The following is a 57,280-nucleotide window of genomic DNA, read 5'->3' as shown; positions in this document are numbered from 1 at the left end:
TGATACGCCACGGCGTTCATCGTGGTGACGGCGCGACCGTGGATGATCACTTGCGCGCCGGTGTCGCTGTTGGGTTTGAGCAGCACCGGGTTCATGTCGGTGTGCGGCTCAAGGTGGGCGGCCTGGGCCTGCACCGCTTGCGCGCGGCCGATTTCGCCACCGTCAGCCGTTACCGCGCTGTTCAACGCCATGTTCTGCGGTTTGAACGGCACGACGCTGACGCCGTGGCGCCGCACCCAACGGCACAACGCCGTCACCAGCGTGCTTTTACCGGCGTCGGACGTGGTGCCCTGCACCATCAACGTAGTCATTGGCTTTCCTTGGCGAAGGCTTGCAGCGCTTGTTCGAGGCGCGCTTCTTCAGCGGCGTCGGCCGGCAGACCGAACCGCAGGCTGCTGTTGTGGGTGAATAACCGCAGCAGGATGCCGCGTCGGGCCATGAACTCATGCAGTTCTTCGGCGCGTTCGGTGATCAGCCATTGAAACAGCGCGCAACCGCCCTGCGGCTTGAGGTCGTAACGTTCGAGCATGGCGGCGAGGCGCTGACTCGCTTGTTCACTGCGCAGGCGTTGCCGCGCATGGCCCTCGGTGTCTTGCAAACAGGCCTGGCCCAAGACCCGCGTCGGGCCGCTGACCGCCCACGGCCCGACTTGCTCGGCGAGCAATTTGAGCAACTTGCGCTCAGCCAAAACGAATCCCAAACGTACCCCGGCGAGGCCGAAAAACTTGCCAAAGGAGCGCAACACAATCAAACCGACCTGATTGGCGAACGCCGCCAGACTCAATTGCGGCGTGTTGTCCATAAACGCTTCGTCGACTACCAGCCAGCCACCGCGCTGGGCCAGCCGCGAATGCCAGTCGAGCAAGCGATTCGGGCTCAGGCTCAGGCCAGTGGGATTGTTAGGATTGACCACCACCAGCACGTCGAGATTGTCGATAAAGAAGTCGACTTCCTGCTCCAGCACTTCGCGCACGATGTAGCCGCTGCGGCGCCAGGCTTCGGCGTGTTCGGCGTAACACGGCGACAGCACGCCGACCTTGCCGGCGCGGCGCAAACGCGGCAGCAACTGGATGGCCATTTGCGAACCGGCGACCGGCAACACTTGCGCTGCGCCGTAATAATCGCAGGCGGCTTGCTCCAGGCCGTCATCGGTTTCCGGCAACCGCGCCCAGGCGCGCAACGGTATCGGCGGAATCGGAAACGGCCACGGCGCCAGACCGCTGGAGAGGTCGAGCCAGTCGGCCTCGGCAATCGCGTAATCGAGGGCTGCCTTGCGCAGCCGGCCACCGTGCTCAAGCATAGAATTCGGCTCCGACACAGAGAATCAGCAGCCATAACCATACGCCGCGCTGAACCAATTGCCAGCCACGGTCGATAGAGTCGGCGTCCGCTGGCGGGCCTTCACCGAGCTGTGGACGCTGGTGCAGTTCACCGTGATAAATCGCCGCCCCGCCCAACTCGACGCCCAACGCACCGGCACCGGCAGCCATCACGGGTCCGGCATTCGGGCTGTCCCAGGTCGGGCCCTGGTTGCGCCAGCATTTCAGCGCGAGTCGGGTTTTGCCCAGCAGCGCGTAGGTCAACGCCACCAGACGTGCAGGAATGTAGTTGAGCACGTCGTCGATTTTCGCCGCGGCCCAGCCAAAGCGTTCAAAACGTTCGTTGCGATAACCCCACATCGCGTCGAGCGTGTTGCTCAAGCGATAGAGGACTACGCCCGGCGCGCCGGCCACGGCAAACCAGAACAGTGCGGCGAATACCGCGTCGCTGCCGTTTTCCAGCACTGATTCGGTGGCGGCGCGGGCGACTGCGGTTTTGTCCAGTTCGCTGGTCTGGCGGCTGACCAGATAGCCGACGCGTTTGCGTGCTTCTTCAAGATCATCGCTGCGCAAGGCCTTGGCCACCGGCTCGACATGTTCGCCGAGGCTGCGCATGCCCAGCGCGCAATACAGCGCCAGAATTTCCACCAGCCAACCGACGTAAGGCGCCCAGGACAGCGCGGTGGCGAGCAAGGTCAGCGGCACTACCGCGATCACCCACGCGGTGACGCCGTGACTGCGCCAGCCGCGCCCGGCGGAGTTGAAACGTTGCTCGATGCGATCGGCAAAGCCGCCGAACGCCACCAGCGGATGCCAGCGTTTCGGTTCACCGAGCAGCGCATCCAGCGCAACCGCAGCGACACTCAACAACGCCACACTCATTGACTCACTCCCCAAAAATTTTCGTACAGCAGTTCATTCAGCGGACGCGCCTGCGCCCAGCCTTCGAGCACCAGCATCGGCGCCGGGTAAAATTCCTTGACCGGGCCGAGGCAGAGGATCGCCAGCGGCTTGGCGCCGGCCGGCAAACCGAGCAGGTCGGCCAGGGCTTGCGGCTCGAACAACGACACCCAGCCCATGCCGAGGCCTTCGGCACGGGCCGCCAGCCAAAGGTTTTGAATCGCGCAGGACAACGACGCCATGTCCATCTCCGGCAAGGTGCGCCGACCGAAGATATGCCGTTCGCGGTCGTCCATCAGCGCGGCGACCAACACTTCGGCGCAGTCGTTGATGCCTTCGACTTTGAGTTTCATGAATTCGTCGCTGCGTTCGCCGAGGGCTTCAGCGGTGCGCACGCGTTCTTCTTCCACCACTTGCTGGATCTGCCCGCGCAGGGCTCGGTCGCTGATACGGATGAAGCGCCACGGTTGCATCAGGCCGACGCTGGGGGCCTGATGCGCGGCTTCGAGCAGGCGTCGGAGCAAGGTCGGCTCGACGCTGCCGCCGCTGAAGTGGCGCATGTCGCGACGTTCGGCGATGGCTCGGTAGACCGCTGCGCGCTCGGCTTCGGAAAATGCGGTGTCGGTCATGGCCGCTTCGCGAGCAGGCTCGCTCCTACAGGGGTCCGCGTTTCTTCAGGTAATACAGTTTCACCTGCGGGAGCGAGCTTGCTCGCGATGGCGGCATCCGATTCAGGCAAAAACAGTGCGGCGATCGCTTGCGGATTCGACGGGAAATAAAAGTGCACATACGACGCCGTCATCCGCCCCTGACGGTAAACCGCCTCCGCCCCGCGCCCACCATTCGGGCTCAAACCACGGGCAATCGGCTCGAGTTCGGTGCTGGTCAACGAGTGGTGATAGGTATGCCCGCGCAATAAACCTTCGGGCAATTCGACCGCTTGCAACGCCAACGCCGCCAAACGCTTTTGCATCACCGCAGCACCGGTCAGCAAACCGACCAGTTCGGCGCGTGTGCCGTCGACATCGGTCAACGAATCGAGCAGATAAAGCATGCCGCCACATTCCGCGAGCAGCGGTTTGCCAGCGGCGTGGTGCGCGCGGATGGCGTTGAGCATTGAAGTGTTTTGCGCCAGCGCGACGTGGTGCAGTTCCGGGTAACCGCCCGGTAGATAAAGGCTGTCTGCCTCGGGCAACTGGCTGTCGCGGATGGGCGAGAAGAACAGCAGTTGCGCGCCCATCGCTCGCAGCAAATCGAGGCTGGCGCCGTAGGTGAAGGCGAACGCTTCGTCGCGCGCCACGGCAATGCGCACGCCGGCGAGCAGCGGCTCGGCTTCGAGCACATCCGGGGTGGCGAATTCGACTGCCGGTGGCAGCGCTACCTCGCAACTGCTGGCGAGCGCATCGGCGGCGGCGTCGAGGCGCAGGTCGAGGTCGTTGAGCTCGCTGGCCTGGACCAGTCCGAGGTGACGGCTCGGCAGTTCGATCCCGGTTTCGCGCGACAACGCGCCGTACCAGCGCAGGCCTTCGGTGAGGCTGCCTTCGAGCAATTGCGCGTGACGCAAGGTGCCAACGCGATTGGCCAAAACGCCGGCAAACGGCAAGTCTGGTTGATAGCGCGCCAGCCCCAACGCCAGAGCGCCGAAGGTCTGGGCCATGGCGGTGCCGTCGATCACGCCGAGTACCGGTACGCCGAAGTGCCGCGCCAGGTCAGCACTGGAAGGCGTGCCGTCGAACAGGCCCATGACGCCTTCGATCAGGATCAGATCGGCTTCGCCGGCGGCTTCCCACAACAGTCGACGGCTTTCCTGCTCGCCGACCATCCACATGTCCAATTGATAGACCGGCGCACCGCTGGCGCGCTCGAGAATCATCGGGTCGAGAAAGTCCGGGCCGCATTTGAACACGCGCACCTTGCGCCCCTGATTGCGATGCAAACGGGCCAACGCGGCGGTGACGGTGGTCTTGCCCTGACCGGAGGCCGGCGCGGCGATCAGCACCGCCGGGCAATGACGGCTGATATTCATAAAGCAGAACTCACAATTCGACGCCTTTTTGCGCTTTGATCCCGGCCTGGAACGCATGCTTGATCACGCCCATTTCGGTGACCGTGTCAGCGAGTTCGATCATTTCCGCTTTAGCCCCGCGACCGGTGACCACCACGTGCTGCATCGGCGGACGCGCCTGCAAATCGCTGAGCACTTGATCGAGGTCGAGGTAGCCGTGCTTGAGGGCGATGTTCAGTTCATCCAGCACCACCAGGCCAATCGACGGATCGCGCAGCAGTTCGCGGGACACTTGCCACGCCGCTTCGGCCGCCGCGATGTCGCGCTGGCGGTCCTGGGTTTCCCAAGTGAAGCCCTCGCCCATCACGTGAAAACGCACCTGTTCCGGGAAGCGCCGAAAGAACAATTCTTCACCGGTGCTGTTGCGGCCCTTGATGAACTGCACCACGCCGCACTGCATGCCGTGGCCCATGGAGCGGGCGAGCATGCCGAAAGCCGAACTGCTTTTGCCTTTGCCGTTGCCGGTCAGTACCAGGAGCAAACCGCATTCATTCGGCGAGTTGGCGATGCGTTCGTCGATCACCGCTTTTTTGCGCAACATGCGCGCCAAATGGCGTTCGTCACGATCGGGGGTATCAGTCATGGGGGAGCTCTCCGTTGAGGCTGGATAACGGCGGGCAGGCACAAGAATAGACGGCAAAAAGCCTGGCATCGCCCACCGTGATGCCGCTGGATGGATCAGGCCGGTCTCCGGGCTCATGAGTGGCGGATGCCGGACTGCGCGCCTTCCCATGTCGTTCGACACAGTGGCTGTTGGCGCAGTCTTTGACTCATTTACCGTTGCGGGGGCAGCGCCGGGATAGTGCTTGTCGATTGCTTGAATCGAGGCACGCACCGGCTTCCCTGTTTCACCCTGTCGACCGCAGTCACAGAGCACCTGAAACAAGCCGCGAAGGTTAGAGGGTTGGGGGTGGAGCGTCAATTAAAGCCGGGCGCCAGGCGGGTGAATAACTGCCTTCGATCCATTTGTCGTGGCTGATCTTGTGCGCTATGCTTGGCAGTGATATCAAAGAGCCACAATCTCACATCACAATAACAAGGGTGAGCACCATGCAAGGCATGATCATCAGCAATCCGAAGCTGGAATTCCTACGCCCGCTGCTGGAACGCTGGTTTGACTGTATCGACCGCTATAACGCGGTGCGCGGCGATAACGACGCGCCGTACTGGTTCGACGAAAACGCCAATCGGGGGCTGCTGTCGGCGGCGGCGTGGATGGAGGAAATGGTCACGCTGCAGCAGACGCCGACGCGCAAGCAGACTGAGGATGGCGACCGCAATGGCCGCGCCGACTTGATGATTGCCACCAGCGATGAACGCGCCTGGTTGCAGACCAGCCAGCGCTGGCCGAAGGTCAACGGCTTGAATCTGACCCAGGCACTGGCCGATATCACCAGTGACGCGAGGCGAATCAGCTACGCCAGCGACCTGAAACTCGGCTGTCTGTTTGTCGCGCCGCACAAGCCGCAGCAAAGCGCCACCCCGGAAGAATTGCAGGACATGCTCGACGATCTGCAAAAGGAACACACGTGCGCGGTCGCCTGGTATTTCCCTTACGCCTACCGCAAATTGCGCAACGAGGGCGGCCACTATCACCCGGGGATCGCCGTGCTGCTCAAAGAGGCGCGCGGTTGACGGGTTGATTGCTTAGGGTCGATGGGTTGAACCATCGCGGCGGTTCGCTTCTCTATGAATAAACCAGTGCATTCATAGGGAAGGTCAGCATGCGCAAGCCCCAGCTCGTTTTTGTCATCGCGCTCGCCGGAGGCATTGCTGCCTGCGGCGAGACGTCCAGCCTGCAAGTCTCGGACGGCACCGGCCCATCGCCGAAGTTGCCCGAACCAAACAAAACCCTGATCCCGACAGTCAATATCGCCCCGGCGATCGGCTGGCCGGCCGGCGCCAAACCGACTGCTGCTGCCGGAACCCAGGTCGCCGCGTTCGCCGAAAACCTCGATCACCCGCGCTGGCTCTACGTGCTGCCGAACGGTGATGTGTTGGTGGCCGAAACCAACGCGCCGCCGAAACCTGATGACAGCAAAGGCATTCGTGGCTGGGTGATGGAGAAGGTCATGGGCCGCGCCGGTGCCGGCGTGCCGAGTGCCAACCGCATCACGTTGCTGCGCGATCAGGACCACGACGGCGTCGCCGAAACCCGCACGGTGTTCCTGGAAAACCTCAATTCGCCGTTCGGCATGACGCTGGTCGGCAATGATTTGTATGTTGCCGACACCGACCGTTTGCTGCGTTTCAACTATGAATCCGGGGCAACGTCGATCAAGTCCGAGCCGATCAAAGTCGTCGATTTGCCGGGTGGCACGTTGAACCACCACTGGACCAAAAACGTCATTGCCAGCAAGGACGGCAGCAAGCTGTACGTGACCGTTGGCTCGAACAGCAACGTCGGCGAAAACGGCCTGGACCAGGAAGAAGGTCGCGCGGCCATCTGGGAAGTCGACCGCGCCACCGGCAATCACCGGATCTTCGCGTCGGGCCTGCGTAACCCTAATGGCATGAGCTGGGAACCTATCAGCGGCGCGTTGTGGACGGCAGTGAACGAGCGCGACGAGATCGGCAGCGATCTGGTGCCGGACTACATCACCTCGGTCAAGGACGGCGCGTTTTATGGCTGGCCGTTCAGCTATTACGGGCAGCACGTCGACGTACGCGTCGAACCGCAAAACCCCGATCTGGTGGCCAAAGCCATCGCCCCGGATTACGCGGTCGGCCCACATACCGCTTCGCTCGGCCTGACGTTTGCGGAGGGCAGCAAATTGCCGTCGTTCACCAGCGGCGCATTCATCGGCCAGCACGGCTCCTGGAACCGCAAACCGTACAGCGGCTACAAAGTGATTTTCGTGCCGTTCACCGCCGGCAAACCGACCGGACAACCGGTGGATGTGCTGACCGGCTTCCTCGACAAAGACGAAAAAGCCATGGGCCGCCCGGTGGGTGTGGTGATTGATCAGCAAGGCAGCTTGCTGGTGGCTGATGACGTGGGGAACAAGGTGTGGCGGGTTTCGGCGGTTAAGTAACCCCGGCGCCAGCGCATAACGCATGTGGGAGCGAGCTTGCTCGCGATGGGGCCATGACATTCGACATCAATGTTGAATATTAGGCCGTCATCGCGAGCAAGCTCGCTCCCACAGTTTTGATTGGTGTCTGCGCCCCACCGCGTAACCCATGTAGGAGTGAGCCTGCTCGCGATGGGGCCTCAACATTCAACATCTGTGTTGACTGTAACGCCGTCATCGCGAGCAGGCTCACTCCTACAGGTTGATCGGTGTTTATTGTCTAGCGTTTACGGCACAGGGTCAGGCCGTCGCCTATTGGCAGCAGCGACAAGTCCACGCGCTGGTCTTCTTTTAACGCTCGATTCAACGCTTGAATCGCCCGCGTATCCGCGCTTTCGGGATTGCTTTCCAGCACCCGCCCGCTCCACAGCGTGTTATCGAAGACTGCCAGACCACCGACCCGCAGCAAGCGCAGGGCGTGTTCGAGGTAGTTGGGGTAATTGGCTTTGTCGGCGTCGATGAACATCAGGTCAAACTGCCCTGGCTGATCGAGCGTGGCGAGGGTTTCCAGCGCCGGCGCCAAGCGCAGATCGATACGCTGGGCAACGCCCGCCTCCTGCCAGTAGCGGCGCGCGATGGCGTTGTAGTCGCCGGCAATATCGCAGCAGATCAGCGAGCCGTCATCGGGCAACGCTTGCGCCATGCACAACGCGCTGTAGCCGGTGAAGGTGCCGACTTCCAGCAAGCGCTTGGCGCCGGTGAGTTTGACCAGTAACGCGAGGAATTGCCCCTGCTCCGGCGCCACTTGCCAGCGCGCCATCGGCAGCGCCTGGGTTTCGTCGCGCAAGCGCTTGAGCAGCGACGTTTCCCTGAGGGAAACGTCGAGTAGGTATTGATAGAGGGAATCGTCGAGATTGAGCGTGCGAGCGGTCATCAACACCTCCGCGAAGAAAACCTATTGATTACGCGCCAGGTGCTCAGGTTGCAACACGCGTTTGGCGCTCAGGTAGGCCTTCTGCCAATAGGCTTTCGACAAGCTGTCGAGCTTGACCGTGCCGCCCGTGGCCGGCGCATGAACGAAGCGGCCTTCGCCGACGTAGATGCCGGCGTGGCTGACCTGCGAGCCGCCATTGGTGGCGAAGAAGATCAGGTCGCCGGTCTGCAGGCCTTCCTTGCCGACGTTCGCCGCTTGCATGCCGATCATTTCGCGCGTGGTGCGTGGCAGCGATATGCCGGTGACATCGCGGTAGACGTAGCCGATCAAGCCGCTGCAATCGAAACCGGAATCCGGCGTGTTGCCGCCCCAGCGATATGGCGTGCCGACGAGCCCGAGGGCGCGGAACAACACGTCTTCTGCTTCGGGAGAGAAAGACTGCGCAGGCGCGAACACAATCGGCGCGCGAATCACCGGCGCAGCGGGCGGCGGTGGCGTGCGACTGGCGCAGCCGCTGAGCAGGGCTGCGAGGAGCATCAGGGTGAGGCGGGCCGACATCGTCATAAGCAGAGCATCCTGATCTGGCTGCGGCTTTTTCCTGTCGGAGGACAGAAAAGAAAACCGCCAGCGCTGGGCACGGGCGGTTTGCCATCAATAATAGATCAGGATTCTAGCGCTTATGCGCCAAACTTCAAGTAAGACTTTAAGTTCGCCCTACATAAAGTGTGCTTACTTTCGAGCGGTGACCACAGTCGGTGCCATCGCGAGTGCACGCTTGGCTTCGATGAAGGTTTTGCTCCAGTAGCTGTCGCCCAGGCTATCGACTCGTACGCCACCGCTTTTGCGGCTGCTGGAGTGGATGAACTGGTCATCACCGAGGTAGATCCCGGCGTGACTGACACGACCGCGACGACCATTGGTGGCGAAGAACAGCAAATCACCAGGTTTCAGATTGTTGCGCGAAACCAGCGGCGCGTCCACGTTGATCATTTCGCGAGTGGAGCGCGGCAGATTCATGCCGGCCTCTTCACGAAACAGATAACCGATGAAACCGCTGCAGTCGAAACCGGATTCAGAGGTACCGCCGAAACGGTAACGAGTACCGATCAGGGACATGCCGCGTTCGAGGATGCTGTCAGCAAGGACCGGAAGCTGGTACGACTTGCCGTCGGCAAAGGTCGCCAGTTCTTTTTCGGTGGCCGTTTCTTCGAGGAACAAAGGCTCTTGATAACGAGCCGAAGATTGGGCGGTAACAGAGCTTTTAACCTGCTGCTGCGGGGCTTGTTCAACCACTGGGGTGTGGCTGGCGCAACCGAACAACAGGGTGACGAGTGCGAGAGGCACGAGGGGTGCGAAGCGATTTAGCATGGGCACGACCGTGGCTGATAGTTGTAAAGAAGGCGAGACTATGCCCGCTATCAAGTCGATTTGCAAATTCAATCGAACTTAATGTGACTTCCCGGTTTCGTCTGCACATCTAAGCGCTAAAGCCCGTTTTGCATGTTTACGCGGCCTGCAGCCCTGCAGGAAAGCGCGATTTGTGCCGTCTGCCTTAGACCAAAAACGGCTAAAGCGCCCGAATCAGCGGGACTTGCTACCAGCCGAGGGTTTCCTTCAAGAAGGGAATGGTCAGCTTGCGCTGGGCCTGTAGCGAGGCCTGATCGAGGCGTTCCAGCAGCTCGAACAACGCGCTCATGCTGCGCGTGCCGCGCGTCAGGATGAAATGCCCGACTTCGTCCGTCAGGTGCAAGCCGCGACGCGATGCGCGCAATTGCAGGGCGCGCAGTTTGTCTTCATCGGACAACGGGCGCATCTGGAAAATCAGTGCCAAGGTCAGGCGCGATTTAAGATCCGCGAGCTTCACCGGCAATTCACGCGGCGAGGTCGAGGCGGCAATCAGCAAACGCCGACCGCTGTCACGCAGACGATTGAACAAGTGAAACAGCGCCTCTTCCCAATCCGCGCGGCCGGCCACGGCTTGCAGATCATCCAGGCACACCAGTTCGTATTGTTCGAGGTTGTCGAGGATTTCGATGCCGCGATCCAGCAACTCGGCCAGCGGCAGATACACGGCGGGCTCGCCCATCTGCTCGAAACGCAGACACGCGGCTTGCAACAAGTGCGTGCGCCCTACCCCGTCCTTGCCCCAGAGATAAATCAGGCTTTCGGTCCACCCGGCGTCGGCTTCGCATAGCCGCTCGACATAGCCGAGTGCAGCGGCATTGGCGCCTGGGTAGTAATTGATAAAGGTAGCGTCGTCACGCAGACGCACACCTAGGGGCAGCTGAATCGGTTTCATGCTGACTGAACAGTTCCAAAGGAACCGTTAGTGGCCTCTGTGTAAAGTTTGCGAAGTTTATACCCGTGGGCCAGCCCGCACAATGCGGCAGACCACAAGCAAAATCAAAGGTTTGCGTTAACGCACCGGTTTCATGACTGTTTCTTTGGCGGCACTGGTGACTGCCATCAACAGCCAGCAGGCCGACCTGATACTGAACCAGGTCGGCCGTCTCACGCGCTCAACCCCGGCTAAAGCTCGGGGTCATCGGCGCCGCTGTAGATCTCAGAATCTTTATACAAATCATGCATATGGCGCACCAGCACCATGATCACTGCCGCCACTGGCAACGCCAGCAGCACGCCGGTGAAACCGAACAGCTCGCCGCCAGCAAGGATCGCGAAGATCACCGCTACCGGGTGCAGGCCAATACGATCGCCGACCAGCAGAGGCGTGAGCACCATGCCTTCCAGCGCTTGCCCGACCATGAACACCGCGACGATGCCGATCATCGGGTACAGGTCGCCGCCGAACTGGAACAGCCCGGCAATCAACGCCGCGCCGATGCCGATGACAAACCCCATGTACGGCACAATTGCCGCCAGACCAGCGATCAGGCCGATCAACAGGCCCAGCTCCAGGCCGATCGCCATCAGGCCTGCCGCATAGATCACGCCGAGCGCAACCATCACCAGCAACTGCCCGCGCACGAACGCGCCGAGCACTTCATGGCATTCGCCGGCCAGGTGCACCACGCGCTCTTCACGATCGCGCGGCAGCAGGCTGCGGATCTTCGCCATCATCAGGTCCCAGTCGCGCAGCAAGTAGAAGCTGACTACCGGGATCAGCACCAGATTGGCCAACAAGCCGATCAATGCCAGCCCGGACGCCGTCGCCTGACTGAGCACGACACCGACGATATCAGTGGTCTGGCCCATGTGTTCGCTGATCGCGGCTTTGACCTTGTCGAACTTCCAGAAGTTATCCGACAGACCAAATTTCGACTGCGCCCACGGCAACGCGGTGTGTTGCAGCCAATCGAGGATTTGCGGCGTCAGCTCGTACAAGCGGAATAACTGCTTGGCGAGCATCGGCACCAGCACCAACAGCAATGTGGTGAAGATCAACGTAAACAGTGCAAACACCGCGACAACGCCCCACGTCCGTGACAGCCCGGCTTTCTCCAGCCGATCCACCAGCGGATCGAACAGATAAGCCAACAGCAGCGCCACCAGGAACGGCGTCAGAATCGGATGCAACAGCCAGACAAACACGCAGAGCAGTACAACCCCACCCAACCAGAACCAACGCCGCGTATCGGCCATGAACCACTCCATATGCTTCTATATAAAGAAAGAAAATCCTACCAACGGAATCGCAAGCTCGGCACCGGGGCAGGAACCGGCGCGGGCGCTGCCACTGGCGCCGAACCGTCCGCCACCGGCTGAACCGGCACCACTGGCGCCGGAGCCTCACCTGCCGGAACCTCCTGCAACTTCGCCAACGACAATTGCGAGCGCAGTTGCTCGACGCTGCCATTGACCCGATACAGAATCCGGTCGCCCTCGACGCTTTGCAGACGCGCGCCGAACGGATCGAGCAAACGCCCCAGCGCCGCGTAGCGCTCCAGATTCATGCCTTGCACTTCCAGCAACTGTTCGCCCGCAACGCCCGGCTTGACCACAAAGCGTGGCGCCAGACGCTGACTGATCGCCAGCATCACCGCATCGGCAACGGCGGCTTGATCCGCGCCCTGCACATTGCCCGCTTCTTTTTGATCACCCAGCCACAAATGCCATTTGGCCTGCCATTGACCGCCCTCTTCATGGGCGTGCACGGCGAGCAAGGCGTCGGCGTTGTAACGTTCCGAGGCATCGCGCAACGGCGCTGCATCGTTACCTTCCAGATTTGGCGCAGTCGCGACCAATTGTTCACTCAGGTCGGCCAAAGGCAAACGCAATGGCAAACCACGATGTTGCGCGGCGCGGCGCAGTGGCGCGGCGCTGGACTGACCATCACCGACCAGGCTCGAACCCTCGGTGGAATCATTCAACCACCAGCCGAGGATCGACGGGCGATTGGCGCCCCACAGCGACAACCCGGCACGGCGCAGCGCCGCTTCGGTGGTCGCCGGGTCGAAGTCGACTTTCAGCACTTCCGGTGGCCCGGCATCAAAACCGTATTGGCTGATGATCTGTTGCGGGTCTTTGCGGATCGCCGCCAGCCCCGGATTCTGTGCAGCTTTAGGATCGCCGGTCAGGCGCAGCACCAATGTGTCCAGCGCTTCCTGGGTCGCTTGATCACGGACCTCGGGACTCTGGCTGCTGACGGGCTGGCGGACCTGATACAGGCCTTTGACGTTTTCGGCATGACTCGCCAGGCTGACCAGTGACAAACAGCCGGCGACAAATAGGGATTTAGAAAAAAAACGCATGGAAGATTCCTGACGACAAGAGCGGCTGGAACGGGCCGCGTGAATACATTGAGCAAGGCTGTGACCATCGCCCCGCGCAAAACATTCACCGGACCCCGAGAGTTTTTCGCACTGTGCTAACGATAGACGGTTAATGGCGATACCTTATACCGGGCTTGGTTCAGGCTTGCACGGCGCAAGTGAAACGACCAATCGCGGTTTTTTTCGGCCGATATGCCCCTGCTGTCGGCGCGAGGATGGCCGCTGCCCTTCAAGCCTGATAAAATCGCGCGCCTTCGCAGACCGGCTACAACCGGGCACTGTCCGAATCGCGCGTGAGGCAATCGCCCCATCGATTCGGCGTTCCCGCTGAACTCGGTCGTTACCCCTGAATCCCCCCTAAAGGCCTGGATCATGAGCAAGCAACCCTCCCTGAGCTACAAGGACGCCGGTGTAGACATCGATGCCGGTGAAGCATTGGTCGAACGCATCAAGAGCGTCGCCAAGCGCACTGCGCGCCCGGAAGTCATGGGCGGCCTGGGCGGTTTCGGCGCCCTCTGCGAAATCCCGGCCGGCTACAAGCAGCCTGTGCTGGTTTCCGGTACTGACGGCGTCGGCACCAAGCTGCGTCTGGCCTTGAACCTGAACAAGCACGACAGCATCGGCATCGACCTGGTCGCCATGTGCGTCAACGACCTGGTGGTGTGCGGCGCCGAGCCGCTGTTCTTCCTTGATTACTACGCCACCGGCAAGCTCAATGTCGAAACCGCGACCCAGGTCGTGACCGGCATCGGCGCTGGCTGCGAACTGTCCGGCTGCTCGCTGGTTGGCGGCGAAACCGCAGAAATGCCTGGCATGTACGAAGGCGAAGACTACGACCTGGCCGGTTTCTGCGTCGGCGTTGTGGAAAAATCCGAAATCATCGACGGTTCGAAAGTCGCTGCCGGTGACGCCCTGCTCGCCCTGCCATCGTCCGGCCCGCACTCCAACGGCTACTCGCTGATCCGCAAGATCATCGAAGTGTCCGGTGCCGACATCGAAAACATCCAGCTCGACGGCAAACCGCTGACCGACCTGCTGATGGCTCCGACCCGCATCTACGTGAAGCCGCTGCTCAAGCTGATCAAAGACACCGGCGCGGTCAAAGCCATGGCGCACATCACCGGTGGCGGCCTGCTCGACAACATCCCGCGCGTTCTGCCAAAAGGCGCACAAGCAGTGGTTGACGTCGCAAGCTGGACTCGCCCGGCCGTGTTCGACTGGCTGCAAGAGCAAGGCAACGTTGACGAAAACGAAATGCACCGCGTGCTCAACTGCGGCGTCGGCATGGTCATCTGTGTTGGCCAGGAACACGTCGAAACCGCACTGAATGTGCTGCGTGAAGCCGGCGAGCAACCTTGGGTCATCGGCCAGATCTCCACCGCTGCCGAAGGCGCGGCGCAGGTCGTACTGAATAACCTTAAGGCCCACTGATGCAAGAGCGGATGTCCGCCACGTGTGATGTGGTGGTGCTGCTGTCCGGCACCGGCAGTAACTTGCAGGCCTTGATCGACAGCACGCGGACCGGCGACAGCCCGGTCCGCATCGCTGCGGTGATTTCCAACCGCGCCGACGCCTTCGGCCTGCAACGCGCCAGAGATGCGGGGATTGCCACCCGCTCGCTGGATCACAAGGCTTTCGAGGGCCGCGAGGCCTTCGATGCCGCGCTGATCGAACTGATCGACGCCTTCAACCCCAAACTCGTGGTACTCGCCGGATTCATGCGCATTCTCAGCGCTGACTTCGTGCGCCACTACGCGGGTCGCCTGCTCAATATCCATCCTTCGCTGCTGCCCAAATACAAAGGGTTACACACTCACCAGCGCGCGCTGGAGGCCGGAGACGCCGAGCACGGCTGCTCTGTGCATTTCGTCACCGAGGAACTCGATGGCGGACCTCTGGTCGTACAGGCAGTAATACCGGTAGAGTTGCACGATTCGCCACAGAGTCTGGCGCAGCGGGTTCATGTTCAGGAACACCTGATCTACCCGCTGGCCGTACGCTGGTTTGCCGAGGGTCGTCTGGCCCTCGGCGAACACGGTGCCTTACTGGATGGACAGTTACTCGCGGCCAGCGGCCACTTGATTCGTACCTAGGAGATTTTATGCGTCGCGCCCTGCTCTTCGCTTGCGCTTTGTTTGCACTGCCTCTGGCACAGGCGGCAGACCTTCAACCGTTCTCCGCCAGCTACACCGCCGACTGGAAACAGCTGCCCATGAGCGGCACCGCCGAACGCAGCCTGACCAAGGAAGCCAACGGCGTCTGGAAGCTCAGCTTCAAGGCGTCGATGATGATCGCCAGCCTGAGCGAAGAAAGCACCCTGACCCTGGACAAAGACACGCTGCTGCCGCAGTCCTACCACTTCGAACGTGGCGGTCTGGGCAAAGCGAAAAAGGCTGATCTGGACTTCGACTGGGCGACCAAAATGGTCACCGGCACCGATCGTGGCGACGCGGTCAAGATCCCGCTGAACCGCGGCATGGTCGACAAATCCACTTACCAGTTGGCGCTGCAACATGACGTCGCCGCCGGCAAGAAAAGCATGAGCTATCAGGTCGTCGATGACGGCGAGATCGATACTTATGACTTCCGCGTGCTGGGTGCGGAAAAAGTCGAGACCAAGGCTGGCCAGATCGATGCAATCAAAGTCGAGCGCGTACGCGACCCGACGCAAAGCAAGCGCATCACCGTGATGTGGTTTGCGAAAGACTGGGATTACCTGCTGGTCCGCCTGCAACAAGTTGAAACCGACGGCAAGGAGTACAACATCATGCTCCTCGACGGCACGGTCAACGGCAAGGCTGTCAAAGGCAACTGATCCGTGTGAAATGAAAAGCCCCGCAAATGCGGGGCTTTTTTTCGCCTGCGGATGGGCAATCCGGATTACACACCAACCCTGTAGGAGTGAGCCTGCTCGCGATAACGTCGGGTCAGCCAACACATGTGTTGAATGAAACACCGCTATCGCGAGCAGGCTCACTCCTACAGGGGTTGGTGCGTTGTCTGGTATGGGTCAGACAGAAAACCGCGCCACCATGCTGTTCAAATCCACCGCCAGCCGCGACAGTTCCTGGCTCGCTGCGCTGGTCTGATTCGCCCCCGCCGAGGTTTGCAACGCCAGATCGCGGATGTTCATCAGATTGCGATCAACCTCGCGCGCCACAGCCGCCTGCTCTTCCGAAGCGCTGGCAATCACCGTGTTGCGCTCGTTGATCAGGGTAAACGCCGAGGCAATCTCCTCCAGCGCGATGCCCGCCGCTTTCGCCACTTCCAGGGTCGAGCGCGCGCGACTGTTGCTCTGCTGCATCGAGCTGACCGCCGAATCGGTGCCCTGCTGAATGCCGCTGATCATCTGCTCGATTTCCTGAGTCGACTGCTGCGTGCGGTGCGCCAGCGCCCGCACCTCATCGGCCACCACAGCAAATCCGCGCCCGGCATCGCCCGCCCGGGCCGCTTCGATGGCGGCGTTGAGTGCGAGCAAATTGGTCTGCTCGGCAATCGAGCGAATCACATCCAGCACTTTGCTGATGCCATAAACCTTCTGCGCCAGATCCTCGACCTGCGTGGCATTGGCGGTGACATCGTCCGCCAGCGATTCGATCGACAGCACCGTTTGATGCACCTGCGCGCGGCCATGCTGGGCAATGCGGTCGGATTCCCGCGAGGCCTCGGAGGTCGCCACCGCGTTACTCGCTACTTCTTCCACCGCCGCCGTCATCTGATTGACCGCCGTGGCGGCCTGCTCGATTTCCAGGCTCTGCTGATGCAACCCGCGCGTGGCGTCTTCAGTGACGCAACTGAGTTCTTCGGAGGCCGAGGCCAGCTGACTGGACGAGTCGGAGATGCGCCGAATGGTGTCGCGCAGGTTGTGCTGCATGCTTTTCAGCGCTTGAAGCAGCCGCGCCGGTTCGTCCTTGCCGGTGATGCGAATGTCGCCGGTCAAGTCACCGCCCGCGACCACTTCGGCGACGCGCAACGACTGCGCCAACGGCAGGACGATGCTGCGCGTCAGCAGCAACGCCAGGCCAATGGTCATCAACGCGGCAATCGTTACCATCACGCCGACCCAGACCCGCGAGTTGCTGAACACCAGCCGCGCGGCTTCAGTGGCGAGGGTGGCATTGTGTTTGTTCAGTTCGACCAGCGCTTTCAGGGTCACGGCGATTTCGTCAGCCAACGGGCTCATTTCGCCATTCAGAATCGCCGCCGCATCGGCAACCTGACCCTGCGCGGACAGGCCCATCACTTTGTCCTGAAATTCCAGATACTTCTGCTCGGAGGCTTTGAAGCGATCAAACAGTGCGCGCTCTTCGGGCAACGCGATCAACGCTTCATAACGCTGCTGCGCTTGGCCGAGCGAGCTTTTCAGTTCGTTGAGTTTGCCGACATTCTGCTCCAGCGCCTGCGGGTCGCGGTTGATCAGCAGACGCATGGTCAAGGCGCGCAACCGCAGCATGTCCTGACTCATTTCGCCGACTGCTATCACGCTGGGCAGCCAGTTGTTATCGACCTGATCGGACTGCGCGCGCATGTTCGACATTTGCAGCAAGGCAAACGCGCCCAGACCAAACACCATCAACGCCAACAGGCCAAACCCGATGGCCGCGCGCGGGGCGATATTGAGGCTTCGAATGCTCATTGTTCTGGTTCCTTCCGAATGAATCTGCATCATCCCTGCAGCGGGCTGCTCTAGACGTTATCGGCCCCAAAGCGATTTGCGTAAGATCAAAAGGACATATTGGAACGGTTTGCTACTCCGAACATCGGTGTGCATCGCTGCGCGCGGCGGACTTAGCGCACCGCGCGCGGCAGGATCGCGAGGAAGTTGTCGCGCGCGACTTTACGCGCGACGTCTTCCGGCAAGGCGTCGAGGAACGGGTCGAAGCTGCGAATTTCCTTACCGAGCTTGTTGAAACGTCCGACCACGTCCGAGCCGATCATGAAGCGATCCGGATGGCGCTCCACCAGCCTCAGCCACTCTTCCCGGGGTTTGCCCTGCTCGTCCAGCAAGTACGGCGTGAGCATGCTCCACGACAGGTCGATAAACAGATTCGGGTAGGCCTCCAGCATCCGCGTGAGGGTCGGCAGAAGAAAATCCAGTTGGGTCTGATGGCGATGGATTTCCGCGCTGGTGCCGGCGTGCGCCCAGATGAACCGCGTGTGCGGGTGATTGCGCAGCGGCTCTTCGATTTCCGCGAGGTACAGCGGATTTTTCTCACGTTTGGAAGTGATGTTGGAATGCAGCATCACCGGCAAGTCGTTCTCGGCGGCGAGGTGATAAATCCGCGTCATCGCCTCGTTGTTGGCGCGCGGCGTGTCGCCGGAGGTCAACGCGGTCAGGTCGTCGTGGCGGGTAAACACTTCGCCGATGCCCTGCCACAGCCCCGGATTGAGATCGAGCATGCGCTGGATGTGCGCCGCCGAGTTCTTGTCGTTGGGATTGAAGCCGGACAGGAAGGGGTGAAAACGCTGGCGCTGCTCCGGGGTGAGCTTGTTCACGGCAGCGGCGACAATCACGTCGGTCGCGCTGTACCAGTACGCATCGGCGTCATCCCCGGCGTAATAGCGCGGGCGCTTCGGTTCGTCTTCGTGCCACTTTTTCGCCACCGGAATGCCGGAAATCATTACGTGATCGATGGAATTTTCCGACATCGCCTGGAGCAATTTCGGCATGCCGGCGCTTTCCTGGAAAAAATCCACGTAATGCAGGTGTGCATCGCTGTAGGCATATTCGCGAGCGTGGGCATGGCTTGGCGATAGAAAGACGCTGCTCAGCGTCAACAGGCAGGCGAGGCTCAGGCGGGACTGGGGCACGGGGAATCTCCGGGGGCATTAGCGTGATAGACCGCGCGGCGCTGATCAGGGTTCATCGAGCAGGAAAGTGGAACGCAGAACAGCACAGATGCTCTATAACTTCAGGGTCCTTTTTTGATCGAATGACTTTTCCTACTGCCGATGAGGTTTCCCATGACTGTTACCGTTAATACCGTTTCCAGTGAAGGTTTTCGTCACAGCGTCCAGATCGATGACCACGAACTCTTTGCCGATGTGCCGACCACGGCCGGCGGCGAAGGCACGGCGCCGGAGCCTCACGACTATTTCGACGCCGCGCTGGGTGCCTGCAAGGCACTGACGCTGAAGATGTATGCGAAGAAAAAAGACATTCCGCTGACCGGCGTCACCGTCGAGGTCAAGCGCGACAACAGCCAGGAACAGCAGGGCAAATATGCGCTGCACGTCAAACTGACGCTCAAAGGCGTGCTCACCGACGCCCAGCGCGAAGAGCTGCACCGCGTGGCTGATCGCTGCCCGGTGCACAAATTGATGACCACCTCCGAAGTGAGCATCGAAACCCATCTGTCCGAAGGCGCTTTCAGCCAGTAGCGGCACGGGCTGCGCGAGCGGGTTATGCTCCACGCATCACCCGCTCAGCCTGGAATGCAACATGAACACTCCGCTCGTGATTCGCCCCCGCGCCGAAGATGTCGAAGGTCAGCCGATTCTTCGTCCACTACCCTCAGCCAAATGCCGCAGTGTCGGGCCTTTCGTGTTTTTCGATCACATGCTCGAAACCCGCTATCCGCCGGGCCGGGGCATGAACATCCGCCAACATCCGCACATTGGTCTGTCGACTCTCACCTATTTGTTTGTTGGGCAACTCCAGCACAAGGACAGCCTCGGCTCCGACCAGGTAGTGGACGCCGGCGATGTCAGCTGGATGACGGCTGGCAGCGCGATTGCGCATGTCGAGCGCACGCCGCAAGCGCTGCAGGAAAGCGGCTTTTCAATGCATGGCTTGCAGGTTTGGCTGGCGTCGCCCAAGGAGCACGAGCAGGGTCCGGGGCATTACAGCCATCACCCGGCAGCGACGTTGCCGGTCAGCGATAACCTTGGGGTGAAGATTCGGATGATTGCCGGGTCAGGCTTTTGCCTGGAATCGCCGGTGCCAGTGCTTTCTCCTACGCTGTACGCGGAACTGCACCTGCAGACCGCGACGACTTTGCTGATCCCGACCGAGCATGAAGAGCGCGCGCTGTATGTGCTGGACGGTGAAGTGCAGCTTGATGGCGAGGCGGTTGAAGCGCATTCGCTGGTGGTGTTGCCGACGGGTGAAGAGATGACGTTGTTCGCCGAGAGCGATTGCCATGCGGTGCTGTTTGGCGGCGCTGCGCTGGACGGGCCACGGCGGATCAACTGGAATTTTGTTGCGAGCGATCCGGCCGCGATCGATGAAGCGCGGCGGCGCTGGGCGGCCGGGGATTGGCCGACGGTGCCGGGGGAAAGTGAGCGGATCGAGTTGCCGTGAGATCGTCGGCGTCCGTTAGTGCGCCATCGCGAGCAGGCTTGCTCCGAGATGGGGTGTCAATGACATTGCCTTCGCGGGCAAGCCTCGCTCCTACGGGGGAACGCATTCCAGGGTAGGAGTGAGCCTGCTCGCGATGAGGCCGGCACTGACGCCGACACAATGAAATCCCTACGCGAAAAGCGCCCAAGGGCAGAAACAAAAAAACCCGCCGAAGCGGGTTTTTTTTGCAGCTCGGTTAAACCGACAGTTCAACCAACAGCTTGTTGAGACGGCGCACATAGGCTGCCGGGTCTTTCAAGCTGTCGCCGGCCGCCAGGGCCGCTTGATCGAACAGGATGTGCGACAGGTCGCCGAAGCGCTCGTCGCTCTGTTCGGCGTCGAGTTTCTCAATCAACGGATGCGCCGGGTTGAATTCGAAAATCGGCTTCGAATCCGGAACCTTCTGCCCGCTCGCCTCAAGGATCTGACGCATTTGCAGGCCCAGGTCTTGCTCGCCAATCGCGAGAATCGCCGGGGAATCGGTCAGACGATGGGAAACCCGGACTTCAGCGACGGAATCGCCCAGTGCGGTTTTCAGACGCTCAACCAGACCTTCTTTGGACTTGGCGACTTCTTCCGCAGCTTTCTTGTCCTCTTCCGAGTCCAGATTGCCGAGGTCCAGATCACCGCGCGCCACGTCGACAAAGCTCTTGCCGTCGAAATCGCTGAGGTAGCTCATCAGCCACTCGTCGATGCGGTCGGTCAGCAGCAGCACTTCGATGCCTTTCTTGCGGAAGACTTCCAGGTGCGGGCTGTTTTTGACTTGCGCGTAAGTCTCGCCGGTCAGGTAGTAGATCTTGTCCTGACCTTCCTTGGCGCGCGCCAGGTAATCGGCCAGACCGACCACTTGCTCGCCTTCTTCGCCCTGAGTGGAGGCAAAACGCAGCAGGCCGGCGATTTTTTCTTTGTTGGCGAAATCTTCTGCCGGGCCTTCTTTCATGACCTGACCGAAGTTTTTCCAGAAGCCTTTGTATTGCTCAGGCTCGTTCTTCGCCAGTTTTTCCAGCATGTCGAGAACACGCTTGGTCAGCGCCGATTTCATCGAATCGATGATCGGATCTTTCTGCAGGATTTCCCGCGACACGTTCAGCGACAAGTCGTTGGAATCGACCACGCCTTTGATGAAGCGCAGGTACAGCGGCAGGAACGACTCGGCCTGATCCATCACGAACACGCGCTGCACGTACAGCTTCAGGCCTTTCGGCGCTTCACGCTGGTACAGGTCGAACGGCGCACGGGTCGGCACGTAGAGCAGCGAGCTGTATTCGAGCTTGCCTTCGACCTTGTTGTGGCTCCAGCTCAGCGGATTTTCGAAATCGTGAGCGATGTGTTTGTAGAACTCCTGGTATTCCTCGTCCTTGATCTCGGTACGAGGACGGGTCCACAGGGCGCTGGCACGGTTGACGGTTTCCCACTCAACGGCTGGCTGCTCTTCGCCTTCAGCGGCAGCCACTTCTTTCGGCAGCTCGATCGGCAAAGCGATGTGGTCGGAGTATTTCTTGATGATGTTGCGCAGACGGTAGCCGTCGGCGAACTCATCTTCACCGGATTTCAGGTGCAGGACGATGCGGGTGCCGCGCTCGGCTTTGTCGACGGTGGCCACTTCGAAGTCGCCCTCGCCTTTCGACGACCAGTGCACGCCTTCGCTCGCAGCAGCGCCGGCACGACGGCTGAACACGTCAACTTTGTCGGCAACGATGAATGCAGAGTAGAAACCGACGCCGAACTGACCGATCAGGTGCGAATCCTTCTTCTGATCGCCGGACAGGTGTTTCATGAAATCAGCAGTGCCGGACTTGGCGATGGTGCCCAAGTGGGTGATCGCGTCTTCGCGGCTCATGCCGATGCCGTTGTCTTCGAGGGTGACGGTTTTCGCGTCTTTGTCGAAGCTCACACGGATTTTCAGTTCGGCGCCACCTTCCAGCAACTCAGGCTTGGACAGGGCTTCGAAACGTAATTTGTCGACAGCGTCAGAGGCGTTCGAGATCAATTCGCGAAGGAAAATTTCCTTGTTGGAATACAGCGAATGGATCATGAGGTGCAGCAGTTGCTTCACCTCGGTCTGGAAGCCCAGGGTTTCCTTTTGAGTTTCCACACTCATGGTCATCAAACTCCAATCAGATGGCAGTGGCCGCGACCTTCAGGGTCGACGGCGGGTTGTCATCAGAGTTTGGGGCTGAGTTCAGGATTTCAAGGGCTCTTCGATTTTGAAATGCCCGCGCGCAGTGGCAATCGGCTCGGCTTCGGTGCTTTGCCACGCTGTAACCGCCACATTCGCCACGCGCCGTCCCTGCCGACACACCTGGCAACGCGCCCAAGTATCGCGAAACTGCCCGGCGCGCAGGTAATCGAGGGAAAAGTCGATGATCTTCGGCACACCCGGCGAACCGGTAAAAATCAGCAAATGCAACGCCGCCGACAGCTCCATGAACCCGGCAATCACCCCGCCATGGATTGCCGGTAATAAAGGGTTACCAATGTTGTCCTTGTTCGCCGGCAAACGAAACAGCAGCTCATCGCCGACCCGCGAGCATTCAATGCCAATCAGCTTGGCGTAGGGAATCAGGTGCAGCAGCGAAGCGTAGTCGCCCTGCTCGTGCGCTTGTTGCAGTTGCTCCTTGAACGAATCGCTCATTTCTTCTCCCCTGCAACCACACCGCCGAAGCCTTTAGTGCCCTTGATGCCTTTGCCCATGCGCATGAAGGTGCCGACGACATGCGCGATGGGCTGCTCGGGATCGTCCTGATAAGCAAAACCTCGAGCGAAGATCACGTCGGTGGTCACCCGATAACATTGGGCGAAACCGTAGACATCTTTATGCGGTTCGGCGGCGTGCATGTAGTCGATGCGCAGATCGAGGGTCGGGCACACTTCGAATTCCGGCAACACGCACAAAGTCGACATGCCGCACGCGGTGTCCATCAGCGAGGTCAACGCGCCGCCGTGAATGACTCCGGTTTGTGGATTGCCGACGATTTGCGGGCTGTAAGGAAGGACTACCGTTAGTCCATCTTCACTAGCGCTGTGCACGCGCAAACCGAGTACCTGGCAGTGTCTCAATGCTGATAAAAAGCGCGTCGCACGCTCAAAAACGGGGTTTTCGGCCATTTGAGGAAAACTCTTTTTAGTTCGCTGGTAAAGCGTCGGTGGGTGCTGTAAAAGTTCCGCCGGATAAAAACTTATATATCTGTGTGAAATGAGGAACTTATCGCTGACGCCTGAGCTCGAAAGGCCAGTAGATAATATCCATAAGGAGATACACCCCATGCGTAAGACTTTAGCTATTGCCTTGATGTTGACCGCTTCCCTCGGTCTCGCTGCTTGCGATAAAAAATCCGAGGACAAAGCTCAAGATGCCAACCAACATGCTGAGCAAGCTCAGGAAAAAATGAACGAAGCTCAGGATAAAGTGAACGACGCGGCGAAAGAAAACGCCGAAGCAGCCAAAGATCAGGCTGAATCGAACAAAGCTGCCGCTCAGGAAGGCACTGCCCCTGTAGCTCCAGCCGCTCCAGTAGAAGCACCTAAAAACTAAGTCGTTTTTAGCGTGATAAAAGAAAACCCGCCTGGTGCGGGTTTTCTTTTGCCTGTTATTTGTCGCGTTAGAGCAACACCGTTCTAAAAGTCGGACTAATCATCAGCAATAACGAACAGATCAAGCCGACCAGCCATACCAGGCTGCGTTGCCACGCCAGATCGCCCCAATAGCACAGCAAGTAGATGATGCGTGCAATCACAAAGATGATTGCCAGCGAATCAATCAGCCATCCCGCCGTTTGCGTGGTATGCGCCATCAGCACGCCGACGGCAAACAGAATAAACGCCTCAATACTGTTTTGATGCGCCGCCAGTGCGCGGGCGCCGAAACCGGTCAGTTGCGCCTGTTGCTGACGCGGCAGATTGTTGTTGTAACCGCCCTGCTCTTTCATGGCTTTGGCCACGGGCATACGCGCTACATAAATCAGCAGTGCGCTGATAAACACACACCAGAACGGAATACTCATCAAGCGGCCTCTTTATTGGCGTCGGGCAAGGGTGCCTCTGTAGGGGTATAGACCATCACGTCGAGAACGTCGGAATGAAACTCGCGACGGTATAACACCAACACCACGCCGGTGCTCATCAACATGAATAACCACGGGCTGACGAACCACGCCAGCATGGTCATGCCGAAGTAATAGGAACGCAGGCCGAAGTTGAACTGGTTGGCGGCCATCGAGATGACCCGCGCTGCGCGTGCCGCAAAGGCTTTGCGCTCCTGCTCGGAAACATGTCGCTCGCCGATCATCGGCGCCGAGCCGACGAGGATCGCGGCGAAGTTGTATTGGCGCATGCACCAACTGAAGGTGAAAAACGCGTAGACGAACACCATCGCCAGGCACAGCAATTTGATCTCGGACATGCCTTGCGAGGCCTGCTGCACCATCGGGATGTCGGCGAGTAGCGACACTGCGCGCTCGGAGGCGCCGAGCACGGTGAGAATACCGGCGAGGATAATCAAGGTGCTTGAGGCGAAGAACGAGGCGTTGCGCTCCAGGTTGCCGATCACGCTGGCGTCGGCGATGCGGTTGTCGCGCAGGAGCATGCGGCGCATCCAGTCTTCGCGGTACAGGTGCAGCACGCTGGCCAGGCACGCGGTGTCGCGGCCCTTCCACGTCGCGTATCGGGTATAGCCGCCCCAGCAGATGACAAACCACAACGCGGCGAGCAGATGGATCAGGTTGGCGTGGATGAACGACATGCAGGTCCTTGTGATGTGAGATCGGTACGGCGAAACCGCGTGGGAGCGGGCCTGTGTGGCGAGGGGGCTTGCCCCCGCTGGACTGCGCAGCAGGCCCAAAAACCTCAAGGGACGCTTCGCGACCCAACGGGGGCAAGCCACCTCGCCACAACAGCCATCCCATATCGGATGTCGGCAGTGCTTCGACGTCGGTTAGTGGGAAAAGACACTGCCTCAGGCGCATAAAAAATGCCCCGTATCGATTGATACGGGGCATTTCTGTTTGAACCGATGACCCGCTCGTGGCGGGCGCTCAGGTTCAGGCCAACGCTTCGGCGCGCTTGCCGAGCAGGCGATCGCACACGGCCGCGACCACCAGGGTCATCACCGACGGCACCAGCCACGCCAGGCCTTGCTCGCTCAGCGGCAAATCAGTCAGCTGCGCCGGCATCCAGTCCGCCAGACCTGCGCCTTTCAGCGCGTCGATCAGGCCGAAGATAAACGACACCAGCATCACCGGGCCAACGATGCGCCCCTGTTCGCGCCAGAAGTCTTTGCAGAAGCTCAGCGCGACCAGGACGATGCACGGCGGATAGATCGCGGTCAGCACCGGGATCGAGAACGCGATCAGCTTGGTCAGGCCCAGGTTGGAGACAAACAGCGAGAACACCGCGAGGATAATGACCAATGTCTTGTAGGACAGTGGCAGCACCCGGCTGAAGTATTCGGCGCAAGCGCAGGTCAGGCCAACGGCTGTAACCAGACATGCCAACGAAATCAGCACAGCGAGGAAGCCGCTGCCCAGCGAACCGAAGGTGTGTTGCACGTAAGCGTGCAGCACTGCCGCGCCATTTGCAGCACCGGCGGCGACTTCGTGGCTGCTCGAGCCGAGGCGGAACAGGCTGACGTAAACCAGCGCCAGACCGACGCCGGCAATCATCCCGGCGATGATCGCGTAACGGGTGATCAGTGCTGGCGACTCGACGCCACGCGAGCGGATCGCGTTGACGATGACGATGCCGAACACCAATGCGCCCAGGGTATCCATGGTCAGGTAACCATTGATGAAGCCTTGGGAGAACGGCGCCGCGACGTATTCAGGCGTGGCCGTGCCGATGTCACCGGCCGGCAGCGCAAACGCCGCAATGCCGAGAACGGCCAGGGCAATAATCTTCAGCGGTGCGAGGAAACGTCCTACGGTGTCGAGCAGACGACCCGGATAGAGCGAAATGAAGAACACCAGCAGGAAGTACACCGAGCTGTAGAGGAACAGCGCCAGCGGGCTCTCGCCGGTCAGGGGCGCCAGGCCCACTTCGAACGACACCGTGGCGGTGCGCGGGGTGGCGAACAACGGGCCGACCGCCAGGTAGCACGCAGCGGCGAGAATGCCGCCGGCGATTTTACCGATCGGGCTGCTCAAGGCATCCATTGCACCGCCGACCTTGGCCAGCGCGACCACGGTGATCACTGGCAAACCGACTGCGGTGATCAGGAAACCCAGCGCCGCCATCCAGACATGAGGCCCGGACTGCAAACCGACGATAGGCGGGAAGATGATATTGCCGGCCCCGACGAACAGGGCAAACGTCATAAAACCAAGTGCCAGAATGTCCTGGCCTTTCAACACTTTCATTAAGGAAATACCACACTACTGAATCGGAATTTAGAGAGGGATTTCCCTTGTGGGTGAGGGAAATGCTGTCGATCCGCATAGGGCCGACCCGTTCAGCGCGTAGCTGCCTTGTGGGCTGCGGGCGCAAAAATGGCTGCTAGCCTAACGAATTTGCCTGACAAACGCACTGTTAGAGGGCGAACATTCCGATACGCGACATTGCGATGTCGCGTTTACGTATTTTAATTACCCGCACAAGGACCTGAGGCGAGGGAGCTTGCCCCCGTTCGGCTGCGCAGCAGTCGCAACCGAACAACTGGATCTACCTGAGGTAACGCGATCTTCGGTTTGGGGTTGCTCTGCAACCCAACGGCGGCGTGCCCCCTCGCCACAGGGGCCGGGTGAAACCCCGGAAACGACAAAGGCCACCCGAAGGTGGCCTTTGTTTGGTGAAGCGTCAGCTAAGCACGTGGCTTATTTGATCGCCCAACCGGTCAGCTCGGACAAAGCCTTGCCGATGTCTGCCAGCGAACGCACGGTTTTCACGCCTGCGTCTTCCAGGGCAGCAAACTTCTCGTCTGCAGTACCCTTGCCGCCAGAGATGATTGCGCCAGCATGGCCCATGCGCTTGCCCGCAGGGGCAGTCACACCAGCGATGTAGGAAACAACCGGCTTGGTCACGTGTGCCTTGATATAGGCAGCCGCTTCTTCTTCAGCCGAACCGCCGATCTCACCGATCATTACGATCGCTTCGGTCTTCGGGTCTTCCTGGAACAGCTTCAGGATGTCGATGAAGTTCGAACCCGGGATCGGGTCACCGCCGATGCCGACGCAAGTCGACTGACCGAAACCGGCGTCAGTAGTCTGCTTCACAGCTTCGTAGGTCAGGGTGCCGGAACGGGAAACGATACCGACCTTGCCTGGCAAGTGAATGTGACCTGGCATGATGCCGATCTTGCATTCGCCTGGAGTGATCACGCCTGGGCAGTTAGGGCCGATCAGGACTACGCCCAGCTCGTCGCACTTAACTTTAGCGTCCAGCATGTCCAGGGTAGGAATGCCTTCGGTGATGCAAACGATCAGCTTGATGCCGCCGAATGCCGCTTCCAGGATGGAGTCCTTGCAGAAAGGAGCTGGTACGTAGATCACGCTGGCAGTCGCGCCAGTTTGAGCAACAGCGTCTTTCACGGTGTTGAACACTGGCAGACCCAGGTGCTCGGTGCCGCCCTTGCCCGGAGTAACGCCACCGACCATCTTGGTGCCGTATTCGATGGCTTGCTGGGTGTGGAAACTACCTTGCGAACCGGTAATACCCTGGCAGATAACTTTGGTGTCTTTATTGATCAGGACGCTCATTATTTGCCCTCCGCAGCTTTGACAACTTGTTGAGCAGCGTCGGTCAGGCTGGTAGCAGCGATGATGTTCAAACCGCTTTCTGCCAGTACTTTAGCGCCCAGCTCAGCGTTGTTGCCTTCAAGGCGAACAACAACCGGGATTTTCACGCCAACTTCTTTCACTGCGCCGATGATGCCTTCGGCAATCATGTCGCAACGAACGATGCCGCCGAAGATGTTGACCAATACTGCAGCGACGTTAGTGTCGGACAGGATGATCTTGAACGCTTCGGTAACGCGTTCTTTGGTAGCACCGCCGCCCACGTCGAGGAAGTTGGCAGGTTTGCCGCCATGCAGGTTGACGATGTCCATGGTACCCATGGCCAGGCCAGCACCGTTGACCATGCAACCGATGTTGCCTTCCAGTGCTACGTAGTTCAGTTCGAACTTGGCAGCGTGCGCTTCGCGCGGATCGTCTTGCGACGGATCGTGGAAAGTTTTCAGCTTAGGCTGACGGTACATGGCGTTGGCGTCGATGTTGATCTTGGCGTCGAGGCAATGCAGATCGCCGTCAGCCTTGATCACCAGCGGGTTCACTTCCAGCAGAGCCAGGTCGTGATCCTTGAACAGCTTGGCCAGACCGACGAAGATCTTGGCGAACTGAGCAACTTGCTTGCCTTCCAGACCCAACTGGAATGCCAGCTCGCGACCCTGGAATGGCTGAGCGCCAACCAGTGGATCGATAGTGGCTTTCAGAATTTTTTCTGGAGTGTCGTGAGCGATTTTCTCGATGTCCACGCCACCTTCGGTGGAAGCCATGAACACGATGCGACGGCTCGAACGGTCAACGACAGCGCCCAGGTACAGCTCTTTAGCGATATCAGTGCACGACTCAACCAGGATCTTGGTGACTGGCTGGCCATTGGCGTCAGTCTGGTAAGTCACCAGACGCTTGCCCAACCACTGTTGAGCGAATGCCTTGGCGTCTTCTCTGCTGCGAACCAGCTTGACGCCGCCCGCTTTACCGCGACCACCTGCGTGAACCTGGGCTTTGACAACCCATTCGGTCCCGCCGATTTTGTCGCACGCTTCTGCTGCTGCTTCCGGGGTGTCTACGGCGAAACCCTGGGATACTGGCAGGCCGTACTCAGCGAACAGCTGCTTACCCTGATACTCGTGAAGATTCATGCTTATTACCGTCTTCGTTAGGTACTGCGCATTCGGTGCTGCACTCGTTCAAGTGCCGCACCACCTGTGACTGCTGCTTGCGTAGCGTTGCGGATAACCGGTGTTCCGGATAGCCGGTGAGACTACGCAAGGCTGCGTCCGGCGGACATTCCGCGGTGAGTCTTGCACGCAAGGCTCACGACGGGCCTTCCGCCGTGGTTTCTTATTGTCTTGTCTTAACGCTTCTTGCGGTTGGCGATGTGAATGGCGCCGCCATTCACTGCCAGAGCAGCTTCGTGCAAGGCTTCGGACAGGGTCGGATGGGAGAAAACCATCATGCCCAGGTCTTCGGCACTGGTGCCGAATTCCATACCGATTGCGCCCTGCTGAACCAGTTCTGCAGCGCTCGGGCCAATTACGTGGACGCCCAATACGCGGTCAGTCTTGGCATCAGCGATGACTTTCACGAAACCGCCGGTATCGTTGGCTGCCATGGCACGGCCACTGGCTGCGAACGGGAAGGTGCCGACGTTAACTTCAACGCCTTCAGCCTTCAAGGTCTGCTCGGTCTTGCCGACCCACGCGATTTCCGGGTGAGTATAAATAACAGATGGGATCAGGTCATAGTTGATTTGGGCTTTGTGGCCCTTGATGCGCTCAACCACCATGATGCCTTCTTCGGACGCCTTGTGCGCCAGCATCATGCCGCGAACCACGTCACCGATTGCGAAAACGCCCGGTACGCTGGTCGCGCACTGGTCGTCAACGAAAACGAAACCACGTTCGTCGATGTTCACGCCGCTGTCAGCTGCCAGCAGCTCGGTGGTCACCGGACGGCGACCAACGGCAACGATCAGCTTGTCGAAGGTGATGTTCTGTTCGCCGTTGGCATCGGTGTAGTTCACAACGACTTCGTCGCCGTTGACTTTCGAACCGGTGACGCGAGCGCCCAGCTTGATGTCCAGACCTTGTTTGGTCAGGGTTTTGTAGGCTTCCTTGGAAACCGCTTCGTCAGCAGCCGGCAGGAACTTCTCCAGCGCTTCCAGAACCACGACTTCGGAACCCAGACGCGACCACACCGAACCCAGTTCCAGGCCGATCACGCCAGCGCCGATCACGCCCAGACGCTTAGGTACCGATTGGAATTCCAGCGCGCCGGTCGAATCGACGATCACGTTCTGGTCAACTGGAGCGGGTGGAATGTCGATCGGACGCGAGCCCGAAGCGAGGATCACGTTCTCGGCTTCGATGATTTCGACGGTGCCGTCAGGCTTGGTCAGTTCGACTTTCTTGCCGGCCAGCAGTTTGCCGTGGCCTTGCAGGGAAGTAACGCCGTTGGCTTTGAACAGGGTCGCAACGCCAGAGGTCAGGCCTTTGACGATGGTGGCTTTACGGCCGACCATTGCTGCCACGTCCATGGTCACGCCAGCGTGATTGATACCGTGGATGGCGAAGCCGTCTTTGGCTTCCTTGTACTTCCAGGAGCTGTCCAGCAGCGCCTTGGATGGAATGCAGCCGACGTTCAGGCAAGTACCGCCCAGAGCCAGTTTGCCTTCCTTGTCGGTGTACTTCTCGATGCAGGCAGTCGAAAGACCGAGCTGTGCTGCCTTGATGGCAGCCACGTAGCCACCAGGGCCGGCACCGATCACTACTACGTCAAATTTCTGCGACATTCAAAAAATCCTCTTTTTTGCGGCAAGCTTAAAGCCGCAAGCCTCAAGCCAGACTGCCGTTTCCGGCAGTTGGAGGCTTGAAACCTGCAGCTGCTTCTATCAGATATCCAGCAGCAAACGAGCCGGGTCTTCCAGCAGGTTCTTGATGGTAACCAGGAAGGTCACAGCTTCTTTGCCATCGATCAGACGGTGATCGTAGGACAGAGCCAGGTACATCATCGGACGGATAACCACCTGACCGTTGATCGCCATCGGGCGCTGCAGAATGTTGTGCATGCCCAGGATGGCCGCTTGCGGCGGGTTGACGATCGGCGTCGACATCATCGAACCGAAGGTACCACCGTTGGTGATGGTGAACGTACCACCGGTCATTTCGTCCATCGACAGTTTGCCGTCGCGAGCCTTCTTGCCGAAGGTGGCGATGCCGCCTTCGATTTCAGCCAGGCTCATCATTTCAGCGTTGCGCAGGACCGGTACTACCAGGCCACGGTCGCTGGAAACAGCAACACCAACGTCGGCATAACCGTGGTAAACGATGTCGGCGCCGTCGATCGAAGCGTTGACTGCCGGGAAGCGTTTCAGCGCTTCGGTGGCCGCTTTGACGAAGAACGACATGAAGCCCAGGCGTACGCCGTTGTGGGACTTCTCGAACAGATCCTTGTACTTCGAACGCAGGGCCATGACTTCGGTCATGTCGACTTCGTTGAACGTGGTCAGCATCGCCATGTTCGACTGCGCTTCAACCAGACGCTTGGCAACGGTGGCCCGCACGCGGGTCATCGGTACGCGCTTCTCGATGCGGTCGCCAGCGGCGAACACTGGAGCAGCGGCGGCAGGTGCAGCAGCCTTGGCAGGCGCGGCGGCCGGTGCGGCTTTCTTGGCAGCAACAGCAGCGACGACGTCTTCCTTGGTGACACGACCACCCTTGCCGGTGCCGGAAACGGAAGCGATGTTGATGCCGTTTTCTTCAGCCAGCTTGCGAGCAGCCGGTGCAGCAACAGGATCGTCTTCGCCATCGGCAGCTGGAGCAGCAGCTTGTGCGGCGGCCGGAGCAGCAGCGGCAGCAGCAGGAGCCGGAGCGGCAGCAGCGCCGCCCTCTTCGATCGAGCCCAGGACTTCGTCGGACAGAACGGTGTCGCCTTCGTTCTTGACGATTGCGCCCAGCACGCCGTCGGCAGTAGCCAACACTTCCAGCACAACTTTGTCGGTCTCGATGTCGACGATCAGGTCGTCACGCTTTACCGCGTCGCCTGGTTGCTTGTGCCAAGTGGCAACGGTGCCATCGGCAACCGATTCCGGGAAAGTGGGGGCTTTGATTTCGATAGCCATTATCTGTGGGTCCTTAAATTCGGTTTCAGGTGCGCGAAGGCGTTAAACAGTAAAGGCGTCTTGCAGCAGTTTTTCCTGCTGCTCAGCGTGCATCGATGCGTAACCGCATGCAGGTGCAGCAGAAGCATCACGGCCGGCGTATTCGAGTACGAGCGACTTGTTGTGATTGCCAATGATGCGGCGCATGTGGTGTTGGCTGCAGTACCACGCACCCTGGTTCATCGGCTCTTCCTGACACCAAACAATGTGTTTGAGGTTGGAATACGGAGCCAGGACTTCGTTCAAGTCGTCCTCAGGGAATGGGTACAGCTGCTCGATACGCACGATGGCGATGTCATCACGACCTTCGGCACGACGTTTTTCCAGCAGGTCGTAGTAGACCTTGCCGCTACACAGAACAACGCGCTCGACCTTCAACGGGTCTTGGGCATCGATTTCCGGGATAACGGTCTGGAACGAACCTTCGGCCAGATCTTCCAGGGTCGAAACAGCCAGTTTGTGACGCAGCAGCGACTTCGGAGTCAGCACGATCAACGGCTTGCGCAGCGGACGGATCACCTGACGACGCAGCAAGTGGTAGATCTGCGCCGGGGTCGTCGGCACGGCTACCTGAATGTTGTGCTCGGCGCACAATTGCAGGTAACGCTCCAGACGTGCCGAAGAGTGCTCCGGCCCCTGACCTTCATAACCGTGCGGCAGCAGCATGGTCAGACCGCAGAGACGGCCCCACTTGTGCTCGCCACTGGTGATGAACTGGTCGATAACCACTTGGGCACCGTTGGCGAAGTCGCCGAACTGGGCTTCCCAGATCACCAGCGCCTCAGGCGTGGTGGTCGAGTAACCGTATTCGAACGCCAGTACGGCTTCTTCGGACAGGAACGAATCGTACAGGTCGAAACGTGGCTGGCCTTTGTACAGGTTCTGCAACGGGATGTAGCTGCCCGCGTCTTTCTGGTTGTGCAGCACAGCGTGACGGTGCGAGAACGTACCGCGGCCGATGTCCTGACCCGTCATGCGGATCGGGTGACCTTCGAACGCCAGGGTCGCGTACGCCATGGTTTCGGCGTAACCCCAGTTGATCGGCAGGCCGCCGACTTGCATCTTCTGACGGTCTTCGTAGATTTTCGAAACCTGGCGCTGAACCACGAAGCCTTCCGGAATTTCCAGCAGCTTGGCGGACAGTTCCTGCAAGGTCTTCAAGTCGAAACGCGTGTCGTGACGTGCGGTCCAGGCGTGGCCCAGGTACGGACGCCAGTCCACGAACAACTCTTTGTTCGGCTCTTTGACCAGGCTTTTCACAACGTGCAGACCGTTGTCCAGCGCGTTGCGGTATTCGTCGATCTTGGCCTGTACGCGCGCATCATCAACCACACCGGCCTGGGTCAGGCGTTCGGCGTACAGCTCACGCGTGGTGCGCTGTTTGGCGATCTGCTGGTACATCAGAGGCTGAGTGCCGCTAGGCTCGTCAGCTTCGTTGTGGCCGCGACGACGGTAGCAAACCAGGTCGATAACCACGTCACGCTTGAACTGCATGCGGTAATCGATGGCCAGCTGGGTCACGAACAATACGGCTTCCGGATCATCACCATTCACATGGAGGATCGGCGCCTGGATCATTTTCGCAACGTCGGTCGCGTACTCGGTGGAGCGCGAGTCTTCCGGATTGCTGATGGTGAAGCCGACCTGGTTGTTGATCACCAAGTGAACCGTACCGCCAGTCTTGAAGCCGCGGGTCTGCGACATCTGGAAGGTTTCCATGACCACACCCTGACCTGCGAATGCAGCGTCACCGTGGATGGAAATCGGCAGGACTTTTTCACCGGTAGGGTCGTTACGACGATCCTGACGGGCACGCACCGAACCCTCGACCACTGGAGAAACGATTTCCAGGTGGGACGGGTTGAAGGCCATGGCCAGGTGAACTTCACCGCCGGTGGTCATGACGTTGGACGAGAAGCCCTGGTGATATTTGACGTCACCGGAACCCAGCTCGACCTTCTTCTTGCCTTCGAACTCGTCGAACAGCTCGCGCGGGTTCTTGCCGAAGGTGTTGACCAGCACGTTCAGACGGCCACGGTGGGCCATGCCGATAACGATTTCCTTGGTGCCGTAGGAACCGGAACGCTGGATCAGCTCGTCGAGCAACGGGATCAGACTCTCGCCACCTTCCAGACCGAAACGCTTGGTGCCCGGGTATTTGGTGCCCAGGTATTTTTCCAAACCTTCAGCGGCGGTAACGCGCTCAAGCAGGTGGCTCTTGATATCTGCCGAGAACGCCGGACGACCGCGCACGCTTTCCAGACGCTGCTGGAACCAGTGACGCTGCTCGGAATCGACGATGTGCGTAAATTCAGCGCCGATGGTGCGGCAATATGTCTGCTGCAACGCTTCGTGAATTTCGCGTAGGCTCGCCTCCTCTTTGCCGATGAACAGGTCGCCGGCACGGAAGGTCGTATCAAGATCGGCATTGGTCAAGCCGTAATGATTGATCGACAGGTCTGCAGGTGCAGGACGCTGCCACAGCCCCAGCGGGTCAAGCTGGGCTGCCTGGTGGCCACGCATACGGTAGGCCTGGATCAATCGCAGCACTTCAACTTGCTTCTTCTCGTGCTCGCTGCTCACGCTCCCGGCAGATACCGGTTGGGCGCGGCGCTGGTTCTTTGCCAGCAAGACGAAATGATCGCGAATCGTGGAGTGCGAAACATCGGTGGCAGTGTTGCCGTCGGAAGGCAACTTCTGAAAGTAGGTGCGCCACTCTTCTGGCACAGCGTTAGGGTCGTGCAGGTAGAGCTCATAGAGCTCTTCCACATAGGCAGCGTTACTACCGGATAGGTAGGCGCTGTTCCACATGCGCTGCATCACGCTTTCTTGCATGCTTGGTCACCCTCGGTTAGGGGAACACCACCGGCGTCGACACCGAGCAAACTTGCAGAAGTCCGAATGCAGCGACTAAAACAAGCCACTTAGGATCACGCTGATAGTCCGGGTACCAGCCCGGATGCCCCTGCTTGTCTCATTTCTTCAAAATAAGAGCTGCAGCTTTATGGGCTGCTGCTCAGGTTAAAACTACGGCGCCGGTTGAAGCCTGCGCCGTAGCATCTACGGGTACAGCGGTCCTGCGTTTACAGCTGTATCACACGCCGTTTTGCAGCAGCATGTTACGTACGTGTCCGATGGCCTTAGTCGGGTTCAGGCCTTTTGGACAGACGTTGACGCAGTTCATGATCCCGCGGCAGCGGAATACGCTGAACGGGTCATCCAGCGAAGACAGACGCTCGGCAGTCTTGGTGTCGCGGCTGTCTGCCAGGAAGCGATACGCTTGCAGCAGGGCAGCTGGGCCCAGGAACTTGTCGGGGTTCCACCAGAAGGACGGGCAAGAGGTCGAGCAGCAAGCGCACAGGATGCACTCATACAGACCGTCAAGCTTTTCACGCTCTTCCGGAGTCTGCAGACGCTCGATGGCCGGAGCCGGCGTGTCGTTCTGCAGGAATGGCTTCACCTTCTCGTATTGCTTGTAGAAGATGCTCATATCGACGACCAGGTCACGGATAACCGGCAAACCAGGCAGCGGACGAACAACCAGCTTGTTACCTTTTACGACAGACGACAGCGGCGTCACGCATGCCAGGCCGTTTTTGCCGTTGATGTTCATGCCGTCGGAACCGCAAACACCTTCACGGCAAGAGCGACGATAGGAGAAACCCTCGTCCTGCTCTTTGATCAGGGCCAGCACGTCCAGCACCATCAGGTCTTTACCACCGGTATCAACCTGGAATTCCTGCATGAACGGCGCAGCGTCCTGATCAGGGTTGTAGCGATAAACACTGACTTTCAACATGGCAGCCACCCTTAATAAGTCCGAATCTTGGGTTCAAAAGTCGGAACAGTCTTCGGCGAGAAGTTCACGGCACGCTTGGTAACGCGCTTGTCACCCGGGAAGTACAAGGTGTGGCACAGCCAGTTTTCATCGTCGCGATCTTCGAAGTCTTCACGGGCGTGAGCGCCGCGCGACTCTTTACGGATCTCTGCAGCGATGGCGGTGGCTTCGGCCACTTCCAGCAGGTTTTGCAGTTCCAGGGCTTCGATTCGAGCGGTGTTGAACGCCTGGCTCTTGTCGTTGATCTTGACGTTGGCGATACGCCCACGCAGATCAGCCAGCTGGGCAATACCCTTCTGCATGTATTCGCCGGTACGGAATACACCGAAGTAGTTCTGCATGCAGCTTTGCAGCTCTTTACGCAGAGTTGCAACGTCTTCGCCTTCGGTCCGCGAGTTCAGGCCATCGAGACGTGCCAGAGCAGCGTCGATGTCGGACTGGCGTGGACGGGCGTAGTCGACGCCTTCTTTCAGGGTCTGTTCCAGGAACAGGCCGGCAGCACGACCGAATACCACCAGGTCGAGCAGCGAGTTGCCGCCCAGACGGTTGGCACCGTGAACCGATACGCAAGCCACTTCGCCTACAGCGAACAGGCCCGGGATGATCTGGTCCACGCCTTCAGCGTCCTGGGTGATCGCCTGACCATGAATGTTGGTCGGCACGCCGCCCATCATGTAGTGGCAGGTTGGAACGACCGGAATCGGCGCCACGGCTGGATCGACGTGGGCGAAGGTCTTCGACAGTTCCATGATGCCTGGCAGACGGCTGTGCAGAACTTCTTCACCGAGGTGATCGAGTTTCAGCATCACGTGGTCGCCATCAGGGCCGCAACCGTTGCCGGCGATGATTTCTTTAACCATCGAGCGAGCAACCACGTCACGACCAGCCAGGTCTTTGGCGTTCGGAGCATAACGCTCCATGAAACGCTCGCCGTGCTTGTTGATCAGGTAACCGCCTTCACCGCGGCAACCTTCTGTAACCAGTACCCCGGCGCCGGCGATGCCGGTCGGGTGGAACTGCCACATTTCAATGTCTTGTACCGGCACGCCAGCACGCAGAGCCATGCCGACGCCGTCACCGGTGTTGATCAGGGCATTGGTGGTGGACGAGTAGATACGACCTGCGCCGCCAGTCGCCAATACGGTGGCGTTGGCACGAACGTAGGAGGTTTCGCCAGTCTCGATGCAGATGACGATCATGCCGACAAAGGCACCATCTTCGTTCTTCACCAGGTCGACGCCGTAGTATTCGTTGAGGAATACGGTGCCGGCCTTGAGGTTGGCCTGGTACAGAGTGTGCAGCAGAGCATGACCGGTACGGTCGGCAGCGGCGCACGTACGTGCAGCCTGGCCACCCTTGCCGAAGTCTTTCGACTGACCGCCGAACGGACGCTGGTAGATGCGACCCTGTTCGGTACGGGAGAACGGCAAGCCCATGTGCTCGAGCTCGAATACCGCTTCCGGACCTACGGAACACATGTATTCGATAGCGTCCTGGTCACCGATGTAGTCGGAACCCTTGACGGTATCGTACATGTGCCAGCGCCAGTCATCGTTTGGATCAGCGGAGGCGATGGCGCAGGTGATGCCACCCTGGGCGGATACAGTGTGCGAGCGAGTCGGGAAAACCTTGGTAACCACGGCAGTCTTGTGACCGCCTTGTGCCAGCTGCAGTGCGGCACGCATGCCAGCACCGCCGCCGCCAACAATAATGGCGTCGAACGAAAGCGTATTAACTGTAGTAGACATGAATCAGATACCCCAAAGAATCTGCACACCCCAGACGAAGTAGGCGAACATCGCAACGCCGCATACTGCCTGGAAGAGGAAACGTACTGCAGTCGCGGACTTGCCCAGCGCCATTGGCGTCAGGTAGTCGGTCGCGATGGTCCACATGCCGACCCAGGCGTGAGCGCCCAGGGCTACAAGGGCCAGCAGACTGAAGATACGCATCCCGTTGCTTGCAAACAGCTCATGCCATTGGACATAGCCAATGCCGGGGTGCATTGCCAGGTACCCGATCAGGAAGATGAAATAAGCCGCGAGGACAACCGCCGACACGCGCTGTGCCATCCAGTCATAGAGGCCCGAACGCGACAGGTTCGTAACGCTGGTTACCATATCCAAACTCCCGCCAGAACGATCAACACCGCAGACACGGCGATAATGATTTTCGAGCCCAGCTTGCCGCCTTCCAGCGTCTCACCGATGCCCATGTCCATGATCAAGTGGCGCACACCGGCTACCAGGTGATACAGCAAAGCGGACAGGAGGCCCCATGCTACGAACTTGGCCAGCGGGCTGGTCAAGGTTGCCTTCACGTCGGCAAAACCTTCCTCGGAACCCAAGGATTTGCTCAATGCGTACAGCATGAAGCCAATGCCCAGGAAGAGGATGATGCCGGAAACACGGTGAAGAAACGACGTAACGCCGGTGATGGGGAGTTTGATGGTCCTTAGGTCTAGGTTTACAGGTCGTTGGCTTTTCACGGCTTTTTTCACACTGAAGAGCCCCTAACAATCAGGGCAAAGTTGTTGGGGAGTGCACTGGTCAGGTAACCACCACCCAGGGATGCGACCCCCAATAAAGCAGGCCCAAAAGCCCCTGGCGGTCGGTGGCCGAGTATAGACAGTTAGGCTACTGATGACAACGCGTTCACCTTCCCCTAATAGCGCATTGCACAAGTTGTATAAAAGGCGTAAATGGCAGGCAATTTCGAGGAAAAAGTACGGTTAAAGCCTTCTGGAGCAAGACTTTAGGCAAATTGACATTCGGATTTATCTCACTATAGTGGTGCGGGCCCTGCGTGGGGGGTCTGTCTGATGATTTCAAGCATAAATAGGAGGCCACATGGCTGACAAAAAAGCGCAGTTGATCATCGAGGGCGCAGCCCCCGTCGAGCTGCCCATTTTAACCGGCACCGTTGGTCCCGATGTAATCGATGTTCGGGGCCTGACGGCCACGGGCCGTTTCACCTTTGACCCTGGCTTCATGTCGACAGCTTCCTGCGAGTCGAAGATCACCTATATCGACGGCGACAACGGCATCCTGCTGCACCGCGGCTACCCGATCGAACAGCTGGCTGAAAAGTCGGACTATCTGGAAACCTGCTATCTGCTGCTCAACGGCGAATTGCCGACCGCAGAACAGAAGGCCCAGTTCGTCAGTACCGTGAAGAACCACACCATGGTTCACGAGCAATTGAAGACTTTCTTCAACGGCTTCCGTCGCGACGCCCACCCGATGGCCGTCATGTGCGGTGTAGTTGGCGCCCTCTCGGCCTTCTACCACGACTCCCTGGACATCAATAACCCGCAGCATCGCGAAATCTCCGCGATCCGCCTGGTTGCCAAGATGCCGACCCTGGCAGCGATGGTTTACAAGTACTCCATGGGTCAACCCATGATGTACCCGCGCAACGACCTGACGTACGCGGAAAACTTCCTGCACATGATGTTCAACACGCCGTGCGAGATCAAACCGATCAGCCCGGTACTCGCCAAGGCAATGGACCGGATCTTCATCCTCCACGCCGACCACGAGCAGAACGCATCGACTTCCACCGTACGCCTGGCCGGCTCTTCGGGTGCCAACCCGTTCGCCTGTATTGCCGCCGGTATCGCTGCACTGTGGGGCCCTGCCCACGGCGGCGCCAACGAAGCAGTTCTGACCATGCTCGACGAGATTGGCGATGTGTCGAACATCGACAAGTTCATCGCCAAGGCCAAGGACAAGAACGATCCGTTCAAATTGATGGGCTTCGGTCACCGGGTTTACAAAAACCGCGACCCACGCGCTACCGTCATGAAGCAGACGTGCGACGAAGTGCTGAAGGAACTGGGGATCAACAACGATCCGCAACTCGAACTGGCGATGCGCCTGGAAGAGATTGCGTTGACTGACCCGTACTTCATCGAGCGCTCGCTGTACCCGAACGTCGATTTCTACTCGGGGATTATTCTCAAGGCGATCGGCATTCCCACCAGCATGTTCACCGTGATCTTCGCTTTGGCGCGGACTGTGGGCTGGATTTCCCACTGGAAAGAAATGCTCTCCAGCCCGTACAAGATTGGCCGTCCGCGCCAGTTGTACACTGGGTATGAGTCGCGTGATATCACCAAGCTGGAAGACCGCAAATAAGATTTGTCTTGCGATAACGTCTTAAGTTGTACCGGAAACGGTCTCTATTTATATAGAGGCCGTTTTTTGTTTGTGGGGTCTCAGCAGCGATGGGACCGACTGCGTTTGCGGGCGGTTTCGCTCTCACAGCGAGTCACTTTGGAGCTGATTCATACACCGACAGACAAGACGCCATCGCGAGCAGGCTCACTCCCACAGGGACTTGGCTGTGGATGCCGGATTCAGGCCAGGCATCGATCCTGTAGGAGCTGAGCTTGCTCGCGAAAACGGTGGTTCAGTCAATGCATACACCGACAGACACCACGCCATCGCGAGCAAGCTCGCTCCCACAGGAAACCTACTGTGGATGCCGGATTTGGGCCTGACGCTAACCCTGTAGGAGCTGAGCTTGCTCGCGATGGCGGTAGGTCAGTCAATGCATATGCCGCCAGACACACCGCCATCGCGAGCAGGCTCACTCCTACAAAAACCAAAGCCAAAAAAAATGCCCCGGTCTCTCGACCAGGGCATTTCAATTCGAACAACCTCTACAACGGCATCAGTGCGAAACCGCCCCGCTCGCCCCCAACCCTGTCTGCGACCGAACGAATTGCGGGAAGAACAACGCCCGCTCATTCACCCCAGCCGTCGACTTGTCAGTAATCGAGAAAAACCAGATCCCGACAAACGCAATCGCCATCGAAAACAGCGCTGGATACTCGTACGGGAAAATCGCCTTCTCGTTATGCAGAATCTGCACCCAAATGGTCGGCCCGAGCACCATCAAACCAACAGCACTGATCAGCCCCAACCAGCCGCCAATCATCGCGCCACGGGTCGTCAGCTTCTTCCAGTACATCGAAAGCAACAACACCGGGAAGTTACAGCTCGCCGCAATCGAGAACGCCAAGCCAACCATGAACGCAATGTTCTGGCTCTCGAACAAAATCCCCAAGCCAATCGCCAGTACACCCAGCGCAACCGTGGTGATCTTCGAAACGCGGATCTCATCCTTATCGTTGGCTTTGCCCTTCTTGATCACACTGGCATACAAGTCATGCGACACCGCCGTTGCACCGGCCAGCGTCAAACCTGCCACAACCGCCAGAATGGTCGCGAACGCTACCGCCGAAATGAAGCCGAGGAACACACTGCCACCGACCGCATTGGCCAAGTGCACCGCCGCCATGTTGTTACCGCCCAACAATGCGCCAGCCGCGTCCTTGAACGCAGGATTGGTGCTGACCAACAGGATCGCGCCAAAACCGATGATGAACGTAAGAATGTAGAAGTAGCCAATGAAGCCAGTTGCGTACAGCACGCTCTTGCGCGCTTCTTTTGCGTCACTCACGGTGAAGAAGCGCATCAGAATGTGCGGCAGGCCAGCGGTACCGAACATCAGCGCCAGACCCAGCGAGAACGCCGAAATCGGGTCTTTCACCAGTCCGCCAGGGCTCATGATCGCCTCGCCTTTCGGGTGCACCTTGATCGCTTCGGAGAACAGCATGTTGAAGTCGAAGTTGACGTGTTTCATCACCATCAGCGCCATGAACGAGGCACCGGACAGCAGCAGCACAGCCTTGATGATCTGCACCCAAGTGGTCGCCAACATGCCGCCGAACAGCACGTACATGCACATCAGGATACCGACGAGGATCACCGCGACGTAGTAGTCGAGGCCGAACAGCAGTTGGATCAGCTTGCCGGCACCGACCATTTGCGCGATCAGGTAGAACGCCACCACCACCAGCGAACCGCAGGCAGACAACGTGCGGATCTGGGTTTGCCCGAGGCGGTAGGACGCCACGTCGGCAAACGTGTATTTGCCCAGGTTACGCAGGCGCTCGGCGATCAGGAACAGAATGATCGGCCAACCCACGAGGAAGCCGATCGAGTAGATCAAGCCGTCGTAGCCAGAGGTGAACACCAGCGCGGAAATACCCAGGAAAGACGCCGCCGACATGTAGTCGCCGGCAATCGCCAGGCCGTTCTGGAAACCGGTGATCTTGCCGCCGGCCGCATAGTAGTCGGCCGCCGAGTTGTTGCGCTTGGACGCCCAGTACGTAATGCACAGGGTCAAACCGACGAACGCCACGAACATCAAAATCGCGGACACGTTCAGCGGTTGTTTGTGCACTTCGCCGGTCAGCGCTTCAGCCGCCCAGACGCCCGGTGCGAACGCTGCGATGCTCAATAGAGCGATTAGACGCCGGATCATTGCTGAGCCTCCTTGAGAATCGCATTGTTCAGGTCGTCAAATTCGCCATTGGCGCGTTTTACGTAGACTCCAGTCAGGACAAACGCTGACAGGATCAACCCGACACCAATCGGTATCCCCCAGGTAATAGAAGACTCAGGGCTGATCTTCGCGCCCAGCACATGCGGGCCGTAAGCGATCAGAAGGATGAAGCCGGAGTAAAGCCCAAGCATGATCGCCGATAGAATCCAGGCGAACTTTTCTCGCTTACTAACCAGCTCCTTGAAGCGCGGGCTGTTTTGAATCGAGAGGTAAATGCTGTCGTTCATTGTTTTTATCCTCGCAGCACAGATTATTGTTAGAACGTAGCCACTTTATGCGGCTGCGGGACGGCTTCCAGACGACCTTAGTATTAGAACGACATGACAGAATTGCCATTTTCCAGAACTAAATAATTAGCTTGCTTTGCACCTGTGCGAGCAGGGCTTGCCCGAGATGGCGATTGCGAGAACGCCATCGCGGGCAAGCCTTGCTCCCACAGAAATGCAAAAGGCCCCTTGGCAGTTTTGCCAAAGGGCCTTGAGAAGTACGGGCTAGACGCTTCTAGCTAGATCACTTGATCCAGTCGGCAACACGTTCCGGGTGTTTAGCCACCCAGGCCTTGGCCGCCGCATCAGGCTTGGCGCCGTCCTGGATCGCCAGCATGACTTCGCCGATTTCGTCCTTCGACGCCCACTGGAAGTTTTTCAGGAATTTCGCCACTTCCGGTGCCTTGGTCGCCAAATCCTTGCTGCCAATGTTGTTCACGGTTTCCGCCGCGCCATACACGCCTTTCGGATCGTCGAGGAAACGCAGTTTCCACTTGGCAAACATCCAGTGCGGCACCCAACCGGTGACGGCGATGGATTCGTTTTTCTTCTCGGCACGGGTCAGCTCGGCAATCATGCCGGCGCCGGAACTGGCTTTGAGCGTGTAGTTGCTCAGGCCGTAGTCCTTGATCGCCTGATCGGTCTTGAGCATCACGCCCGACCCGGCGTCGATGCCGACGATGCGATTTTTGAAGGTGTCATCGGTTTTCAGATCGTCGATGGACTTGGCTTTGACGTACTCCGGCACGATCAGGCCGATTTTTGCATCCTTGAAGTTCGGGCCGTAATCGACGACCTGATCCTTGTTCTTGGTCCAGTATTCGCCGTGGGTCACGGGCAGCCACGCCGAGAGCATGGCGTCGAGTTTGCCGGTCGCCACGCCTTGCCACATGATCCCGGTGGCGACGGCTTGCAGCTTCACGTCATAACCGAGTTTCTGCTTGATCACTTCCGCGGCCACGTGGGTGGTCGCGACGCTGTCGGACCAGCCGTCAACATAACCGATGCTCAGGGTCTTGGTCTCGGCATTGGCGAATGTGGAGCCAATCGCAAGCACCAGTGCGGCACTCGCGCCTAAAAGTCGTCGCATCTTCATCGTTACTTCCCCGAAAGTGCTGCGCCCGACGGATGCCGAGCGGCGTCAACGTATTGTTATGGTGCACAGCGCCCCCACTTCGCCTGAACGCAATCGCGCGCGCATCGGCGCGATTGATCAAGGAGAACACTGACGCCTCGATAATCAACCTGACGCCATCCGCGACCTGCTCTGCCAGCGACCTCAAGGCATCGAGAAACGACATCAGAAGGCCATTAATCGCGACCAGCGCAAACACCCTCGCCGATCCGCCCGAACTTTGCATGTCAAAATCATGCAAGGCCCCAAGCGCGCGGCAAATACAGGTAACATGCGCGGCTTTGCTCCCAGACGGCCAGACCATGCCCGCGACTTCACGCTTTCCTTTTTTTGCCTATCTATTCGCTTGCCTGCTGGGGCTGTTTGCCCTCGGCGGCTTCTGGTACGGCCTCGGCAAACCGGTGATTCTGCCGGACGCGGCCAGCGCCACGCACAAGTTGCAATGCGCCTCGTACACGCCATTCGACAAAGACCAGTCGCCGTTCGATCAGCCGTTCAAATTGCGCCCCGAGCGCATGGACGCCGACCTCGCGCTGCTGGCCACACGCTTCGAATGCATCCGCACGTATTCCATGACCGGCCTCGAAGCCCTGCCCGACCTGGCGCGCAAGCACGGTTTGAAGCTGATGATCGGCGCCTGGGTCAACAACAACCCGGTCGACACCGCCAAGGAAGTCGACCTGCTGATTGCCTCGGCCAACGCCAACCCGGACGTCGTGACCTCGGTGATCGTCGGCAACGAAGCCTTGCTGCGCAAAGAAGTCACCGGCGCGCAATTGGCCAAACTGATCAACAAGGTCAAGAGCGCGATCAAGCAACCCGTCACCTATGCCGACGTCTGGGAATTCTGGTTGAAGCACCCGGAAGTCGCGCCAGCGGTGGATTTCCTGACCATCCATTTGCTGCCGTACTGGGAAGATGATCCGTCGAACATCGACGCCGCCCTGCAACACGTCGCTGAAGTGCGCCAGGTGTTCGGCAACAAGTTCGCGCCCAAAGACGTGATGATTGGCGAAACCGGCTGGCCGAGCGAAGGCCGCCAGCGTGAAACCGCGCTGCCGAGCCGGGTCAACGAGGCCAAGTTCATCCGTGGTTTTGTCGCCATGGCCGAAGAGCAGAATTGGCATTACAACCTGATCGAAGCGTTTGACCAGCCATGGAAACGCGCCAGTGAAGGTGCCGTCGGCGGTTATTGGGGTTTGTACGATGCTGATCGCCAGGACAAAGGCGTGCTGGCCGGCCCGGTGTCGAACGTGCCGTACTGGTCGCAATGGCTGGCGGTGGGCGGTTTGATCTTCCTCGGCACCTTGCTGCTGGGCGGTAAGGTTCGCAGCACTCGCGCGGCGTTGGTGTTGCCGCTGCTGGGCGCACTGGCGGCTTGCTCGATTGGCGCCTGGGGCGATCTGGCGCGAGTCACCACACGCTTTGCCAGCGAATGGTTGTGGGTGGGCTTGTTGACCGCGCTGAATCTGCTGGTGCTGGCGCATGCCGCACTGACCTTGAGCGCCCGCACCGGTTGGCGCGCCAAGGCCTTTGCTGTGCTGGAACGCCGGGCGGGCTGGCTGGTCGCCGCGGCCGGGTTTGCGGCGGCGGTGATGATGTTGGAATTGGTTTTCGATCCGCGTTATCGCAGCTTTCCGAGCGTCGCGTTCATCCTGCCGGCGCTGGTGTACCTGTGCCGTCCAGTGAGTGTGCCGCGTCGGGAAATTGCCTTGCTGACCTTCATCATCGGCGCCGGCATTGCGCCGCAGCTGTTTCGTGAAGGTTTGCAGAACCAGCAGGCCTGGGGTTGGGCGCTGGTGAGCGTGTTGATGGTTGCAGCGTTGTGGCGGTGTTTGCGGGTTCGCAAGGGCTGATCTTCGGAGCCTTTACGGGCCTCATCGCGGGCAAGCCTTGCTCCTACGGATTTGTGTCGTTCACATCATTTGTGTACGACGCAACCCTGTAGGAGCAAGGCTTGCCCGCTATGCGATCTGTCAAACGCTGCGGCTTTCCCGGACCAAGCGCAACGCCGCAATCACTACCGCAAACACCGCTAACGTCGTGTTGTACAACGCCAACGCCGGGAACCCCAGCACCAGCGCCAACACTGCCAGCCACCAAACGGCGCGGCCCGGTACGACAAAACCGATCAGCGCTGCGGCCAACGCGCCCCAGCCCAACACCTTGAAGTGAATCATCAGGCCCAGGTTCGAACGCACCTGGCATTCCCAGCGGCTCGCCTCGTCCACGCAGAGGCCGACCCATTGCGCGTCCTCCATGAAGCCATAACGCGCGCCATAACTGGCGGCCAGCCACAAGGGCAGCAAAACAAGCAGCAGAATCACGGGCAGACGGCGAGACATGGAGCACTCCAATAAGCGAAAACGGCGGCCAGCTTAATCTCCCGCCAGCCTTGTGCAAGCCTTAACAACAGTTAACTGGGCAAGCAATCGCTGCAAAGTGTATCGTCCCGCTACTATTACTCCGAATTCAGCCCTGATTGGTGCCGCTCCATGGCACTTTGGCGCAAACCCCGTGGTCATAGCCTGCGAACTTCATTCGGCACCTTTCCTCTAAGGGATTTAGTCATGCTCCGTTCCTTGCGCTTCGCCGCCCTGTTTGGCGGCCTTATTTTGAGTGCGTCCGCACTGGCGGTCGACATCGACGCCGCCAGCTATGGCTTCCCCTTGACGAATCCGTTCGAGGCGACGATTGCCACCACACCACCGGACTTGCGCCCGGAGTTGCCGGCCAACGAAGACATTAATCAGGAAGACCGCAGTGTGCGGTTGCGCCCTGAACGTGAGTTCAGCCTGCCGGATAACTTCTGGCCGGTAAAAAAGCTCACTTATCGCATCGCCACCCAGGATCACGCGGCGCCGCTGATTTTTCTGATCGCCGGTACCGGCGCGCGTTATGACAGCAGCCTCAACGAATACCTGAAGAAGCTTTATTACAAAGCCGGTTATCACGTGGTGCAGCTGTCGTCGCCGACCAGTTTCGACTTCATCAGCGCTGCGTCACGCTTCGCCACGCCGGGCATCACCAAGGAAGACGCCGAGGACATGTACCGGGTGATGCAGGCCGTTCGGGCGCAAAACCCGAAAACGCCGGTCACCGAGTACTACCTCACCGGTTACAGCCTGGGTGCGCTGGATGCCGCGTTCGTCGCGCATCTGGATGAAACCCGTCGCAGCTTCAACTTCAAGAAAGTCTTGCTGTTGAATCCGCCGGTGAACCTCTACACCTCGATCACCAACCTGGACAAACTGGTCCAGACCGAGGTTAAAGGCATCAACAACAGCACCACGTTCTACGAATTGGTGCTGAACAAGCTGACCCGCTACTTCCAGCAAAAAGGCTACATCGACCTCAACGATGCGCTGCTGTATGACTTCCAGCAGTCCAAGCAGCACTTGAGCAACGAACAGATGGCCATGCTGATCGGCACCTCGTTCCGTTTCTCGGCCGCGGACATTGCCTTTACCTCCGACCTGATCAACCGTCGCGGTCTGATCACGCCGCCGAAATACCCGATCACCGAAGGCACCAGCCTCACGCCGTTCCTCAAGCGTGCGCTGCAATGCGATTTCGACTGCTACATCACCGAACAAGTGATCCCGATGTGGCGCGCCCGCACCGACGGCGGCAGCCTGCTGCAACTGATCGATCAGGTGAGCTTGTATGCGCTGACGGATTACCTGCGCGACAGCCCGAAAATCTCGGTCATGCACAACGCTGACGACGTGATTCTCGGCCCAGGCGACCTCGGTTTCCTGCGCAAGACATTCGGTGACCGCTTGACCGTTTACCCATTGGGCGGCCATTGCGGCAACCTTAACTATCGCGTCAACAGCGACGCCATGCTGGAGTTCTTCCGTGGCTAAATATCTCCTGCTTATCGCAGCGTTACTCTGTGCAGGCGTCGCCAATGCCGACAACAGCAAAGCCAACGCACCCGTGGTGATCGACGGTGACGGCTTCAAGGAACCGCTGAGCAAACTCAAGTTCAACCCGGGCCTGGACCAGCGCGAGTTCGAACGTTCGACGCTCAACGCGCTGAACGTCTACGACCCGCTGGAAGAGTGGAACCGTCGGGTTTACCACTTCAACTACCGTTTCGATGAATGGGTGTTCCTGCCCGTGGTCGATGGCTATCGCTACATCACCCCGAGCTTCCTGCGCACCGGCGTGAGCAATTTCTTCAACAACCTCGGCGACGTGCCGAACCTGCTTAACAGCATGTTGCAGTTGAAGGGCCATCGCTCGCTGGAAACCACCGCGCGGCTGCTGCTCAACACCACGATCGGCGTCGCCGGCCTGTGGGACCCGGCGACCGCCATGGGCCTGCCGCGCCAGAGCGAAGACTTCGGCCAGACGCTGGGCTTCTACGGCGTGCCGGGTGGCGCCTACTTCGTGCTGCCGATCCTCGGCCCATCGAACCTGCGTGACACCGCAGGCCTGGTGGTCGACTACAGCGGCGAGGCGGCGGTCAACTTCTTGAACGTCTCCGAAGTCAGCTCCAATCACCCGGAAATCTGGGCCCTGCGCGCGGTCGACAAGCGCCACCAGAACAGCTTCCGCTACGGCCAGCTCAACTCGCCGTTCGAGTACGAGAAGGTGCGTTACGTCTACACCGAGTCGCGCAAGTTGCAGATCGCCGAGTAACCCTGGCGTTACATAATCTGCGGGCAACAAAAAAGGCCATTCGATGCGAGTCGAATGGCCTTTTTTTGCGCGGTGGATCCAACACCCGAAATCCCCTGTGGGAGCGAGCTCGCTCGCGATGAGGCCATAACATTCAACATATACGCTGACTGTTACACCGCCATCGCGAGCAAGCTCGCTCCCACAATGATCAGCGTCGGCTTCAGCCTTTGACTGATTTCCAGAGCTTGCCCACCAGCATCACAACCGCCAATACCGCCGCGCCGGCAACGATGCCCGCTACCGCGTTGAGCAACGTCGGCACGATAAACGCTGCCCCGCCGGCGCTGGCGCTGACGCCTTCGATCCAGTGATGCACCACCGGCACGCCGTGGGTGAGAATCCCGCCGCCGACCAGAAACATCGCGGCAGTGCCGATCACCGACAGGCTTTTCATCATGTACGGCGCCGCACGCAGAATCGCGCCGCCGATGCTTTTGGCCACTTGACCCGGCTTCTGCGTCAACCACAGGCCCAAGTCATCGAGTTTGACGATGCCCGCCACCAAGCCGTAAACGCCGATGGTCATGACAATGGCGATACCCGACAGCACGATCACTTGCTGGGTCAGCGACGCATCTGCCACGGTGCCGAGGGTGATGGCGATGATTTCCGCGGAGAGAATGAAGTCGGTGCGGATCGCGCCTTTGATCTTGCCCTTTTCGAACGCCACCAGATCGGTCGCCGGGTCAGCCACGGCTTCGACCAGTTGCGCGTGCTCAGCCTTAGCTTCTTCTTTGTGCAGGAACTTGTGCGCGAGTTTCTCGAAACCTTCGAAGCACAGGTAAGCGCCGCCGACCATCAACAGCGGCGTCACCAGCCACGGAATGAACGCGCTGATGGCCAGCGCCGACGGCACCAGAATCAGTTTGTTGAGGAACGAGCCCTTGGCTACCGCCCACACCACCGGGATTTCCCGTTCGGCGCGCACGCCACTGACTTGCTGGGCGTTGAGCGCCAGGTCGTCGCCGAGCACGCCAGCGGTCTTCTTTGCGGCCATTTTGGTCATCAACGCTACATCGTCGAGTACCGCGGCGATGTCATCGATCAGCAACAGCAAACTGCTTCCTGCCATGAATCAGGTTTCCTTCAAATGTGGAATGCCGCGCAGCATAGCGCGAGCCGACGCACCGTGGGGCATTCTTGAGCGCTGCGCGAGCCCGGTGCTACCATGCGCAACCGCCAGAACAGGCAAGGAACTCCCTGGTTCAAGGAACTAACTGGTTTATGAGCACTATCCGCGAGCGCAACAAAGAACTGATCCTGCGTGCCGCCAGTGAAGAGTTTGCCGACAAGGGCTTCGCTGCGACCAAAACCAGTGATATCGCGGCCAAAGCGGGATTGCCCAAGCCCAACGTCTATTACTACTTCAAGTCCAAGGAAAACCTCTACCGCGAGGTTTTGCAGAGCATCATCGAGCCGATCCTGCAGGCCTCGACGCCGTTCAACGCCGACGGCGTGCCGGGCGAAGTGCTGAGCGGGTACATCCGTTCGAAAATCCGCATCTCGCGCGACCTGCCGTTCGCCTCCAAAGTGTTCGCCAGCGAAATCATGCACGGCGCCCCGCACTTGAGCGCCGATCTGGTCGAACGCCTCAACGGCCAGGCCAAGCACAACATCGACTGCATCCAGACCTGGATCGACCGCGGCCAAATCGCCCCGATCGACCCCAACCACCTGATGTTCAGCATCTGGGCGGCGACCCAGACGTATGCTGATTTCGATTGGCAGATTTCGGCAGTCACCGGTAAAGCCAAACTGGATGAAGCAGATTACGAAGCGGCGGCGCAGACGATAATTCGGTTGGTGTTGAAGGGGTGTGAGCCGGATCGGTAGATCCGGTCGTCAATCAGGAAAAGATCGCAGCCTTCGCAAGCCTGCGATCTTTTGCTTTTAAGCTTCGCTGCCCATCAACCAACGCAGCGCTTGCGGGAACGAAGTTCGCCAGTCATCCGGGAACGTGTGCCCTTCTTCGTGGGTGCGGGATTTGACCTCGTTGCCGTCACTGAACAGCTTGCGGAAATCGGTGGCCATCTGCTGATTGCGCGGCCCTTCCATCTTGCCGTTGATTACGAACACCCGTTTGCCATGGGCCTTGCTCACGGTCGGGGTTGGCTGCATGCCACCGGGCGACAGCAGCAGTGCGCCGGCGTAGTCATCCGGATGCTGCGCCAACAGCGCGCCGGCATGTTGCGAGCCTTGGGAGAAGCCCATCAGGTAAACATGCTTGCGGTCGATGCATTGCTGCGCCTCCAGTTCTTTCAAGCCGTTCTGCACCGCTTTATGGGTGCCTTCAAAGCCCGGACCGATCCAGCGGAAGCTGTCTACCGCATTGATCATCTCGGTGCCGTTGATGCCGAGAACGATCACGCCGGTGTCCGCGAGCGACTGATAATCATCGACCTCACCGTTGACCCCGTAACCATGCATCCAGACCAGCACCGGTCGGCACGCGGCGGGCACGGGAACACTGGCAGGAGGATTGAGCACCGAAATCGCGCCGACCTTGCCGGGGGCGATTTTCTGATAGCGCTGCTGGGCATTGGCCAACACGGTTTTGTAAGTGGCGGTCTGGCGCAGCTCGGAAAAGTCTTCGTCGCTAGCTAGCATCGGGCCGAACCACATGCCGCGATCATCGGCTTCCCTCAGGAAGCGCTGCGCCAGTTTGTCATCGCCGCGCCGGGCAAACAGCGCCGCCACCTGATAAGGCGCGAGCATTTGCTTGGGATCTTCACGGCTGGCCGCCAGATAAACCGCGATGGCTTGCAAGGTGTCGGTTTCTTCGAGCGTTTCGGCCCTCGCCATCAGCTCATCGACGTCGTCGGCGTTGAGCAGTGCGGTGACCACCGGGCTGAGTGCCTGGAACGCGATGTCATCGGCGTCCAGCGGTTCGGCGGCGTGCAGAAAGGGTGTGCAGAGGGTCATGGCAGTGGCCAGGGTGATGCCAAGTAGCGTCTTCACGCAGATCTTCCTTGATACAAAAACGAGAGGGGCGGCAGTCTATCGACCCCGCCCCGCTTCGTCACCACTGCGCTGTTGGCGCTGTCGAATTACTTCAGATCAAGCGGTCACCCCCGCATCCGCCCGCAACCCCAACGCTTCTATCGCGCTGATCGCACACTGTTCATCGACATCCGACAGATCGCCGCTGATCCCGACCGCACCCAGCACGTTGCCATCCTGATCCCGAATCAACACACCGCCCGGTGCCGGCACCACGCTGCCCTGCCCCAGGCTGTTGAGTGCGGCGATGAATGCCGGGCGTTGTTGGGCGTCCAGCGCCAGCAGGCGTGAACCTTTGCCCAGGGCGATCGCGCCCCAGGCTTTGCCGATGGCGATTTGCGGGCGCAGCAGGCTGGCGCCGTCTTCGCGTTGCAAGGTGACCAGGTGACCGCCGGCGTCCAGCACGGCGATGGTCAGTGGGGCTGCGGAGATTGCACGTCCTGCGGCGATGGCCTGATCGACCAGGCTGACTGCCACTTTCAAGGTTAAAGCGCTCATGGTGCCGTCCTCATTTTGTTATAGGGAAAGCTGTTGGGCTGTGTGCTTTCGCCGCAGACCGATGCAACAAATAGAACACAATAGATTATTTATTTGTATACAATAATTCTCGAAAAGCGCCACATGCGACGAAAAGCCACAGCAGAACAGGCTTCCGACGAATGAAACAGACGCTTGAGAAAATGGATTGACCTGCGCCGTCCGCCGTGAATACACTCTGCGCAAAGCCACTTGTATACAATTACAAAACGTAAGAGGCACCAAAACCATGAGCAAAATGAGAGCAATCGAAGCCGCCGTTCTGGTGATGCGCCGTGAAGGGGTTGATACCGCTTTCGGCATCCCGGGCGCCGCGATCAACCCGCTGTACTCCGCCCTGCAGAAGGTCGGTGGCATCGATCACGTGCTCGCTCGCCACGTTGAAGGCGCTTCGCACATGGCCGAGGGTTACACGCGCACCAAGGCCGGCAACATCGGCGTGTGCATCGGCACCTCTGGCCCGGCAGGTACCGACATGGTCACCGGCCTTTACAGCGCCTCGGCCGACTCGATCCCGATTCTTTGCATCACCGGCCAGGCACCGCGGGCGCGCATGCATAAAGAAGACTTCCAGGCCGTCGACATCACCGCGATCGTCAAGCCAGTGACCAAGTGGGCAACCACCGTCATGGAGCCGGGCCAAGTACCTTACGCGTTCCAGAAAGCCTTCTACGAAATGCGCTCCGGGCGCCCTGGCCCTGTGCTGATCGACCTGCCGTTCGACGTGCAGATGGCCGAAATCGAATTCGACATCGACGCCTACCAGCCGCTGCCACTGGCCAAGCCCACCGCCAACCGCGTGCAAATCGAGAAGGCCCTGGCCATGCTCGATCAGGCTGAGCGGCCGTTGCTGGTCGCCGGTGGCGGCATCATCAACGCCGACGCCAGCGAGTTGCTGGTCGAATTCGCCGAGCTGACCGGCATCCCGGTTATCCCGACACTGATGGGCTGGGGCACGATCCCCGACGATCACCCGTTGATGGTCGGCATGGTTGGCCTGCAAACCTCGCACCGCTACGGCAACGCGACATTGCTCAAATCTGACGTGGTGCTGGGCGTCGGTAACCGTTGGGCCAACCGTCACACCGGTTCGATCGACGTCTACACCGAAGGTCGCAAATTCATTCACGTCGACATCGAGCCGACGCAGATTGGCCGCGTGTTCAACCCGGACCTGGGCATCGTTTCCGACGCCGCCGCCGCGCTGACCGTGTTCATCGAAGTCGCTCGCGAGTGGCAAGCCGCCGGCAAGCTGAAAAACCGCAGCGCCTGGCTGCAGGATTGCCAGCAGCGCAAGGCCAGCCTGCAACGTAAGACCCACTTCGACAACGTGCCGGTCAAGCCGCAGCGCGTGTATGAAGAGATGAACCAAGTATTCGGCAAAGACACTTGCTACGTCAGCACCATTGGTCTGTCGCAGATTGCCGGCGCGCAGTTCCTGCACGTCTACAAGCCGCGTCACTGGATCAACTGCGGTCAGGCCGGCCCGTTGGGCTGGACCATTCCGGCCGCGCTGGGCGTGGTCAAGGCTGATCCGACGCGCAAGGTTGTGGCACTGTCGGGCGACTATGATTTCCAGTTCATGATCGAAGAATTGGCGGTGGGCGCGCAGTTCAAACTGCCGTACATCCACGTTGTGGTGAACAACTCGTACCTGGGGCTGATCCGTCAGGCCCAGCGCGGTTTCGACATGGACTACTGCGTGCAGTTGTCCTTCGATAACCTCAACGCGCCGGAGCTCAACGGTTACGGTGTCGACCACGTCGCGGTTGCCGAAGGCCTCGGCTGCAAGGCACTGCGCGTGTTCGAACCGGCGCAGATCCAGCCTGCCCTGCGCAAGGCTCAGGAACTGATCGAAGAGTTCAAGGTGCCGGTGATCGTCGAGATTATTCTGGAGCGCGTGACCAACATTTCGATGGGCACCGAGATCAACGCCGTCAACGAATTCGAAGACCTGGCGCTGGTCGGCAACGATGCGCCAACGGCAATTTCGATGCTTGATTGAGAATGACCTGAACCTGTAGCAGCTGCCGAGGCACGAGGCTGCGTTGCGTGTCCGCAGGACCGCCATCGAAGGGCCGCCATCGCGGGGGCCGCTTGCAGCCCAACGCAGCCTCGTGCCTCGGCAGCTGCTACAGGTCCTATATTTTACGGGAGACCACCATGCCGCGTTTCGCAGCCAACCTGTCCATGCTGTTCACCGAACAGGATTTTCTTGCCCGTTTCGAAGCGGCCGCCAAAGCCGGTTTCAGTGGTGTCGAGTACCTGTTCCCTTACGACTTCAGCTCCGCCGAAATCAAAGCCAAGCTCGACGCCAACGGTCTGACCCAAGTGCTGTTCAACCTGCCGGCCGGTGATTGGGCCAAAGGTGAGCGCGGCATCGCGTGCCTGCCGGATCGTGTTGAAGAGTTTCGTGCCGGCGTCGATCTGGCGATTGCTTACGCGCAAGTGCTGGGCAATACGCAGATCAACTGCCTGGCCGGTATCCGTCCACAAGGCGTCGACGATGCCACGGTGGAAAAGACGTTCGTCAGCAACCTCAAGTACGCGGCCGACAAGCTGCAAGCAGCGGGGATCAAACTGGTGATGGAAGCGATCAACACCCGCGACATCCCGGGTTTCTACCTGAACAACACCGCGCAAGCCCTGTCGATTCGCGAGCAGGTCGGCAGTGCCAATCTGTTCCTGCAATACGACATCTATCACATGCAAATCATGGAAGGCGACCTGGCGCGCACGCTGCAATCGCACCTGGCTGAGATCAACCATGTGCAACTGGCGGACAACCCTGGGCGTAACGAACCGGGCACCGGTGAGATCAACTACCGCTTCCTGTTCGAACACCTCGATCGCATCGGTTATCAGGGCTGGGTTGGCTGTGAGTACAAGCCGCTGACCACCACTGAAGCGGGCCTCGGCTGGCTCAAAACCCATAACGCGATTTGAGCAGTTCCCCTTGTCGGAGCGAGCTTATGTGGCGAGGGGGCTTGCCCCCGTTCGGCTGCGAAGCAGTCGTAAAACCTGCATACGCGTTCTGTCTGATTCACCGTGAATACAGTTTTGGGGCCGCTTCGCGACCCAACGGGGGCAAGCCCCCTCGCCACAAAAAGCTCACCGGTCAAGCATCGGGAGCAACACAAAAACAAGAGGATTTTCTCATGGCTAAAATCGGATTTATCGGCACCGGCATCATGGGCCACCCAATGGCGTTGAACCTGCAGAAAGCCGGTCACAGCCTGTTCCTGTCGGCGCACCACGACGCCGCGCCGGCTGATCTGGTGGCGGGCGGCGCAATCGCTCTGGCCAACCCGAAGGAAGTCGCGCAAGAAGCTGAATTCATCATCATCATGGTTCCTGATACCCCGCAGGTCGACGACGTGCTGTTCCGCGCCGACGGGATTGCCGCCGGTGTCGGCAAAGGCAAAATCGTCATCGACATGAGCTCGATCTCGCCGACCGCGACCAAAACCTTCGCCGCCAAGGTCAACGAAAAAGGCGCGCAATACCTCGACGCGCCAGTCTCCGGCGGTGAAGTCGGCGCCAAGGCTGCGAGCCTGAGCATCATGATCGGCGGCGATGCCGACGCCTTCGAACGCGCCCTGCCGCTGTTCCAGGCGATGGGCAAGAACATCACCCTGGTCGGTGGCAATGGCGACGGTCAAACCGCGAAAGTGGCGAACCAGATCATCGTTGCGCTGAACATTCAGGCCGTTGCTGAAGCGCTGTTGTTCGCTTCGAAAAACGGCGCCGATCCAGCCAAGGTTCGTGAAGCACTGATGGGCGGTTTCGCTTCGTCGAAGATCCTCGAAGTACACGGCGAGCGCATGATCAAAGGCACCTTTGATCCGGGCTTCCGCATCAGCCTGCACCAGAAGGACCTGAACCTGGCCCTGCAAGGCGCCAAGGAACTCAACATCAACCTGCCAAACACCGCCAACGCCCAGCAAGTGTTCAGCACCTGCGCGGCCATCGGTGGCAGCAACTGGGACCACTCGGCGCTGATCAAAGGCCTGGAACATATGGCCAATTTCTCGATCCGCGATAACAAGTAAGCCATCCCCTACCCCCTGTAGGAGCGAGGCTTGCCCGCGAAGGTAGCGCCTCGGTCTGACTGACTCTCAACGGCGTTAGTACTGACGCCTTCGCGGGCAAGCCTCGCTCCTACAGGGGTTCGAGTCGTCTTCTAATAACAAGAATTCCGGGAGCCTGCCATGTCGGTCGATCCGCAACAACTGCTGCGCGAGCTGTTTGCCACAGCCATTGACGCGGCGCATCCGCAGCAAGTCCTTGAAGCCCATCTGCCCAGCGATCGCAGCGGTCGTGTGATTGTCATCGGCGCCGGCAAAGCCGCAGCCGCCATGGCGCAAGTGGTCGAGCGCTGCTGGCAGGGCGAAGTCTCAGGGCTGGTGGTGACCCGCTACGGCCACGGCGCGCCGTGCGAAAAAATCGAAGTGGTCGAAGCCGCTCACCCGGTGCCGGACGCGGCGGGTCTGGCCGTAGCCAAACGCGTGCTGGAGCTGGTCAGCAACCTCACCGAAGACGACCGCGTGATCTTCCTGCTCTCCGGCGGCGGCTCGGCGCTGCTAGCCCTCCCGGCCGAAGGCATCACCCTCGCCGACAAGCAATCGATCAACAAGGCGCTGCTCAAATCCGGCGCGACCATCGGCGAGATGAACTGCGTGCGCAAGCACCTCTCGGCGATCAAGGGCGGCCGTCTCGGCAAAGCCTGCTGGCCGGCGACGGTTTATACCTACGCGATTTCCGATGTGCCGGGCGACCTCGCCACAGTCATCGCTTCCGGCCCGACCGTGGCCGACCCAAGCACTTCGGCCGAAGCGCTGGCGATCCTTAAGCGCTACGCGATTGAAGTGCCGGTGTCGGTGCGCAACTGGCTGCAAAGTCCCGAGTCGGAAACTGTCAAACCCGGCGACCCGAGCCTGGCGCGCAGTCATTTCCAGCTGATCGCGCGTCCGCAGCAATCGCTTGAAGCGGCTGCGGTGAAGTGCCGCCAGGCCGGTTTCAGCCCGCTGATCCTCGGCGACCTGGAAGGCGAATCGCGCGAAGTGGCGAAAGTCCATGCCGGCATCGCGCGGCAGATCATTCTGCACGGCCAGCCATTGGCCGCACCGTGCGTGATCCTTTCCGGCGGCGAAACCACGGTCACCGTGCGCGGCAACGGTCGTGGCGGACGCAACGCCGAATTCCTCCTGAGCC

The 57,280-nt window shown here is 59.6% G+C and carries 53 protein-coding genes and 1 riboswitch (1 of these 54 cut by a window edge); of the genes, 17 read left to right on the top strand and 36 right to left on the bottom strand.

Translation table 11 applies throughout. The annotated features are described in order from the left end of the window. The 6 genes in view from BI292_RS12525 to cobO are tightly spaced (at most 10 nt apart) and all read right to left on the bottom strand, a layout consistent with a single transcriptional unit that may run on beyond the window. Nucleotides 1-311 carry the beginning of a cobyric acid synthase gene (locus tag BI292_RS12525; RefSeq protein WP_101208049.1) on the bottom strand. 1,141 nt of this gene lie to the left of the window's left edge, so only the first 311 of its 1,452 coding nucleotides appear in the window; the start codon lies at nucleotides 309-311; its stop codon lies off the left edge, out of view. Further along, complete coding sequence (cobD, locus tag BI292_RS12520) at nucleotides 308-1,300, bottom strand: threonine-phosphate decarboxylase CobD (RefSeq protein WP_101208048.1); 993 nt, start codon at nucleotides 1,298-1,300, stop codon at nucleotides 308-310. Before cobD ends, BI292_RS12525 begins: the two co-directional genes overlap by 4 nt. Continuing rightward, nucleotides 1,293-2,201, bottom strand: a complete 909-nt coding sequence (cbiB, locus tag BI292_RS12515) for an adenosylcobinamide-phosphate synthase CbiB (protein ID WP_092271272.1) — start codon at nucleotides 2,199-2,201, stop codon at nucleotides 1,293-1,295. Before cbiB ends, cobD begins: the two co-directional genes overlap by 8 nt. Next, on the bottom strand, nucleotides 2,198-2,848 hold the full coding sequence (gene bluB, locus BI292_RS12510; RefSeq protein WP_101208047.1) for a 5,6-dimethylbenzimidazole synthase: 651 nt from the start codon (nucleotides 2,846-2,848) through the stop codon (nucleotides 2,198-2,200). The genes cbiB and bluB overlap by 4 nt, the downstream gene beginning before the upstream one ends. Beyond that, nucleotides 2,845-4,245, bottom strand: a complete 1,401-nt coding sequence (locus BI292_RS12505) for a cobyrinate a,c-diamide synthase (protein WP_101208046.1) — start codon at nucleotides 4,243-4,245, stop codon at nucleotides 2,845-2,847. The genes bluB and BI292_RS12505 overlap by 4 nt, the downstream gene beginning before the upstream one ends. A 10-nt stretch (nucleotides 4,246-4,255) precedes the next feature. Continuing rightward, on the bottom strand, nucleotides 4,256-4,867 hold the full coding sequence (gene cobO, locus BI292_RS12500) for a cob(I)yrinic acid a,c-diamide adenosyltransferase (RefSeq protein WP_101208045.1): 612 nt from the start codon (nucleotides 4,865-4,867) through the stop codon (nucleotides 4,256-4,258). An 80-nt stretch (nucleotides 4,868-4,947) separates the two neighbouring features. Further along, nucleotides 4,948-5,180: riboswitch (cobalamin riboswitch) on the bottom strand. 154 nt (nucleotides 5,181-5,334) lie between these two features. Here cobO and BI292_RS12495 point away from each other — a divergent pair. Then, nucleotides 5,335-5,919 (top strand): hypothetical protein, encoded by a 585-nt coding sequence (locus BI292_RS12495; RefSeq protein WP_101208044.1) that lies wholly within the window; start codon nucleotides 5,335-5,337, stop codon nucleotides 5,917-5,919. Between the two features lie 89 nt (nucleotides 5,920-6,008). Next, complete coding sequence (locus BI292_RS12490; RefSeq protein WP_101208043.1) at nucleotides 6,009-7,319, top strand: sorbosone dehydrogenase family protein; 1,311 nt, start codon at nucleotides 6,009-6,011, stop codon at nucleotides 7,317-7,319. A gap of 259 nt (nucleotides 7,320-7,578) precedes the next feature. Here BI292_RS12490 and BI292_RS12480 read toward each other — a convergent pair whose 3' ends face one another. The 6 genes from BI292_RS12480 to BI292_RS12455 all read right to left on the bottom strand — a co-directional run bounded on the left by BI292_RS12480 (nucleotide 7,579) and on the right by BI292_RS12455 (nucleotide 12,944). Next, entirely contained in the window at nucleotides 7,579-8,232 is a 654-nt protein-coding gene (locus BI292_RS12480; protein ID WP_101208042.1) for an O-methyltransferase, read from the bottom strand. Nucleotides 8,233-8,253: 21 nt separating this feature from the next. Continuing rightward, entirely contained in the window at nucleotides 8,254-8,796 is a 543-nt protein-coding gene (locus BI292_RS12475; protein WP_092271287.1) for a C40 family peptidase, read from the bottom strand. 165 nt (nucleotides 8,797-8,961) lie between these two features. Next, complete coding sequence (locus BI292_RS12470) at nucleotides 8,962-9,600, bottom strand: C40 family peptidase (protein WP_092271289.1); 639 nt, start codon at nucleotides 9,598-9,600, stop codon at nucleotides 8,962-8,964. A gap of 226 nt (nucleotides 9,601-9,826) precedes the next feature. After that, nucleotides 9,827-10,531: a DnaA regulatory inactivator Hda gene (gene hda / locus BI292_RS12465; protein ID WP_054049492.1), complete on the bottom strand. Its 705-nt coding sequence runs from the start codon at nucleotides 10,529-10,531 to the stop codon at nucleotides 9,827-9,829. 230 nt (nucleotides 10,532-10,761) lie between these two features. Further along, entirely contained in the window at nucleotides 10,762-11,835 is a 1,074-nt protein-coding gene (locus tag BI292_RS12460) for an AI-2E family transporter (RefSeq protein WP_092271291.1), read from the bottom strand. A 38-nt stretch (nucleotides 11,836-11,873) separates the two neighbouring features. Continuing rightward, a complete protein-coding gene (locus tag BI292_RS12455; protein ID WP_101208041.1) occupies nucleotides 11,874-12,944 on the bottom strand; it encodes a DUF2066 domain-containing protein in 1,071 nt (356 codons plus the stop codon). Between the two features lie 393 nt (nucleotides 12,945-13,337). On the opposite strand from BI292_RS12455, the gene purM reads away from it, so the two are divergent. Genes purM through BI292_RS12440 form a run of 3 tightly spaced genes read left to right on the top strand, consistent with a single transcriptional unit; the run spans nucleotide 13,338 to nucleotide 15,780 of the window. Next, nucleotides 13,338-14,396, top strand: coding sequence for a phosphoribosylformylglycinamidine cyclo-ligase (gene purM / locus BI292_RS12450; RefSeq protein WP_092271295.1), 1,059 nt, complete (start codon nucleotides 13,338-13,340; stop codon nucleotides 14,394-14,396). Nucleotides 14,397-14,407: 11 nt separating this feature from the next. Continuing rightward, on the top strand, nucleotides 14,408-15,058 hold the full coding sequence (purN, locus tag BI292_RS12445) for a phosphoribosylglycinamide formyltransferase (protein ID WP_092271297.1): 651 nt from the start codon (nucleotides 14,408-14,410) through the stop codon (nucleotides 15,056-15,058). 8 nt (nucleotides 15,059-15,066) lie between these two features. Then, nucleotides 15,067-15,780, top strand: a complete 714-nt coding sequence (locus BI292_RS12440) for a DUF3108 domain-containing protein (protein WP_092271299.1) — start codon at nucleotides 15,067-15,069, stop codon at nucleotides 15,778-15,780. Between the two features lie 195 nt (nucleotides 15,781-15,975). Here BI292_RS12440 and BI292_RS12435 read toward each other — a convergent pair whose 3' ends face one another. Then, complete coding sequence (locus tag BI292_RS12435) at nucleotides 15,976-17,601, bottom strand: methyl-accepting chemotaxis protein (protein ID WP_101208040.1); 1,626 nt, start codon at nucleotides 17,599-17,601, stop codon at nucleotides 15,976-15,978. Between the two features lie 152 nt (nucleotides 17,602-17,753). After that, complete coding sequence (locus BI292_RS12430; RefSeq protein WP_231987158.1) at nucleotides 17,754-18,761, bottom strand: amidohydrolase family protein; 1,008 nt, start codon at nucleotides 18,759-18,761, stop codon at nucleotides 17,754-17,756. Between the two features lie 168 nt (nucleotides 18,762-18,929). Between BI292_RS12430 and BI292_RS12425 the strand changes: the two genes are divergently transcribed. Both BI292_RS12425 and BI292_RS12420 read left to right on the top strand, forming a co-directional pair. Then, nucleotides 18,930-19,346, top strand: a complete 417-nt coding sequence (locus BI292_RS12425; protein ID WP_092271305.1) for an OsmC family protein — start codon at nucleotides 18,930-18,932, stop codon at nucleotides 19,344-19,346. 61 nt (nucleotides 19,347-19,407) lie between these two features. Continuing rightward, entirely contained in the window at nucleotides 19,408-20,268 is an 861-nt protein-coding gene (locus tag BI292_RS12420) for a pirin family protein (protein ID WP_092271307.1), read from the top strand. Nucleotides 20,269-20,503: 235 nt separating this feature from the next. On the opposite strand, the gene htpG is transcribed toward BI292_RS12420, so the two are convergent. The 3 genes from htpG to BI292_RS12405 form a co-directional block, all read right to left on the bottom strand. Continuing rightward, a complete protein-coding gene (gene htpG / locus BI292_RS12415) occupies nucleotides 20,504-22,408 on the bottom strand; it encodes a molecular chaperone HtpG (RefSeq protein WP_101208057.1) in 1,905 nt (634 codons plus the stop codon). Between the two features lie 81 nt (nucleotides 22,409-22,489). After that, nucleotides 22,490-22,942: a PaaI family thioesterase gene (locus tag BI292_RS12410; RefSeq protein WP_092271309.1), complete on the bottom strand. Its 453-nt coding sequence runs from the start codon at nucleotides 22,940-22,942 to the stop codon at nucleotides 22,490-22,492. After that, on the bottom strand, nucleotides 22,939-23,415 hold the full coding sequence (locus tag BI292_RS12405) for a PaaI family thioesterase (RefSeq protein ID WP_101208039.1): 477 nt from the start codon (nucleotides 23,413-23,415) through the stop codon (nucleotides 22,939-22,941). The genes BI292_RS12410 and BI292_RS12405 overlap by 4 nt, the downstream gene beginning before the upstream one ends. Nucleotides 23,416-23,572: 157 nt before the next feature. On the opposite strand from BI292_RS12405, the gene BI292_RS12400 reads away from it, so the two are divergent. Then, entirely contained in the window at nucleotides 23,573-23,842 is a 270-nt protein-coding gene (locus BI292_RS12400) for a hypothetical protein (protein ID WP_092271313.1), read from the top strand. 67 nt (nucleotides 23,843-23,909) lie between these two features. Here BI292_RS12400 and BI292_RS12395 read toward each other — a convergent pair whose 3' ends face one another. The 12 genes from BI292_RS12395 to sdhC form a co-directional block, all read right to left on the bottom strand. Next, complete coding sequence (locus tag BI292_RS12395; RefSeq protein ID WP_092271315.1) at nucleotides 23,910-24,311, bottom strand: MAPEG family protein; 402 nt, start codon at nucleotides 24,309-24,311, stop codon at nucleotides 23,910-23,912. Beyond that, entirely contained in the window at nucleotides 24,311-25,048 is a 738-nt protein-coding gene (locus tag BI292_RS12390; RefSeq protein ID WP_092271317.1) for a DUF599 domain-containing protein, read from the bottom strand. The genes BI292_RS12395 and BI292_RS12390 overlap by 1 nt, the downstream gene beginning before the upstream one ends. A 298-nt stretch (nucleotides 25,049-25,346) precedes the next feature. Then, nucleotides 25,347-26,660, bottom strand: coding sequence for a branched-chain amino acid transport system II carrier protein (gene brnQ / locus BI292_RS12385; RefSeq protein WP_101208038.1), 1,314 nt, complete (start codon nucleotides 26,658-26,660; stop codon nucleotides 25,347-25,349). Between the two features lie 453 nt (nucleotides 26,661-27,113). Beyond that, a complete protein-coding gene (sucD, locus tag BI292_RS12380) occupies nucleotides 27,114-27,995 on the bottom strand; it encodes a succinate--CoA ligase subunit alpha (protein ID WP_101208037.1) in 882 nt (293 codons plus the stop codon). Next, a complete protein-coding gene (gene sucC, locus BI292_RS12375; RefSeq protein WP_092271323.1) occupies nucleotides 27,995-29,161 on the bottom strand; it encodes an ADP-forming succinate--CoA ligase subunit beta in 1,167 nt (388 codons plus the stop codon). Before sucC ends, sucD begins: the two co-directional genes overlap by 1 nt. Nucleotides 29,162-29,376: 215 nt before the next feature. Beyond that, a complete protein-coding gene (lpdA, locus tag BI292_RS12370; protein WP_101208036.1) occupies nucleotides 29,377-30,813 on the bottom strand; it encodes a dihydrolipoyl dehydrogenase in 1,437 nt (478 codons plus the stop codon). 99 nt (nucleotides 30,814-30,912) lie between these two features. After that, nucleotides 30,913-32,142: a 2-oxoglutarate dehydrogenase complex dihydrolipoyllysine-residue succinyltransferase gene (gene odhB / locus BI292_RS12365; protein WP_092271327.1), complete on the bottom strand. Its 1,230-nt coding sequence runs from the start codon at nucleotides 32,140-32,142 to the stop codon at nucleotides 30,913-30,915. A gap of 42 nt (nucleotides 32,143-32,184) precedes the next feature. Then, nucleotides 32,185-35,016, bottom strand: a complete 2,832-nt coding sequence (locus BI292_RS12360; RefSeq protein WP_101208035.1) for a 2-oxoglutarate dehydrogenase E1 component — start codon at nucleotides 35,014-35,016, stop codon at nucleotides 32,185-32,187. Nucleotides 35,017-35,275: 259 nt separating this feature from the next. Next, nucleotides 35,276-35,980 carry a succinate dehydrogenase iron-sulfur subunit gene (locus tag BI292_RS12355; protein ID WP_092271331.1) on the bottom strand — a complete coding sequence of 235 codons (705 nt, stop codon included), beginning with the start codon at nucleotides 35,978-35,980 and terminating at the stop codon, nucleotides 35,276-35,278. A gap of 11 nt (nucleotides 35,981-35,991) precedes the next feature. Then, entirely contained in the window at nucleotides 35,992-37,767 is a 1,776-nt protein-coding gene (sdhA, locus tag BI292_RS12350) for a succinate dehydrogenase flavoprotein subunit (protein ID WP_092271333.1), read from the bottom strand. Nucleotides 37,768-37,770: 3 nt separating this feature from the next. After that, entirely contained in the window at nucleotides 37,771-38,139 is a 369-nt protein-coding gene (sdhD, locus tag BI292_RS12345; RefSeq protein ID WP_092271335.1) for a succinate dehydrogenase, hydrophobic membrane anchor protein, read from the bottom strand. After that, on the bottom strand, nucleotides 38,133-38,519 hold the full coding sequence (gene sdhC / locus BI292_RS12340; RefSeq protein WP_178076575.1) for a succinate dehydrogenase, cytochrome b556 subunit: 387 nt from the start codon (nucleotides 38,517-38,519) through the stop codon (nucleotides 38,133-38,135). Before sdhC ends, sdhD begins: the two co-directional genes overlap by 7 nt. Before the next feature lie 349 nt (nucleotides 38,520-38,868). Here sdhC and gltA point away from each other — a divergent pair, with 349 nt between their 5' ends. Beyond that, nucleotides 38,869-40,158, top strand: coding sequence for a citrate synthase (gene gltA, locus BI292_RS12335; protein ID WP_003222994.1), 1,290 nt, complete (start codon nucleotides 38,869-38,871; stop codon nucleotides 40,156-40,158). A 538-nt stretch (nucleotides 40,159-40,696) separates the two neighbouring features. Here gltA and BI292_RS12330 read toward each other — a convergent pair. From BI292_RS12330 to BI292_RS12320, 3 genes are all read right to left on the bottom strand, one after another. Then, nucleotides 40,697-42,355 (bottom strand): cation acetate symporter, encoded by a 1,659-nt coding sequence (locus BI292_RS12330; protein WP_101208034.1) that lies wholly within the window; start codon nucleotides 42,353-42,355, stop codon nucleotides 40,697-40,699. Beyond that, nucleotides 42,352-42,663 carry a DUF485 domain-containing protein gene (locus tag BI292_RS12325; RefSeq protein WP_101208033.1) on the bottom strand — a complete coding sequence of 104 codons (312 nt, stop codon included), beginning with the start codon at nucleotides 42,661-42,663 and terminating at the stop codon, nucleotides 42,352-42,354. Before BI292_RS12325 ends, BI292_RS12330 begins: the two co-directional genes overlap by 4 nt. A gap of 283 nt (nucleotides 42,664-42,946) precedes the next feature. Beyond that, on the bottom strand, nucleotides 42,947-43,798 hold the full coding sequence (locus BI292_RS12320; protein ID WP_092271341.1) for a glycine betaine ABC transporter substrate-binding protein: 852 nt from the start codon (nucleotides 43,796-43,798) through the stop codon (nucleotides 42,947-42,949). Between the two features lie 299 nt (nucleotides 43,799-44,097). On the opposite strand from BI292_RS12320, the gene BI292_RS12310 reads away from it, so the two are divergent. Further along, a complete protein-coding gene (locus BI292_RS12310; RefSeq protein WP_101208056.1) occupies nucleotides 44,098-45,693 on the top strand; it encodes a beta (1-6) glucans synthase in 1,596 nt (531 codons plus the stop codon). A 120-nt stretch (nucleotides 45,694-45,813) separates the two neighbouring features. Here the strand turns inward: BI292_RS12310 and BI292_RS12305 are convergent, their stop codons facing one another. Next, a complete protein-coding gene (locus tag BI292_RS12305) occupies nucleotides 45,814-46,182 on the bottom strand; it encodes a hypothetical protein (protein WP_101208032.1) in 369 nt (122 codons plus the stop codon). 225 nt (nucleotides 46,183-46,407) lie between these two features. On the opposite strand from BI292_RS12305, the gene BI292_RS12300 reads away from it, so the two are divergent. Together BI292_RS12300 and BI292_RS12295 are read left to right on the top strand one after the other, a co-directional pair. Next, a complete protein-coding gene (locus BI292_RS12300) occupies nucleotides 46,408-47,706 on the top strand; it encodes a serine/threonine protein kinase (protein ID WP_092271347.1) in 1,299 nt (432 codons plus the stop codon). Further along, entirely contained in the window at nucleotides 47,699-48,487 is a 789-nt protein-coding gene (locus tag BI292_RS12295) for a VacJ family lipoprotein (RefSeq protein ID WP_092271349.1), read from the top strand. The genes BI292_RS12300 and BI292_RS12295 overlap by 8 nt, the downstream gene beginning before the upstream one ends. A 202-nt stretch (nucleotides 48,488-48,689) precedes the next feature. On the opposite strand, the gene BI292_RS12290 is transcribed toward BI292_RS12295, so the two are convergent. Continuing rightward, nucleotides 48,690-49,601, bottom strand: coding sequence for a DUF808 domain-containing protein (locus BI292_RS12290; RefSeq protein ID WP_101208031.1), 912 nt, complete (start codon nucleotides 49,599-49,601; stop codon nucleotides 48,690-48,692). Nucleotides 49,602-49,753: 152 nt separating this feature from the next. On the opposite strand from BI292_RS12290, the gene BI292_RS12285 reads away from it, so the two are divergent. Continuing rightward, a complete protein-coding gene (locus BI292_RS12285) occupies nucleotides 49,754-50,362 on the top strand; it encodes a TetR/AcrR family transcriptional regulator (protein ID WP_101208030.1) in 609 nt (202 codons plus the stop codon). Nucleotides 50,363-50,419: 57 nt separating this feature from the next. Here BI292_RS12285 and BI292_RS12280 read toward each other — a convergent pair whose 3' ends face one another. Together BI292_RS12280 and BI292_RS12275 are read right to left on the bottom strand one after the other, a co-directional pair. Next, nucleotides 50,420-51,487 (bottom strand): hypothetical protein, encoded by a 1,068-nt coding sequence (locus BI292_RS12280; RefSeq protein ID WP_101208029.1) that lies wholly within the window; start codon nucleotides 51,485-51,487, stop codon nucleotides 50,420-50,422. A 99-nt stretch (nucleotides 51,488-51,586) separates the two neighbouring features. Next, nucleotides 51,587-52,027, bottom strand: coding sequence for a heme-binding protein (locus BI292_RS12275; RefSeq protein ID WP_101208028.1), 441 nt, complete (start codon nucleotides 52,025-52,027; stop codon nucleotides 51,587-51,589). 268 nt (nucleotides 52,028-52,295) lie between these two features. Between BI292_RS12275 and gcl the strand changes: the two genes are divergently transcribed. The 4 genes from gcl to BI292_RS12255 form a co-directional block, all read left to right on the top strand. After that, nucleotides 52,296-54,071 (top strand): glyoxylate carboligase, encoded by a 1,776-nt coding sequence (gcl, locus tag BI292_RS12270; protein ID WP_092271359.1) that lies wholly within the window; start codon nucleotides 52,296-52,298, stop codon nucleotides 54,069-54,071. Between the two features lie 158 nt (nucleotides 54,072-54,229). Next, nucleotides 54,230-55,012, top strand: coding sequence for a hydroxypyruvate isomerase (gene hyi, locus BI292_RS12265; protein ID WP_101208027.1), 783 nt, complete (start codon nucleotides 54,230-54,232; stop codon nucleotides 55,010-55,012). Nucleotides 55,013-55,224: 212 nt separating this feature from the next. Beyond that, nucleotides 55,225-56,118, top strand: a complete 894-nt coding sequence (locus BI292_RS12260; protein WP_092271364.1) for a 2-hydroxy-3-oxopropionate reductase — start codon at nucleotides 55,225-55,227, stop codon at nucleotides 56,116-56,118. 159 nt (nucleotides 56,119-56,277) lie between these two features. Next, on the top strand, nucleotides 56,278-57,280 hold a 1,003-nt coding region (locus BI292_RS12255), incomplete at its 3' end, for a glycerate kinase (protein WP_101208026.1).

This window comes from Pseudomonas sp. 43NM1, from assembly GCF_002836905.1.
Taxonomy (GTDB): Bacteria; Pseudomonadota; Gammaproteobacteria; order Pseudomonadales; family Pseudomonadaceae; genus Aquipseudomonas; species Aquipseudomonas prosekii.
Note: the sequence above shows the minus strand (reverse complement) of the source record. Positions and strands in the feature narration are given on the sequence as shown.

Bases quoted from the DNA above. Each gene is read 5' to 3' on its own strand.
- cobD (WP_101208048.1), bottom strand. From the start codon at position 1,300: ATGCTTGAGCACGGTGGCCGGCTGCGCAAGGCAGCCCTCGATTACGCG.
- cbiB (WP_092271272.1), bottom strand. From the start codon at position 2,201: ATGAGTGTGGCGTTGTTGAGTGTCGCTGCGGTTGCGCTGGATGCGCTG.
- bluB (WP_101208047.1), bottom strand. From the start codon at position 2,848: ATGACCGACACCGCATTTTCCGAAGCCGAGCGCGCAGCGGTCTACCGA.
- BI292_RS12505 (WP_101208046.1), bottom strand. From the start codon at position 4,245: ATGAATATCAGCCGTCATTGCCCGGCGGTGCTGATCGCCGCGCCGGCC.
- cobO (WP_101208045.1), bottom strand. From the start codon at position 4,867: ATGACTGATACCCCCGATCGTGACGAACGCCATTTGGCGCGCATGTTG.
- BI292_RS12495 (WP_101208044.1), top strand. From the start codon at position 5,335: ATGCAAGGCATGATCATCAGCAATCCGAAGCTGGAATTCCTACGCCCG.
- BI292_RS12490 (WP_101208043.1), top strand. From the start codon at position 6,009: ATGCGCAAGCCCCAGCTCGTTTTTGTCATCGCGCTCGCCGGAGGCATT.
- BI292_RS12480 (WP_101208042.1), bottom strand. From the start codon at position 8,232: ATGACCGCTCGCACGCTCAATCTCGACGATTCCCTCTATCAATACCTA.
- BI292_RS12475 (WP_092271287.1), bottom strand. From the start codon at position 8,796: ATGACGATGTCGGCCCGCCTCACCCTGATGCTCCTCGCAGCCCTGCTC.
- BI292_RS12470 (WP_092271289.1), bottom strand. From the start codon at position 9,600: ATGCTAAATCGCTTCGCACCCCTCGTGCCTCTCGCACTCGTCACCCTG.
- hda (WP_054049492.1), bottom strand. From the start codon at position 10,531: ATGAAACCGATTCAGCTGCCCCTAGGTGTGCGTCTGCGTGACGACGCT.
- BI292_RS12460 (WP_092271291.1), bottom strand. From the start codon at position 11,835: ATGGCCGATACGCGGCGTTGGTTCTGGTTGGGTGGGGTTGTACTGCTC.
- BI292_RS12455 (WP_101208041.1), bottom strand. From the start codon at position 12,944: ATGCGTTTTTTTTCTAAATCCCTATTTGTCGCCGGCTGTTTGTCACTG.
- purM (WP_092271295.1), top strand. From the start codon at position 13,338: ATGAGCAAGCAACCCTCCCTGAGCTACAAGGACGCCGGTGTAGACATC.
- purN (WP_092271297.1), top strand. From the start codon at position 14,408: ATGTCCGCCACGTGTGATGTGGTGGTGCTGCTGTCCGGCACCGGCAGT.
- BI292_RS12440 (WP_092271299.1), top strand. From the start codon at position 15,067: ATGCGTCGCGCCCTGCTCTTCGCTTGCGCTTTGTTTGCACTGCCTCTG.
- BI292_RS12435 (WP_101208040.1), bottom strand. From the start codon at position 17,601: ATGAGCATTCGAAGCCTCAATATCGCCCCGCGCGCGGCCATCGGGTTT.
- BI292_RS12425 (WP_092271305.1), top strand. From the start codon at position 18,930: ATGACTGTTACCGTTAATACCGTTTCCAGTGAAGGTTTTCGTCACAGC.
- BI292_RS12420 (WP_092271307.1), top strand. From the start codon at position 19,408: ATGAACACTCCGCTCGTGATTCGCCCCCGCGCCGAAGATGTCGAAGGT.
- htpG (WP_101208057.1), bottom strand. From the start codon at position 22,408: ATGAGTGTGGAAACTCAAAAGGAAACCCTGGGCTTCCAGACCGAGGTG.
- BI292_RS12410 (WP_092271309.1), bottom strand. From the start codon at position 22,942: ATGAGCGATTCGTTCAAGGAGCAACTGCAACAAGCGCACGAGCAGGGC.
- BI292_RS12405 (WP_101208039.1), bottom strand. From the start codon at position 23,415: ATGGCCGAAAACCCCGTTTTTGAGCGTGCGACGCGCTTTTTATCAGCA.
- BI292_RS12400 (WP_092271313.1), top strand. From the start codon at position 23,573: ATGCGTAAGACTTTAGCTATTGCCTTGATGTTGACCGCTTCCCTCGGT.
- BI292_RS12395 (WP_092271315.1), bottom strand. From the start codon at position 24,311: ATGAGTATTCCGTTCTGGTGTGTGTTTATCAGCGCACTGCTGATTTAT.
- BI292_RS12390 (WP_092271317.1), bottom strand. From the start codon at position 25,048: ATGTCGTTCATCCACGCCAACCTGATCCATCTGCTCGCCGCGTTGTGG.
- brnQ (WP_101208038.1), bottom strand. From the start codon at position 26,660: ATGAAAGTGTTGAAAGGCCAGGACATTCTGGCACTTGGTTTTATGACG.
- sucD (WP_101208037.1), bottom strand. From the start codon at position 27,995: ATGAGCGTCCTGATCAATAAAGACACCAAAGTTATCTGCCAGGGTATT.
- sucC (WP_092271323.1), bottom strand. From the start codon at position 29,161: ATGAATCTTCACGAGTATCAGGGTAAGCAGCTGTTCGCTGAGTACGGC.
- lpdA (WP_101208036.1), bottom strand. From the start codon at position 30,813: ATGTCGCAGAAATTTGACGTAGTAGTGATCGGTGCCGGCCCTGGTGGC.
- odhB (WP_092271327.1), bottom strand. From the start codon at position 32,142: ATGGCTATCGAAATCAAAGCCCCCACTTTCCCGGAATCGGTTGCCGAT.
- BI292_RS12360 (WP_101208035.1), bottom strand. From the start codon at position 35,016: ATGCAAGAAAGCGTGATGCAGCGCATGTGGAACAGCGCCTACCTATCC.
- BI292_RS12355 (WP_092271331.1), bottom strand. From the start codon at position 35,980: ATGTTGAAAGTCAGTGTTTATCGCTACAACCCTGATCAGGACGCTGCG.
- sdhA (WP_092271333.1), bottom strand. From the start codon at position 37,767: ATGTCTACTACAGTTAATACGCTTTCGTTCGACGCCATTATTGTTGGC.
- sdhD (WP_092271335.1), bottom strand. From the start codon at position 38,139: ATGGTAACCAGCGTTACGAACCTGTCGCGTTCGGGCCTCTATGACTGG.
- gltA (WP_003222994.1), top strand. From the start codon at position 38,869: ATGGCTGACAAAAAAGCGCAGTTGATCATCGAGGGCGCAGCCCCCGTC.
- BI292_RS12330 (WP_101208034.1), bottom strand. From the start codon at position 42,355: ATGATCCGGCGTCTAATCGCTCTATTGAGCATCGCAGCGTTCGCACCG.
- BI292_RS12325 (WP_101208033.1), bottom strand. From the start codon at position 42,663: ATGAACGACAGCATTTACCTCTCGATTCAAAACAGCCCGCGCTTCAAG.
- BI292_RS12320 (WP_092271341.1), bottom strand. From the start codon at position 43,798: ATGAAGATGCGACGACTTTTAGGCGCGAGTGCCGCACTGGTGCTTGCG.
- BI292_RS12305 (WP_101208032.1), bottom strand. From the start codon at position 46,182: ATGTCTCGCCGTCTGCCCGTGATTCTGCTGCTTGTTTTGCTGCCCTTG.
- BI292_RS12300 (WP_092271347.1), top strand. From the start codon at position 46,408: ATGCTCCGTTCCTTGCGCTTCGCCGCCCTGTTTGGCGGCCTTATTTTG.
- BI292_RS12290 (WP_101208031.1), bottom strand. From the start codon at position 49,601: ATGGCAGGAAGCAGTTTGCTGTTGCTGATCGATGACATCGCCGCGGTA.
- BI292_RS12285 (WP_101208030.1), top strand. From the start codon at position 49,754: ATGAGCACTATCCGCGAGCGCAACAAAGAACTGATCCTGCGTGCCGCC.
- BI292_RS12275 (WP_101208028.1), bottom strand. From the start codon at position 52,027: ATGAGCGCTTTAACCTTGAAAGTGGCAGTCAGCCTGGTCGATCAGGCC.
- gcl (WP_092271359.1), top strand. From the start codon at position 52,296: ATGAGCAAAATGAGAGCAATCGAAGCCGCCGTTCTGGTGATGCGCCGT.
- hyi (WP_101208027.1), top strand. From the start codon at position 54,230: ATGCCGCGTTTCGCAGCCAACCTGTCCATGCTGTTCACCGAACAGGAT.
- BI292_RS12260 (WP_092271364.1), top strand. From the start codon at position 55,225: ATGGCTAAAATCGGATTTATCGGCACCGGCATCATGGGCCACCCAATG.